This window comes from Luteimonas deserti, assembly GCF_013425765.1.
In the GTDB taxonomy this organism is placed as follows: Bacteria; Pseudomonadota; Gammaproteobacteria; order Xanthomonadales; family Xanthomonadaceae; genus Luteimonas; species Luteimonas deserti.
This window is the reverse complement of record NZ_JACCJZ010000014.1, coordinates 57,074-100,129: the sequence shown is the minus strand read 5'-3', so window position 1 is coordinate 100,129 and position 43,056 is coordinate 57,074. Positions and strand designations below refer to the sequence as shown.

Here is a 43,056-nt window from a genome sequence, read left to right as displayed (position 1 = left end):
CCCGACTCCGGTCGACCGCCGGGCCGGCCGCACGACGTGCCGTGGTCCGCTCCCGCATCGCGGCATGCACGCGCGAGCCAAAAAAAACGCGCCCCGAAGGGCGCGTCATCCGGTGGACCGCTCGCGCGGCTCAGCGCCAGATCGAAACCTGGTCCGCGGCCGGCCGCATCATCGCGTCGCCCGCTTTGCAGGCGAAGGTTTCGCTGAAGGCGGGGAGGTTGGAGACCGGCCCGTTCGCGCGCCACTGGCCCGGGGCCTGCGGCGCGGTCGCCGCGGCGCGGGTGGCCGAATCGCTGGCCACCTGCTGGCGCCACATCTGTGCCCAGCCGCGGAAGAAGGCTTCGCGCCCGTCCTTGGCCAGCTCGGGGCTGGCGCGCAGCAAGGCGTCCCACGCGAGCTCGACGCCGGCGAGATCCGCGGCGTTCTCGTCGCGGGTGCGGGCCCCGTCGACGTTCACCGCGCTCAGGCCCGGATAGGGATAGGCGTTGTACTGCGCGACCAGTCGGTCGGTCGCCTGCAGCCAGGCCGCATCGTCGGCCGGGGTCCACCAGGTGCGCACGGCTTCGCGGCTGTCGACGAACTTGCCCTTCACATCGACCGCGCGGCTCAGCTCGTGGCCGACCAGCGCACCGAAGGTGCCGTAATGGCTCGCGGGGTCGCCCGCGGTGTCGAGCACCGGCGGCTGCAGCACGGCCGCCGACACGATGAGGCGGTTTTGCGCCGGATCGTAGGCCAGTGCGGGCGACTGGGGCAGCACATCCCAGCGGCGCGCGGCGTTGGGCTGACCGATGCGACGCATCTCCTGCGCATGACGCCAGGTGGAGGCGATCAGCATGTTGCCGCCGAAGCTGCCGCGACCCATCGGCGGCATCGTGAAATCGATGTCCTCCACCGGCGCGCCGATCTCCAGCTTGAGGTTCGCGACCTTGGCCGTGGCTTCGGCTTTCGCCGCATCGCTCATCCACGTGCTGCGCTCGACGCTTCGGGCGAGTGCGTCGCGCACCTGACCGGCGATGGTTTCGGCGCGGCTGCGGGTCGCGTCCGGCAGATGGCGGCCGACGTATTCGCGGGCGAGCATCGGTCCGGCGGCGCGGTTGATCGCACCCAGCACCAGCTGCTGCCGTGTCGGCTGCGCGTTTTCGCCGCGCAGGATGCGGCCGTGGAAGTCGAACTCGGCGTCGCGGAAGCTCTTCGAGAGGTAGGGCGCCATGGCATCGCCGATGTGGAAGCGCAGATAGGCCTTCCACTGCTCGGGCTTGAGCGAATTGACCAGCAGATCGAGATGCTGGAACAGGGCCGGGTTGGCCAGCGACACCTGCTCGGCCTGCACGCCTTGCGCAGCGAGGAACTCGCCCAGCTGCAGACGGCGGTACTGCTTGCCGAGGTCGGCGGTGGCAACGAGCGCATACTGCGAACGCGGATCGCGCAGCTCGGCGTTCGGACGCGACACGGCGGCGATCCGGCGCTCGAGATCGATGACCAGCGCGGTATCCGCCTCCAGCCGCGCCTCGGGCGTGCCGGCCAGGGTCAGGATGTTGCGCACGTACTGGGTGTACTGGGCGACGATTTCCTGGGTCCTGGCGTCGCCACGGCTGTAGTACGCCGGATCCGGCAGCCCGAGTCCGCCCTGGGCGAAGTAGCCGAGATGCCGGCTGAGATCGTCGACGTCGACCTCGGCGCCGAACTTGAACAGCACCGGGATGCCGACCTGATGCAGCGCCGCGATCGCCGGGGCCACGTCGCGGTTGCGCCGGATGCCGTCGATGCGCGCGAGCAGCGGTGCGATCGGGCGTGCACCGTCGGCTTCCACCGCCGCCTCGTCCAGGCCGCTCGCCCAGAAGTCACCAAGCAGCCGCTGCAGATCGTTCTGCGGCGCCTGCATCGCCGCGTTCAGCAGATCGTGCTGCTGCTGGAGCGCGGTGGCCTGCAGCTCGCCGAAGGCCGAACGCGTGCCCTGGCCGGCGACCAGCACATTGGCTTCCAGCCACGATGTGTTGACGAAGGTGTAGAGGTCGCTGCAGGCGGTGACCGGCGGCGGGGCCTTCGGCGCCGCGGCGCGGCGGCGCTGCTGGGCGTCGGCATCGGCGCTCAGGCCGACCAGCAACGTGATCGAGGCGGCGAGCAGGGCGGGGCGTGCGAACGTGTGCAGGATCGGCATTGCGGAATCCGTGGGCGTGAGGCGCGCAAGTCTAGCAAGCGCAGCACCCCGGGACCGTGCGCCAGGCGGCCACGCGCGCCGTCCGCACCCCGGCAACGGAGCCGCTCCGCGGACGCGGGCGAGTCCCCGGGCCGGTCGTTGCCGGCATCCGCCGGCATGGCGCCCGTCGGCAAAAAAAAGCCCGGCATCGCTGCCGGGCTTTCCGTCGTCACGTCTTCCCGGTCACCAGATCACGACCTGACGGTCGCCGTCGCGGACCATCGGATCGCCCGCCTTGCACGAGAACGCCGCGGCGAAGGCCGGCAGGTTGGACGGCGCGCCGATCGCGCGGAAGTTGGCCGGCGCATGCGAGTCGGTCTTCAGGCGCACGTCGAGCTCCTTCGGAGTGAAGTTGCGCCGCCACACCGTGGCCCAGTTGAGGAAGAAGCGCTGGTCGCGCGTGAGCCCGTCGGTCATCGGGTCGGGCGTGTCGCCGGCCGCCTTCTTCATCGCGTCGTAGGCGGTCGCCAGGCCACCGAGGTCGGCGATGTTCTCGCCCAGGGTCAGCGTGCCGTCGACATGCTTGCCCGGCGCCGCCTCGTAGGCATCGAACTGCGAGGTCAACAGATCGGTGCGGCTGGTGAAGCCGGTCGCATCCGCCGCGGTCCACCAGTTCTCGAACTTGCCGGTCGGCCCGAAGCGGCTGCCCTGGTCGTCGTAGCCGTGAGTCATTTCGTGGCCGATCACCGCGCCGATGCCGCCGTAGTTCATCTCGTCCGATGCCGCCGGATCGAAGAACGGCGGCTGCAGGATCGCGGCCGGGAACACGATCTCGTTCTGCAGCGGGTTGTAGTACGCGTTGACCGTCTGCGGCGTCATGCCCCACTCGGTCCTGTCGACCGGCTTGCCGATCTTCGACAGCATCCACCTGTGATTGAACGCGTTCGCCGCGAGCACGTTGCCGATGTAGCTGTCGCGCGAGGTCTGCAGGCCGCTCCAGTCGCGCCATTTGTCGGGATATCCGATCTTGGGCGTGAACGAAGCCCACTTCTCCATCGCGCGCGCCTTGGTCTCGTCGCTCATCCAGGCGAGGTTCTCGATGCGCAGCTTGAGCGCCTCCGACAGGTTCGCCACCAGCGCTTCCATCCGCGCCTTGGATTCGGCCGGGAACGCCACCTGCACATAGAGCTGGCCCAGGGTCTCGCCGGCGTGCTCGTTGAGCGCGCCGAGCACCCGCTTGCCGCGCTCGCGCAGTTCCTTCTGGCCGCGGAGCGTCTTGCCGTAGAACTCGAAGTTCTCCTGCACGAAGGCCTCGCCGAGATAGGGCGAGGCGTCGTCCACGAGATGGAAGCGCACGTAGCTCCGCCAGTCCGCCACCGGCGTGTCGCCGAGCATCGCGCTGACTTCCCGGTGGAATTCGGGGATCGCCAGCGAGAACTTCTCGGGCACTGCGATGCCCTGCGACTCGAAGAAGCGCGTCCAAGGGAAATTCGGCGACAGCGCATCGGCCTGCGCGGGGGTGACCGGGTTGTAGAACAGCTTCACGTCGCGCGACATCTCGACGCTCGACTTGGACTTCGAGGCCAGACGCGTCTCGAACGCCAGGACCGCGCCGGCCTGCGTCGCCGCGTCGGCGGCCGGCACGCCTGAGAGTTCGAGCACCCGGGCGATGTGGGCGACGTACTGGTCGCGCACCTCGGCCTTGTCGGCATCGGTGTAATAGGTGGTGTCGGGCAGGCCCAGGCCGCCCTGCATCGCGTAGGCGATATTCATCGTGGGCGCGTCGAAATCGGCTTCCGGGCCGAAGCCGAACAACGGCCCTTCACCACGCGCATAGGCCTGGCGCAGGTACTCGGCCACCGCCGGCCCGTCAGCCAGCGCGTCGATCGCGGACAGGCGGTCCCTCAGCGGTTCCACGCCCTGGGCGTTGATCTTCGCCTCGTCCATGCCGGTGGCCCAGAAGTCGCCGACGATCTTCTCCACGCCGGTCGCCCCGGTGTCCGCCGCGGACTGCTCGGCGAGCTGGCGCTGGATCGCGGTCGAGCGCTCGTCGAGCATTTCGAACGCGCCCCACGACGAACGGTCGCCAGGGATGGCATTGGCCGCCAGCCACTTGCCGTTGGCGTAGCCGTTGAAATCGGTGCAGGCGTTCTTGCTGGTGTCGAGATCGCCGACTTCGAACCGGTTCACGCCCGGCAGGGTGCTCTCGTCGAGGGTGAGCGTGGCGGGTGCGCGGGCCGGCGCGGCATCGGCGGCCGGTGCGGTGTCCTGGCCGCCCGAGCAGGCGGACAGCGCCAGCACGACCGAACAGGTCAGCAGCAGGCGCTTGGGAGCGGTGGCAATCACGGGAATCTCCGGAAGGGTAGGACCACCGGGCGACGCCCGGGGTGGCCGCACTCTACGCCTGCGCCCGGACACGCTGAGGGTGTCGAAGGTCACGGCCCCGGGGCTGGCCGCAGCCGACCGCCGGCCCGGCCGCGGGCTCAGGCCGGCGGGCCGTCGCCAGCCTGCGCCGCGTCGTTGAGCCGCCGCCCCTCGCGTCGTGGACGCGTCAGCGGAGCCGGTCTGGGGGCGGGCGCCGCGGTGTTGTTGAGCAGCAGCGGAATGCCCGCGCGGGTGTCGTTGCTGGCGAGTTCGAGCTCGAAGCGTTCGGCATCCAGGCGGCGCACCTGGGCGGCGATCGCATCGGCCTCGTCGGCCGGAACGTCCAGGGCGCGCAGCGCCGCGGCGCCGAACAGCACGGCCGATTCGAAGGTCTCGCGCACCTGCACATCGACACCGGCGTTGACGAGCTTCAGGGCATGCTCGCGATCGTAGGCGCGCACGAGCAGTCGGGCCTGGGGAAACGCGTCGGCCGCCAGCTCGACGATCCGGTCCGCCGCATCGCGGTCGTCGACGCAGACGGCGATCGCGCGTGCGCGGTGTGCGCCCGAAGCGTGCAGGACGTCGAGCCGGGTGCCGTCGCCGTAATAGACCTTGAAGCCGAACTCACCCGCGCTCTGGATCATCTCGATGTCGGTATCGATGATGGTCACATCCACGTCCCGCGCCAGCAGCGACTGGCTCATGACCTGGCCGAACCGGCCGAAGCCGATGATCAGCACGCTGCCGCTCTGGTCCGCCACCGCATCGACGCCGTCGAGCGTGGCCGTCCCGCGGCGCGCGGTGAGCGGGCCGCTGGCGAGTACGAACAACGGCGTCACCGCCATCGACAGCACGACGATGGCGGTGAAATTGGCGTTGACCGTCGCGTCGACCAGGCCGCTTCCGGCCGCGGCCGCGAACAGCACGAACGCGAACTCGCCGCCCTGGGCCATCAGCACCGCGCGTTCGAGCGCTTCGCGGTGGGCACTGCGGGTGAGGCGCGCGACCACGTAGATGCAGGCGGCCTTGGTCGCCATCAGCGCCAGCACGCCGGCCACGATCAGCGGCCAGTTGCTCGCCACCACGGCCAGGTCCAGCGCCATGCCGACGCCGAGGAAGAACAGCCCGAGCAGGATGCCGCGGAACGGCTCGATGTCGGCTTCGATCTGGTGCCGGAACGAGGATTCCGAGAGCAGCACACCGGCGATGAACGCGCCCATCGCCATCGACAGCCCGCCGAGCTGCATCAGCAGCGCCGCGCCCAGCACCACCAGCAGCGCCGCCGCGGTCATCACCTCCCGCGCCTTGGCTGCGGCGAGGATGCGGAACATGGGGTTGAGCAGGTAGATGCCGGCGACGATCAGGGCCACCAGCGAGCCGATGCCGATCCCGACCGAAGCCCAGCGCGACGCCGCGTCCACGGCCGTCGCCTGCGCCGGGGCCATGAATGCGATCAGCGCCAGCAGCGGCACGATGAGCAGGTCCTCGAACAGCAGTATCGACACGATCTTCTGCCCGTGCGGCAGTGCGATGTCGCCACGCTCCGACAGCAGCTGCATGACCACGGCGGTCGAGGTCATCACGAAGCCGGACGCGCCGACGAACGCCACCGCGCCGGTGAAGCCGAACGCGCGCAGAACCAGGGTCAGCGCTGCGATCGCCAGCACGATCTGCAACGCGCCGAGACCGAAGATCTGGCGCCGCAGGCTCCACAGGTGCGACGGGCGCATTTCCAGCCCGATCAGGAACAGGAACAGCACCACGCCGAGTTCGGCGACATGCAGGATCGACTGCGGATCCGAGAACAGGCCGAGACCGAACGGCCCGATCGCGAGCCCCGCGGCCAGATAGCCGAGCACCGAGCCCAGGCGGAGCTTGCGGAACAGGGGCACTGCGACCACCGCCGCGCCGAGCAGCGCGACGACCTGGATCAGCTGATGGGTGGTCTCGTGCGCGGCGTCGCTCATGGCGTCAGCGCCGGGGTGCGATGGCGGAGAGCAGCAGAAAACCGCCGGCGATCGCGATGTTCTTCATGAAGTGCAGCAGCTGGACGTCGCGCGCGCCCGCGCGGACCGCCCAGAACGGGTGCGACATCACCGCATCGGCCACGAGCAGGGCGACGGCCGCCAGCGCCGTCCAGCGCAGGTGCCAGCCGGCGAGGATCAGCACGCCGAGCAGCAACTCGCAGACGCTCAGCAGCAGCGCCACGTTCGACAGCGCAACGCCGTTGAGCGCGGCCCAGATGCGCCAGGCGCCGAGCACGACGAACAGGCTGGCCAGTGCCCAGCGGGCGGCGGTGATGGCGGCGCCGTGCGCGCCGGACCCGGAAGCCATGCGAAATCCCCCTTCTGCTGAATGGCGCGAGCGTGCCACAGGCTGGGCGGCCCGCCCAGCGCCGGCGAGGCGACGCTGCATTGCACGCAGCTGAGCGGCAGTGAAGCGGATGCATCACGGCCCTGCACGCACCGGCGCATTGGCGTAGACTGCGCGGGTTCTGCTCGCGGTCGCCCACCGAACGTCCTTCCGGACCGAGGTCACGATCCTGGTATGCCGCCGACGCGCCGCGTCGCACCGGTTCTTACCCCCGCACGTCTATCGTCGCGCAGACACGGTCCGGGTCGTTTCCCGTCACCGTCACATCGGTACTCGCAGCGCGGTTCGCAGGATAGCTCCGGGTCCATCGCCATCGCACGGCCTGTCGGCTGTCGTCCGCGGAATGCGGACCGCCGGGGCAGGCGCTGGCTTACAGGAGCATCAAATGACCACGTTCGAAACCCTCGGGCTGTCGCCCGCGTTGCTGCGCGCGCTCGCCGAAACCGACTACACGACTCCCACGCCGATCCAGGAGCAGGCGATTCCGTTGATCCTCGGCGGCAACGACGTTCTGGGTGGCGCCCAGACCGGCACCGGCAAGACCGCCGCGTTCGGCCTGCCGCTGCTGCAGCGCCTGGCCAAGGAAACCCCGCCCAAGGGCCCGCGCAAGCCGCGCGCGCTGATCCTGGTGCCGACCCGCGAACTCGCGGTGCAGGTCGCCGAGAACCTCAAGACCTACGGTCGCCATCTGCGCATGAACGTCACCACGATCTTCGGTGGCGCCGGCATGCAGCCGCAGATCGACAACCTGCGCCGCGGCGTCGACGTGCTGATCGCCTGCCCGGGCCGTCTGCTCGACCACATGGACAGCGGCCACGCCAAGCTCGACGCGGTCGAGATCCTGGTGCTCGACGAAGCCGACCGCATGCTCGACATGGGCTTCCTGCCGCAGATGAAGCGCATCATGAACCGCGTGCCGAAGCAGCGTCAGACGCTGCTGTTCTCGGCCACGTTCGAGCCGCGCATCAAGGCGATGGCGCTGGAGTTCATGCGCGATCCCAAGCAGGTGCAGGTGGCGGCCAACAGCACGATCGCCGAGACCATCGCGCATCGTGCGCATCCGGTCGACAACAACCGCAAGCGCGACCTGCTGGTCGAACTGCTGTCCAAGCGCCACACCGACCAGGTGCTGGTGTTTGGCAAGACCAAGCACGGGTGCAACCGCCTTGCCGAGCAGCTGGCCGAGTCGGGCCTGCCGTCCGTCGCGATCCACGGCAACAAGAGCCAGGCGCAGCGTCAGAAGGCGCTGGACATGTTCAAGTCCGGCCGCGCCCGCATCCTGGTCGCCACCGACGTGGCCGCGCGCGGTCTCGACATCCCGAACCTGCCGCTGGTGATCAACCACGACCTGCCGATGGTGGCCGAGGACTACGTGCACCGCATCGGCCGCACCGGCCGCAACGGCGCGTCGGGCGAGGCGCTGTCGCTGGTGTCGCCGGAAGAGGGCGGCCTGCTGCGCCAGATCCAGCGCATGCTCAACGCCGAGATCACGATGGACGTGGTCGAAGGCTTCGCGCCGAGCCAGCCGGTCCGGCTGGACGCGCCGATCCCGAAGAACGGCGGGGGCCAGCGTCGCCAGCCGTCGGGCGGTCGTCCGGGTGCGCGCATGGGCGACCAGGCCCCGGGCGGCCAGCGTCCGCCGCGCAAGGCTTCGGGCAACCGGGGTCATGGCAAGCCGGCCGATCGCGGCGCTCACGCGCATGCCGGTCCCAAGCAGCACCGTCCGGGAGCGGGCCGTGCGCAGGGCGCGCGCCCCGCGACGCGCGCCTGACCCCCGCGCCCAGGCTGCAGTGACACGTGACCCTCTCCCGGCTCCGGGGGAGGGTTTTTTTTGTGCTTCGCCTTCAGGCGCGGTGATCCGCATGTGACCGGCGCGGCGCGGTCCGTCATCCCGGAGACATCGCGCGATTCGCGGCGCGACGCGATGCGGGACGCCGTCGCCGCCAGGCCGGAGACGACGGCAGCCGTGCTTCCGGATCCGGACGGCGCGCGCCGTGCACCGGGCTCGGACCCGAAAGCCATGTTCGGCCTCCACAGCGCCATCGGATGCACGGCAGGTGCGGCGAGCGACGTCGGGGATCGGCGACGACCGCCGTGCGCGCCTCGTGGCGACCGCGGGTCCACACGCAGCGGGCCTGCCGGTTGTCCGGCAGGCCCTCGTGTTCGCCGCTGCCTCACGCGACCCTGGAAAGGCCGGATCTTCCGCTCAGACGGCGCGGTTGGTCCTGCGCCGCTTCGCAGGCGCCGCCCCGGCGGTCTTGCGGGCAGTCTGCGCGCGCGTGACCCCAGGTGCCTCGCCGGCTGGCGGTTTCGCCTGCGTACCGGCGGCGGGCGCGGACGCATGGCGCGCGATGAAGTCGCGCACCTGCGGATAGACCTGGTTGCGCCAGCGACGGCCGCTGAAGATGCCGTAATGACCGGCGCCTTCGACCGTGATGTGCGCGCGGTGCGCGGCAGCGACGCCGGTGCACAGGGTGTGCGCGGCCTGCGTCTGCCCGGCGCCGGAAATGTCGTCGAGTTCGCCTTCGATCGTCAGCAGCGCCGTGCCTGTGATCTGCGAAGGGTCGACCCGCTCGCCAGCCACGTCCCAGCGGCCGCGCGGGAGGAGATGCTGCTGGAACACCACGCGGATCGTGTCCAGGTAGTACTCGGCCGGCATGTCGAGCACCGCGTTGTATTCGTCGTAGAAACGGCGGTGCGATTCCGCGTCCTCGTCGTCGCCCTTGAGCAGGTTCCGGTAGAAATCCCAGTGCGATTCGAGATGACGTTCGGGGTTCATCGCCATGAAGCCCATGTGCTGCAGAAACCCCGGGTAGACCATCCGCCCGCGGCCCGGGTAGTTGGCCGGCACCGGGTGGATCACGGTCTGTTCGAACCACTCCAGCGGCTTCTCGGTCGCCAGGTTGTTGACCGAGGTCGGCGATTCCCGCGTATCGATCGGACCGCCCATCATCACCAGCGAGCGCGGCGTCGGCTCGCCACGCCCGGCCATCAGCGACACGGCGGCCAGCACCGGCACCGTAGGCTGGCAGACGCTGATCACGTGCAGGTCCTCGGCACCGATGTGCCGGATGAAGGCCTCGATGTAGGCCACGTAATCGTCGAGCGAGAAGGCGCCGGCCTCGGCCGGCACCATGCGCGCGTCGATCCAGTCGGTGATGTAGACCTTGTGGTCGCGCAGCAGGGTGCGCACGGTGTCGCGCAGCAGGGTGGAGTGGTGGCCCGACAACGGGGCCACCACCAACACGGTCGGCTGCGCCTTAATCACTTCGAGGTGGGCGGGATCGTCGGTGTAGCGCTTGAAGCGCAGCAGTTTGCAGAACGGCTTGACCAGGGCGTCGAGCTGGACCACCGGATAGGTCCGTTCGGTGTCGTCGTTGTCGACCGCGTGGATGCCGAAGGCGGGTTTCTCGTAGTCCTTGCCGATGCGGTAAAGCAGCTCGTTGGCCGCCGCGACCCGGTCCGCGCCGGGCACCTGGGACAGCCACGTCGTGTCCGCACCGAAGGCCCGCGCGGTCGCATCGGCCAGCAGCGTCCACGGCTTCATCCAGGCGCGGCCGAGTTCGTGCATCTGGTAATACAGCATGGGGTAACGAGTCCGGTGGTGTTGCGTTGCAACATAGTGTAATCGCGATGAATCGCGGCTGCTGCGCCACCCGGGCAGGCGGGCCGGCAGGCCGGGCCGTGCGACGGATCCGCCAGCAGGAGATCGGCGGCAACTGGCGGATCTGGAGCCCGCAGACGGTCAGCCGGCCGCTTCGAGGGCGGTCGCCGCCTCTGCGCGGGCCGGCGACAGCCAGCAATGCGACCCCAGTGCCCGGAAGCCGACGGTCGCGAAGCGTTCGCGGTAGAAGCGGGCCGGCCGCGGCTTGAACCCGTCGGCATCGCCGTCGACACCGTCCTCGCGGGTGAACGTCTCGAGAAACGCGACGCCGCCGCACAGCTCGCCCAGTCCCGGCAGGCCACGGTCGAGCTCGCGCGTGTCGAGGTAGTGCAGCACGTCGCTGCACACCAGCAGATCCACCGGTGGGCAGGGCCGCAGCAGCGCGAAGTCCGCGAAGCGCGCCCGATGCAGATTGCGTGTGCGGCCGAAGCGCGACACCGCGTAGTCGCTGCTGTCGAAACCGATGTAGTGCACTCCCGGGCGCAGCTTCGACAGTGGTGCGCGCCACGCGCCCTCGCCGCAGCCGACGTCGAGCACGCTGCGCACGGGGCGTTCCAGATGGTATTCGGCGGTGGCGACCGCCAGTGCCACCTTGCGCGCCAGACGCGCGGGGCCGCCGATGTCGCCGCGGCGGTACCAGCGGTCGAAATAGGCGCGGTCGTAGTGTTTGGTCATGGGGCACCGGCTGGACAGGGGCAGGCAGTCTAGACGGCCGCCTGCGCCGACGCGGCCGCGGTGGCATGTTCGGAGATGCCGTCGACGCGTGCGATGCTGTGCGCCCCGAACGGAGCCAGCACGATGCAAGCCTATCTGTGGGTCAAGACCTTCCACCTCGTCTTCGTGATGGCCTGGATCGCCGCGGCGTTCTATCTGCCGCGCATCCTGATCAATCTGGTGGAAGCCGGCGGGACGCCCGCCGTACAGGCACGGCTCGTGCTGATGGGATGCCGCCTCTATCGCTTCGGTCACGTGATGCTCGGACTCGCGCTGGTGCTCGGCCTGGTGCTGTGGATGGGTTACACCGTGATCACCGATTTCCCGACGATGGCGCCGATGGGCGCCGGCGCCGGCTGGCTGCACGCCAAGCTCGCCCTCGTGGTGCTGCTGGTGGTGCACTTCGTCTTCGCCGGCCGCTGGCTCAAGGGCGTGGACGCGGGCCGCGCGCTGCCCTCGACGCGGGCCCTGCGCTGGTTCAACGAAATTCCCGTCCTGCTGCTGGTCGGCGTGGTCTGGCTGGTGCTCGCCAAGCCGTTCTGAGCGACGTCCCCGACGGCCTCAGGCCGTGACCGTGGCCGCCTGCGTGCGGTCGTCGACGACGCGGTTGCGACCGGCATGCTTGGCCCGGTACATGGCGTCGTCCGCACGGCGCAGCAGCGCCACCGGGTCGTCGTCGCCCGCGGTGAGCGTCGCGGCGCCGATGCTCGCGGTGATCTGAAGCGCGTCCGCGCCGACCGCCTTGCCGGCATCGGCGATGCGCAGCCGCATCGCCTCCAGCCGGGTCCTTGCGCCGGCCGCGTCCACCCCGGGCAGCAGCACGAGGAACTCCTCACCGCCCATGCGCACGACATCGTTGCGATGGCGGACCTCGGTGAGCAGGGCCTCGCCGACCGCCACCAGCACCCGGTCGCCGGTCTCGTGACCATGCGTGTCGTTGATGCGCTTGAACAGGTCGACGTCGATGAAGCCGACCGACAGCGGCGCGCCCGAACGCCGCGCGGCGGCATAGCAGCGCTCCAGTCGCGCCAGGCCCGCGCGCCGGTTGGGCAGTCCGGTCAGCGGGTCGGTATCGGCGAGCTGGCGCATGCCGTCGCGCTGGGCGCGCAGCTGACCGAAGTGGCTGGTCAGGGTGTAGGCCATGACGATCAGGAACCAGGTCAGGCCGAGCTGCACGAGCTCCACCCGGAACTCCATCGCCCATTGGCCGACACTGCGTGCGGGCAGGCACAGCGCGAGGATCGGCGCCGCCGCGGCGAGCGCCGCGCAGGCCCGGCGGTCGCCGCGCAGGATCGACAGCACGGCGACCGCCGTGAGGCCGATCACCGACACCAGGAACACTAGGTCGAGCAGCCACCACACCGGGCGCAGCGCCGCGTGCGGCAACAGCGGGACAAGCAGGCCGACGCCCACCAGGAGGCGCACGCCCCAGCGCACGGCCAGGCGCAGGCGCGGCCAGCGGCCGACGATGCCCGACTGGCTCCACAGTCCATAGAGCAGGGCGGCGAACCCAAATGCGGTGAAGGCCACCTGCCACCACGGCTCGGAATCGCCCACCGGAAGCCAGGGCCGGGGATAACCGGTGAGTCCGTTGAGCGTCGCCTGCCAGAGCATCAGGCACACGCACATCGCCGCGTGCACCAGAAACATGCGGTCGCGCGCGCCGATGAAGCCCATCAACGCCGAGAACGCCAGCGCCAGCGCGATCGCCAGACACGCGGTGCGCACGACCAGGCGCAGGGTGTCCTCCTGCTGCACCGGGCTCGGACCCCCGATGCGGATGGTCGGGATCCAGTGCTGTTTGACCGGAGGCGTCCAGCCCACGCGGACCGGATCGCGGGTGCCGGCAGGCGGTACGACCACCAGCCCCACGCCCGAGCGGAAACGGGAGTCGCGCGTGCGCGCATCGTGCATGCGCCCACAGACCACGCGGTCGCCCAGCCCCACCATGACTTCCCCGGCAAACACGTTGAACACGCTGATCGCCTGCGGCGTGCCCGACCAGCCCCCTGCCGGCGCCGGAATCTCGACCTGCTCCAGCGTCGACAGCACGTCGGGCTCGCAGCTGCGCATGGGCGTGGTGTCGGATGTCGGGGCGCCACCCAGCACGTAGGCCGGTGGCGCGGCATGGACGCAGATTGAAGCCAGCAGCAGCGCCGCCAGCACGAGCAGCCGCCGTCCTACCGTATCCAGTCTGGTGTGCCCCATCCGCCATCCCCCCGGGCTCACCGCCCGCTTCGCCCGATGCAAGATGCGTGCCCGGATGCGTCAGCCGGCCCGCGGCGGGCGGTGCACATCGTGGGTGGCCACGCCGACATCGCGGTCGGGCAGGTCGAACTACGCGGGGTGGCGCAGGGTGCGGTGCATGTCGCGCAGCCCGGTCTCCCAGTGTTCGCGCAGCGGAATCTGCCCGAAGGCGTAATCCTTGTTCTGCTGCTCGTGCACCTTGGTGCGATAGATCAGATGGATGATGTTGAACACCCGGTCATCGAGGTAGGGCGCCAGCACGGTTTCCAGATGCGTCGGCAGGCGGCCGCCGGGCGCATGCGTGATCAGCTCCTTGAGCGCGCTGCGCAACGTCTGCGCCAGTTCCACCATCTGCGTGCCGTGCCGGGTGCGGCTGGAGAAGCGGATATCCTTCATCCGCTCAAGCACGTCGAGCAGGGTGCGCGGCCGCGGCCCATGCGCGCTCCACAGGTCGACCTGCAGCACGAGGGTGTCCTCGTGCGGCCGGCAGTCGAGGATGTACTCGAGCGGCGTGTTGGAGACGATGCCGCCGTCCCAGTACGGCTCGCCGTCGATCTCCACGGCCGGGAACGCAGGCGGCAGGGCGCCGGAGGCGAGAATGTGTTCGACCCGGATCGGTTCGCGGAGGCTGTCGAAATAGCGGAAATTGCCGCGGGTCACGCTGGTCGCGCCCACCGTCAGCCGCACGCTGTGGTCGCGGTTGATGCGGTCGAAATCCACCATGCGCAGCAGGGTCGCCCGCAGCGGCGAGGTGTCGTAGAAACTCGTCGCGGCGTCGCTGCCGTCCGAGAACAGCATGGGCGACAGCGCCCGTGACTCGAAGAAGCCGCGCTGACCCTGCAACAGGGCGCCCATGGCGCTCATGCCGCGTGCCCAGCCGAGCAGTGCGGGATCCTCCGGCAGCGACGCGATCGCGGTACGCACGGCCAGCGCCGGCAGTGCGAACGGCCCGGCCGGCTCGGTGATCTCGTCCCAGAACGCGTGCAGCGCCGCGATGCGGTCGGCCGGCGCGTTGCCGGCCAGCAGGGCCGCGTTGATCGCACCGATCGAAATACCTGCGAACCAGTTCGGCGCGATTCCGGCGGTGTGCAGGCCTTCGTAGACACCGCACTGGTAGGCGCCGAGCGCGCCGCCGCCCTGCAGCACCAGCGCCACGGTGGGATAGCGCGCGACGCGCTCGCAGATCGCGTCGTCGCGGGCCGGCGCCGGCGTGCTCATTGCATGAACCAGCCGTGGCTCACGACGATGCTCTGACCGGTCAGTGCGTTGGTCTCGAACGCCGCCAGCGTGAGCGCGACGGCCGCGACGTCGTCGACGGTCGTGAACTCACCGTCCACGGTGTCCTTGAGCATCACGTTGCGGATCACCTCGTCCTCGCTGATGCCCAGCTCCTTCGCCTGCTCGGGGATCTGCTTGTCCACCAGCGGCGTGCGCACGAAACCCGGGCAGATCACGTTGGCTCGCACGCCGTAGGCCGCGGCTTCCTTGGCCACGGTACGGGCGAGGCCGAGCAGCCCGTGCTTGGCGGTGACGTAGGGCGCCTTGAGCTTCGACGCGGTATGCGAGTGCACCGAACCCATGTAGATGATCGCGCCGCCGGTCCCGCGTGTCTCCATGTCGCGCAGGCACTCGCGCGTGGTCAGGAACGCGCCGTCGAGATGGATCGCCAGCATCTTCTTCCAGTCCGCGTAGCTGAAGTCGGTGAGCTTGTTGACGATCTGGATGCCGGCATTCGACACCAGCACGTCGATGCGGCCGTAGTGCGCGACCGCCTTCGCGATGCCGTCGACGACCTGGGCTTCATCGGTGACGTCCATCGCCACGGCCAGTGCGTCCCCGCCGGCGTCGCGGATTTCGGTCGCGGTCGCCTCGGCCGCGTCGAGCTTGAGATCGGCGATGACCACCTTGCCGCCGGCCGCGGCGTAGACCTCGGCGATGCGCTTGCCGATGCCGCTGGCCGCGCCGGTGACAACGCAGACCTTGCCGTCGAGACGATTCATGCTGCCGCTCCAGTGCACTTGGGGAGCGCCCAGCCTAACGGGTCGATGTGTCGGGCCGCGTCGTACCTTGGTGCGACGCGCTCGATGGCACCGATGATGCAGTGCCGCGACACGCGGGCGCAGCGGGCTGTCCATCCCCGCGACGCTGACCGGCGCAGCGGACCGGTTCCGAGGCGTGCCGACGTCGGTCGGCGGGCTCCCGCGCGCAGCGGGCGCCGGGGCCCTCACGCGGCGCCGGTGCTGCCGGCGGGTGGGCGTCGTGCGACGAGTCCGCGACTCACTCCGCGCGCGGCACCCCTGCGTTCACCGGTGCCGTCGTCGGCAGGGTCACCGGCACGCCGTCGGCGTTGCAGTGCCCGCGCGCGCACAGATGCGTTCGCAGCGCCGGGGTGGCCTGCACGATCAGGTGGTAGACGACGTTCTGTTCCACGGTGCCGCGCACGGCCTCGCTGCCCGGGCCCCGCGCCCAGATGCCGACGTCGTCGCCGCCATGGGTCTCGCTCTTCATCGGCACCAGCGCCTCCTGCATGAAATCCGGATGCGCGGTGTCCACGCCGCCGAGGTCGGGCCGGCCGTGGGCAGGCGACATGCGGGCCGGCTGGTACAGATGGGTCTTGGGACCGGCCGGCTGACGGTCGCTGGCACCGGCATGTCCGGGCCCGTTGGCGTAGACCAGGGTGGTGTAGGGCAGCCCGGTCGCATCCAGCGCGTAGGCGTCGGGGTCGTCGTCCTCGCTCATGCGCCCGCGCACCTTGCCGAGGATGGGATTGCCGCGGGTCGGGTAGCCGACGAAATTCAGCGTGTGCGAATGGTCGGCGGTGACCAGGATCAGGGTGTCGTCCGCGGACGTCAGCTCGGCGGCCACCTGCACCGCACGCGACAGCGCGACGGTTTCGTCGAGCGCACGGAAGGCGTTGCCCTCGTGGTGGGCATGGTCGATACGGCCGCCCTCGACCAGCAGCACGTAGCCGTCGCGCTCGCGCGCCAGGCGCTCGATCGCGAAGCGGGTCATCTCGGCGAGTTCGGGCTCGCCCGCGTCGCTGCGGTCGCGGTCGTGCTCGTACTGCATGTGGTCGTCGCCGAACAGGCCGAGCACGGCATCGGCGTCGCGCGCGGCGCGCAGCTGCGCCGTAGTCTGCACGAAGGCACCGCCGGGGTTCGCCGTGAGCCACTCGTTCGGCAGATGGCGGCCATCGCGCCGACGGCCGCTCGTCCCGTGGTGCGCGGGATCGCCGGCGCCGGCCGGCAGGAACTCGCGGCGGCCACCCCCCAGCAGCACGCGTGGGCCGCCGCCGGCGGGGAAGTCCAGCAGTTGCTGGGCGATGTCGCGACAGCCCGCGGCCCGCGCCGTCGGCGGAAGACTGGCGTCGCTTTCCCAGTTGCGGTCGGGGACGTGCGCATAGGTCGCGGCGGGCGTGGCGTGGGTCAGGCGCGTGGTGGTCACCACGCCCGTGGCCAGGCCGGCCTCGTCGGCGAGGCGCAGCCACGACTGCAGATGCCGCCCGAGGCTGTCGGCGCAGTCGAAGCGGTTGCCTGACGACACTCCGATCGCGCCCATGTGCGACTTCACCCCCGTGGCCATCGCGGTCATCGTGCCGGCGGAGTCGGGCGTCTGCGAGTCCGTGTTGTAGGTCTTGCTGAGCGCCGTATGCGGGAAGTGCTCCCAGCTCAGCGCGTGTTCCTCGCCGCTGCCGCCCCGGCGCTGGCCGTCCAGGATGCGCGCGGCCGCCACCGTGGTCAGGCTCATCCCGTCACCGACGAAGAGGATCACATTGCGCGCCCGGCCCGCGGTGGCGCCGTTGGCGGCCGCGCGTGCGGCGCCGCTGGCGTACCACCACTCCGCTGTCTCGTCGGCGCGGCCATGCGCGCGGGGAACCTCCACGGGTGCGGGCGGGACGGCGTTGCAGGTGGGGTGGCGGTGAGGCGATGCACCGGTCGCGGCGCAGGCGGCGCAGAGCAGGGTCAGGGCGCAGCTGACGCCCATCGAAAGCAGACGCATGGAGACGGGGTTCCGGTCGAAAGCCCGACAAGTATGACGGGCCCGGGTGACGGCTTGCCGGCGTCGCGGGCCGTGGACGCCGGCTGCGCTGCGCGAGGCTGCGGCACGCTGTTGCATATCTGGGATGCTGGCGTGCCGATGCGGGCATCGCCAGCACCGATGCGCTCACGTATGGTCGCGTGTTCGTCGTCTCGGCAGCCGTGCATGAAAGCTCTGGCCTGGTGGTTCAGGATCCCGTTCTGGCAGCGCGTGCTCGGCGCGTTCGTGCTCGGTGCGCTGGTGGGCTGGCTGCTGGGACCGGCGGCCGGTCCATGGCTGCAGCCGCTGGGCACGCTGTACGTCAACCTGATCCGCATGATCGCGGTGCCGCTGGTGTTCTTCGCGGTGATGAACGCCGTCGCCGCGCTGCACGGGCAGCAGTCGATCGCGGCGCTCGGCGGCCGCACCTTCGGCTGGTTCGCCGCCACTGCGGTGCTGGCCGTCGGGGTCGGGTTCGCCGTCGCCTACACCTTCAATCCGGGCCTGAGCGTCGAAGCCGGCTCGCTGACCGTCGCGGCCGACTACACGCCGCGCGAGGTGCCGACGCCGGTCGAGGTGCTGCTGGGCGTGATCCCGACCAACCCGTTCGCGGCGCTGTCGGAAGGGCGCATCCTGCAGGTGATCTTCTTCGCCGGGCTGGTCGGCTTCGCGCTGGTGAGGCTCGGCGAACGCGTGGCGGCATTGCGCACGCTGGTCGGACAGGCCAGCGACGCGATGATCCAGGTCACGCGCTTCGTGCTCGAGCTCACGCCGATCGGCACCTTCGGCCTGATCGCCGCGCTGGTGGGCACCTACGGCTTCGAGCGGCTGCTGCCCCTGGGCAGTTTCGTCGTCGCGCTGTACGTCGCCTGCGCGCTGCACATCGTGCTCGTCTACGGCGGCCTGCTGCTGGCGCACGGGCTCAATCCGCTGAAGTTCCTGCGCGGCGCGGCCCCGGGCATGCAGGTCGCCTTCGTCAGCTCGTCGAGCCTGGCCTCGATGCCGGTGGCGCTGCGCAGCGTCACCCACAACCTCGGCGTCAACCGCGACTACGCCGCCTTCGCCGTGCCGCTGGGCGCGACGATCAAGATGGACGGCTGCGGCGCGATCTATCCGACGCTCGCGGCGGTCTTCATCGCGCAGTATTTCGGCATCGAACTGAGCTTCGCCCAGTACGCGGCGATCCTGCTCGCCTCTGTGCTCGGCAGTTTCGGCACCGCCGGCGTGCCCGGTACCGCGGTGGTCATGGCGACCGTGGTGCTGTCGGCAGCCGGTCTGCCGCTCGAAGGCCTGGGCCTGCTGCTGGCGATCGACCGCGTGCTCGACATGATGCGCACGATGACCAACGTCACGGGCCAGATGCTGGTCCCGGTGCTTGTTGCGCGCGAGACCGGGCTGCTCGACCGCGGGATCTACGAGGCGGCCAACCGCGAGATCGGCCTGGCCGACGTCGAGGCCGGGACGCGGAACTGAGCGCGTCTGCGTGACCGCGTGGTCGCCAACCCGACCCGGGGCGATATAGTCGGGATCGAGCCCCGGGGGCGGGGCGGACCAGGGAACCACGATGAAACGACTCGCAGGACTGGGTGGCACGTGCGTGCTGCTCGCGATGCTGGCGGCGCCCGCCGTCGCGCAACAGGCGGACGCCTGGCGGCTTCCGATCGAGACCCGCACCCTCGACAACGGACTGACCGTCGTCGTCTCCGAAGACCGCAGCTCGCCCACCGTCGGCGTCAGCGTGGTCTACCACGTGGGCATGCGGCTCGAACCCGAGAACCGCACCGGCTTCGCCCACCTGTTCGAACACCTGATGTTCCAGGGCACGCCGACCGCGCCGAAAGGCACGTTCGACCGGGTGATCCAGGGCGGCGGCGGCCAGCTCAACGGCTCCACGCGGCCGGACTACACCAACTACATCGAGACGGCGCCGGTCTCCGCGCTCAAGCCCATCCTGTGGCTGGAGGCGGATCGCATGAAGACGCTGGATTTCTCGCCGGAAAACCTGAAGAACCAGCAGGATGTGGTCAAGGAGGAGATCCGCGTCAATGTGCAGAACCAGCCCTACGGCCTGTTCTTCGTGTTCGACATGAGCCGTCTCGCGTTCCAGAAGTGGGCGAATGCGCACGACGGCTACGGCAGCTTCAAGGACCTCGAGGGGGCGACCCTCGAGGACGTCGAGGCCTTCCACCGCGACTACTACGGGCCCAACAACGCAGTCATCGGCATCGCAGGCGACATCTCGGCGGCCGAGGCCTTCGCCCTCGTGGAGGAATACTTCGGCGACATCCCGGCCCGGCCGACACCGCCGCGCCCGGACGTGTCCGAACCGCTGAACACCGAGCCGCGGCGAGAAGCGCAGGACGACGCCCTGGCGCAGGTGCCCGCGCTCGCAGTGGGCTGGAAGATGCCCGAGCGCGGCAGCGCCGACCACGCGCCGATGGCCGTGCTGTCGCAGCTGCTGGCCGGCGGTGATGCATCGCGCCTTTACCAGGGCCTGGTCAAGGGCCGCGAGCAGCTGCTCAACCTCGACGGCGGCATGGGCTGGCCGCTCGGCCACGCCTGGGACTACGACGGCCCCACGCTGATGACGCTGTTCGCGCTGTACAAGCCGAACGTGGCGCCCGACGCGGTGCTGGCCGCAATCGACGAGGAGATCGCGCGCATCGTCGCCGAAGGCGTCCCGGCCGAAACACTGGCTGCGGCCAAGACCAAGCTGCTCGCCGACTATGTCAACGCGCTGGAGCCCTTCATCTCGCGCGCCGACGAACTCGCCAAGGCGCAGTTGCTGTGGCGCGATGCCGACACCCTCAACAGGGTGCCCGGCTGGGTGCAGGCGGTGACCGTGGCCGACGTGCAGCGCGTGGCACGCACCTACCTGACCGCAGGCAACCGCACCGTCATCGATCGCGTGCCGGCCGCGATGGCCCAGGCGCGCGGCATCGCCCCGCCGGCCGCCGCCGCGCCCGCCGCCCCGACGCAGGACTGAGGAGATCGCCATGTCCATCCGAACCCCCTTTGCCGGCGCCGGCTTCGCGCTGCGTCCGCTGGCCCTTGCCCTCGGTGCATGCCTGGTCGCCGCCGCCGCACACGCCCAGGCGCCTGCGGGCGCTCCCGCGACCGCGCCGCCGGTCGAACTGCCCGCCGGCCTGCCGGACTACGACGCCGACCGGCCGCTGCCCGAGCTGGGCCTGGTCGAGCACCGGCTCGACAACGGCCTGACCGTCTGGGTGCTGCCACGCCAGGGCGGCCTGCCCAAGGTGAACTACGTGCTCGCCGTGCGCGGTGGCCTGGCCAGCGATCCGGAGGGCATGCCGGGCATGTCCAACCTGCTGGCCACCCTGATGCAGGAGGGCACCGCAGGGCGCAGCTCGGTGCAGATCGCCGAGGAGCTGCAGCGCCTCGGCGCCTCGATGGGCGCCAGCGCCAGCAGTGACGGCCTGTTCGTCACGGCGTCCGGTCTGGCGTCTTCGGCCGAGCCGCTGGCGGCCCTGTTCGCCGACGTCGTACGGAACCCGGCCTTTCCCGAGAACGAAGTCCAGCTGGCCCGGACCAACGCCCTGCAGAGTCTGAAGGCGATGCAGGCGCAGCCGGGCTACCAGGCCAACCGGGCCATGGGCCGGGTGCTGTTCGGCGCCCATCCCTACGGCAACACGCTGCCCACCGAGGCCGCGATCGAAGCCACGGCCGCCGAGGGTCTGCGCACCGCCCACGCCGCGCGGTTCCGGCCCGACCAGGCCCTGCTGGTCATCGCCGGCCCTCTGGACGGCGCGCAGGCGCTGGCCCTGGCGCGGACCGCCTTCGGCGACTGGCGAGGCACGGGGACACCGGTGGCCGCCGTCCCCCCGCCGCAGTACCCGCCCCGGCCGAGCTTCGTGCTCGTGCCCCGGGCCGGCAGCGTGCAGTCGGCGGTGCGCATCGGCCGGCCAGCATTCGACGCCGGTGACGCGCGTGCGATTCCGGCAGCGCTGGCCAACACGATCCTCGGCGGCGGGTTCGACAGCCGGCTGATGCGCAATCTGCGCGAGGAGAAGGGCTACACCTACGGCGCCGGGAGCAGCTTCGGCCTGCGCGCCAGGGGCGGGGCCTTCCAGGCCCAGGCCGATGTCCGCAACGAGGTCACCGGTGCGGCGATCGGCGAGTTCCTCAAGGAGTTCGAACAGATGCGCCGGGTCACCGTGGACGCCGATGAGCTGCAACGCGCCAAGCGCTATACCGCCGGTACGTACCTCTTCCAGAACCAGCTCCAGGGCGCGGTGGCGTCCGCCCTGGCCTCCAACTGGGTGCTGGGGCGCCCTGCGGACTACCTCAGCCGCTATGTCGAGAAGACCAACCGCGTGACTGCCGCCGAAGTGCAGGCGGTCGCGCGGGAGTTCCTGGATCCGAAGCGGCAGAGCATCGTCGTGGTGGGCGATGCAGCGGTCGTCGACCAGCTCGCGCCCTACGGGACGTTCTCCACCAGCGACTGAGCCTGTCCGGGAGACGGAAAAGGCCCCGCATCGCGGGGCCTTTTTTTGATGACTGCATGGGTCGGACGGGCGGGTCGGGCAGAGCCGTTGCGGCACGCGCCCTGGACTGTCGACACGCCGCACGGCGCCCGGATGCGCACTCGACCGCGCGCGATGCTTCGTACCCCATGCGCGTTCCACCGACGCCGCGCGGCGGAGCGAACGAGCCCTCGACGCCGCGCGGCGCCGCAAGGCCGCCCTCGGGCATCGCCCGCGGCGCGGATCCCAGCCGCCTGCGCCGGGATGCAGCGGCCAAGCAGCCGATCGCAGGGCGGCGCGCATGACCTGCAGGCCGCAGCTGTCGCGCCGACGGACAGTGACCAGCCGGACGCGCATGGAGGTTGCGGGGTGCAGCGGCCGCCGGTCGTCCGTGTGCGGTGGAGGCCGGTGGCCTCAGTCCTGCGCCACCGCGTCCGCGCCCCGCCGGTTGAGCCACAGGGCGAACAGCGCCGCGGTGAAGAACATCAGCAGGCTGTACACCGCAGCCGGGACCGACATCAACGGGTTCTGCAGGACGTTCAGCGCGATGTAGATCGCCAGCGTGCCGTTGTGGATCCCGATCTCCATCGCGATCGCGATGGCCTGGCGGCGTGGCAGACGCAAGGCGCGCGGGGCCGTGTAACCGACGCCCATGCTCAGCAGGTTGAACAGCAGGCAGGCCAGGCCCACCGCAGCGAGGAAGCCGAGCAGGGTGCTCCAGGCCTGCGCCACCGCGGCCACGATCAGCAGCACCAGCACGGCGACCGACAGCAGCCGGATCGGCTTTTCCATGCGCGCAGCGAAGGCCGGGGCCCATGCCCGCGTCGCCATGCCGAGGCTCACCGGCAGCACGATGATCACCGCGACCTCGACGATCTTGCGCACCGGCGGCGGCACGTACTGGCCGGCGCCGAGGAAGAATTCGAGCGCCAGATTGAGGATCAGCGGCAGGGTCACCAGGCAGAGCAGGCTGTTGACCGCGGTCAGCGTGATGTTGAGCGCCACATCGCCGCGGGCGAGATGGCTGTAGATGTTGGCGGTCGCGCCGCCGGGCGAGGCGGCGAGCAGCATCAGGCCGACCGCGAGTTCCGGCGGAAGGCGGAACAGCAGCGCGAGTCCGAGCGCAGCCCACGGCAGCACCCCGATCTGCAGCACCAGGCCGGTGACCACGGCGCGCGGGTAGCGCGCGATCCGGCGGAAGTCGGCGATCCCGAGGCCGAGGCCGAGACCGAACATGATCACGCCGAGCGCGAGCGGCAGCAGCAGTGTGGTGAGCAGGGACGCCTGCATGATCGGTCCTGTCGGGCGGGGTCAGGGGCGGGTCGCGAGCCTGCCGCCCAGCCAGGCCAGGGGCAGGGGGGCGGCGAGGCCGGCCAGGATCATCCACAACGGATGCGGCAGCAGCCAGACGTTGATCGCGACGCCCAATACGATCAATGCGCCGACCGCGAGGGCCGCCGGCCGGCGGTGCACGCGCGACAGCCGCGCCGCGACCCAGCCCCCCGCGAACGCCGCGACCAGCCAGCCCGCCAGCACCCAGGCCAGCTTGCCCAGCGGGGCGGCCGCGACCCGGGCGGCCAGGTCGGCTTCGTCGCCGAGCTCACCCGCGGGCAGCGGCACCAGCCAGGCCGCGACGAATTCGAGCCCCAGCATGACCGTCGTCGCGACCAGCATGCCGACCACCACCGCGAAGATGGACCGGACCATGGTGTCTCCCCCCCCTGCTTGTCCGCCCGCAGCATCGCCCGCGCCCGACATGGCCGCAAGCCGCAGATGTGCGGAACACCGGGGCGGCGATCTGCGACGAGGCCTGCTCGCCGCGCGACTAAAGGCCGCTGCAGCCGGATGCGTCGCGCACTGCGCTGCTCGGGCATCCGGGTGACGCGTGTGGAATGGGCCCTGCGCTTACCGCCGGGCTGGGATGGGTCGACGACGTGGACGTGACCGGCTCCGGGCGGGCGCCGGCTGCGGACTGTCGTCCGCATTCGCTGGAATCCGGGTCCACGGCGGACGCGGCGTCGACCGGTCACCCTGCCGGGTCGGCACCCGCCGGACGGCCCGGCCGATCGAAGGGAATGAAGTCGGGCGCGACCGCGCCACCGGAGATGATGAAGCTCATCGCCTGGTCGACCGTCCAGTCCGTCGGCGTCACCGCTTCCAGGGGCACGATCTCGAGATAGCCCGACGTCGGATTCGGCGTGGTCGGCACATAGACCGCGGCCAGCTCGCGACCGGTGCCCTGCTCGCGGATCACACGCGTGACGAAACCGACCGACTTCATCCCGCGGTGCGGGAACTCGATCAGCACCACGCGCTGGGTGCCGTCCGGCTTGGTCTGCAGGATGTCGAGCAGCTTGCGCGCGCTGGAATAGATGACGTTCGCCAGCGGAATGCGCCGGACGAGGGCGTCCAGCCAGCCGAGGATGCGCTGGCCCACCACGCGCCGCGCGAGCCAGCCGACGCCGAGGATCAGTGCCACGGTGGCTCCGAGGGCGATGGTGGCCTGCACCGACACCGCGTTGATCCAGCCCAGCGAATTGGGAAACCACGCCGCGATCTGCTGCGACAGCGGCGCCACCCACGGCGTGCTGATCTCCGACAGCAGAACGAAGACGAACTTGACCACGATCCAGGTCAGCCAGATCGGCAGCAGGGTCAGCAGGCCGGTGAGGAACAGGCGCTGCAGGCGCCCGCCCAGCGAAGGGGTACTCATTGCGATCCGGGTTGCGCGGGGGACCGTCCATTCTGCGCCCGCAGCGCGCGGCGTAGAAGCGCGGCGCGGCGGTCAGGGCAGATGCACCACCCGGAAGCCGACATCGTCGTAACCGCGCGCCGGGTCCAGGGCCCGGCTGTCGAGCGCGTCGCGCCGGCTGCGGCCTGCGGCGACGCGTTCCTTGCACGCGGCGGCGCAGTCGCTGCGCCATTCGGCAGGTCCCTCGCTGCGCACCGGGGCAGCCGCGCCCTGTGCGGTCGAGGCCATCACGATGCTGCGGCCCTCGCGTTCGCTGCGCCAGCGCGCGTAGTCCACCGCATCGTGCCAGGACACACACACCACCGGATCGCCGGGTGCCTGGTCGAACCCCGGGCTGTCCCAGTCGCGCGGCGCCACCGCACGCAGCATCGAGCCCCGCGCGCGGCACGATGCGGACTTGTGGCCGGTGGCCGCGACGAATTCCGCGTACTGCGCGCGGCTCACCGGGGCATTGGCGACGGCGAAGACGGTGCCGCCCTCGCGGACCACGCGCGCGCCACCGGGGATGCGCGCTGCCAGCGCGGCGAGATCGGGAATCGCCTGGGCCTGCCGGCGCAGGCGCGCCGCGGTGGGGGCATCGAGGCCTGCCGCGTCGACGGCTGTCAATGCCGCCAGCGCGTCCTTCCGATCGACCTTGCCGGCCGCGTCGGTGATCCGGGTTTCCACCGCTTCGGCAAGGCGCGTGCGCAGACGGCGCATCGCGTCGCCGTCGGCTCGTCCGGTGTCCGCAGCCAGCCGGGACACGGCCTGCAACTGGGCCAGCGCGGTGCGGTCGTCGCCCCGGACCACGGCGGGAGATGCACCGGTCGCCACCGCGTCGATCGCGCGGTCCAGCAATGCCGGCAGGCGCAGATGTTCCGGATCGGCGCGCCAGGCCTCGCCCAGCGCTTCGAGCGCGTTGTCGCCCGGAGGCGCTGCCAGCCGGCCGGCGCGCAGCAGGCGCTCGGCGTCGGCCAGATGCCGGTCCGCGGCCGACACCGGTGCCGCCTGTGGCCCGCCGATTCCATCCAGAGGATCCGCGTCCGATCCGGCAGCCGGCTGACCCACCCCGGCCGCAGGCGCGGACGTCCGCGCGGGCCCGTCGACAGCGGGCACCGCGTCCTGCGCGGCAGACGGCGCGGCGGCATCGCCGCCCGAGAGGTTCATCGCCACTCCGACCCCGGCGGCGAGCACCAGGATCAGGGGCACCCACACCAAGGGCGGCAGGCGCCGCGTGCCGTGGCCGATGCGCTGGATCGTCTGGGTGATCACCGGCGCGCGCCGGCCGTCGCGCAACGGCACCTGTTCGAGCGCCTGCAGCATTTCGCCGGCATCGCTGAAACGGCGGGTCATCGACTTGGCCAGGGCCCGATCGATGAACCGCTGCCAGTGCCGCAGTGCAGGGGGCAAGCGCGGGATCGGGTTCTGGGTATGGGCCAACGCCATCGACAGCGCGTCCTCGCCCTTGTACGGCAGCTCGCCGGTGAGCATCTCCCAGGCCAGCACGCCGACGCTGTAGAGGTCGGCGCGGAAATCCACCTGCTGGCCGCGCGCCTGTTCCGGCGCCATGTAGGCGGTGCTGCCCACGGCGAGGCCGACCATCGTCACCCGCGTGCCGTAGCCGCGGCGCAGCGCGATGCCGAAATCCGCCAGCAGCGGTCGGTCGGCCTCGTCGAACAGCACGTTCTCGGCCTTGACGTCGCGGTGGATCACGCCGCGCGCGTGCGCGTAGGCCAGCGCCGACAGCAGCGCGCGCAGCACTTCGCGCACGCGGGCGTGATCCCCGGTGAGGTCGCGCTTGCCCAGATGGCCATGCGGCAGATAGGGCATCGCATACCAGGGCAAACCCGCGTCGGTGCGGCCGACCTCGTGGATGCCGACGATGTTGGGATGCTCGAGCCGGGCGATCGTACGCGCTTCGTTCTCGAAACGACGGCGGCTCACCTCGTCGGCCAGTGCCTCGGGCAGCATGACCTTGATCGCCACGTCGCGCCCCAGCGACAGCTGCGTGCCGAGATAGACCGTGGCCATGCCGCCGTGGCCGACAATGCGCGTCAGACGGTAACCGGCGATCTCCGGAAAGACCGTTGAATCAGGCCCGGTTGGTGTGTGCGGCATGCGTCCCCCTTGCGTCGCACAGCATACCGAGGGCGCGCTGGAAAACGGTGTGATGCGTTGCCGGTTGCCATCTGTCCGGGGCGCGAGGCGCCCCGCGGCGGATCCGTCCGCGCGGCGCGGCCCTCAGGCCGCGCGCGCGTGACCGGCCGCGATGAGCGCCATCGCCACCGATTCGGCGGCCTTGATGCCGTCCACGCCGGCCGACAGGATGCCGCCGGCATACCCCGCGCCCTCACCGGCGGGGAAGAGCCCGCGTGTGTTCAAGCTCTGGCCGTCGTCGTGGCGGGTGATGCGCAGTGGCGAGGATGTGCGGGTTTCGACGCCGGTCAGCAGCGCATCGTGCATCGCGAAACCACGCAGTTTGCGGTCGAACGCCGGCAGGGCTTCGCGGATCGCGGCGATCGCGTACTCCGGCAATGCATTGGACAGATCGCCCAGGCGCACGCCCGGCGTATACGAGGGCACCACGCTGCCGAAGGCGCCCGATGCCCGTCCTGCCAGCAGGTCGCCCACCAGTTGCCCCGGCGCCTCGTATCCACCGCCGCCGAGGACGAAAGCGTTCGACTCCCAGTGCCGCTGCAGCGCGATACCGGCCAGCGGCCCGCCTTCGGGTGCGTAGGGCAGGAAGTCTTCGGGCGTGATGCCGACGACGATCGCCGCGTTCGCGTTGCGCTCGTTGCGCGAGTACTGGCTCATGCCGTTGGTCACGACGCGCCCCGGCTCGCTGGCGGCGGCCACCACGGTGCCGCCCGGGCACATGCAGAAGCTGTAGACCGAGCGGCCGTTGCGCGCGTGGTGGACCAGCTTGTAGTCGGCGGCGCCGAGCAGCGGATGGCCGGCCTGCGGGCCGAAGCGCGCGGCATCGACCAGCGATTGCGGATGCTCGATGCGGAAGCCGATCGAAAAGGGCTTTGCTTCGAGGAACACGCCGCGCGTGTGCAGCATCGCGAAGGTGTCGCGCGCGCTGTGGCCGAGCGCCATCACCACATGGTCGCTGCGGATCTCCTCCCCGTTCGCGAGGGTCACGCCGCGGACATGGCGCACGCCGTCGGCATCGGTCTCCACCTGCAGGTCTTCGACGCGGCTGGAGAAGCGGATCTCGCCGCCCAGCGACTCGATCGTCGCGCGCATGTGCTCGACCATCGACACCAGCCGGAACGTCCCGATGTGCGGCTTGCTGACATAAAGGATTTCGTCGGGTGCGCCTGCAGCGACGAACTCGGTCAGCACCTTGCGGCCGTGATGACGCTTGTCGGAGATCTGGCTGTAGAGCTTGCCGTCGGAGAACGTGCCGGCGCCGCCTTCGCCGAACTGCACATTCGACTCGGGGTTGAGCACCTTCTTCCGCCACAGCCCGAAGGTGTCCACGGTGCGCTCGCGCACGGCCTTGCCGCGTTCGAGCACGATCGGGCGGAAGCCCATCTGGGCCAGCACGAGCGCCGCGAACAGGCCGCAGGGCCCGGTGCCGATCACCAGTGGGCGAAGGGGCAGGGCGTCGCGCGCGCGCGCGACGAAGCGGTACGCGGTGTCCGGCGACGGGCCGACCTTGCCGCTGCCACCGGCCACGGCGCCGTCGCCCTGTTCGCCCGCGGACGCGGCTTCGGGGTCGAGGTCCAGCCGCTGCAGGATGTCCGCCTCGCGCGGGGTCTCCACGTCGACCGAATAGATCAGCACGATTGCCCCGCGCCGGCGCGCGTCGTAGCTGCGCTTGGCGACGGTGAAGCCGGTGAGCTCGTCGGCATGGATGCCCAGGCGCGCGACGATCGACGCAGGCAGTGCGGAATCGTCGTGGTCGAGGGGCAGTTTGAGGTCGGTGAGTCGGAGCATCGGGATTCGGGGCGGTGAAGGCGCGGGTCTGTGGCCCTGCGCACCGCTCGCATGCGATCGGACGCGTCGATGCGTTCGGCGCGGGGTCTGGCGCGGCGGACAGGATACCTGTCGCGCGGCTGCATGGACCGACGCCGGAGCGGCGCGCTGCCCAGGAGCTGCTGGACGCGCCGAGCGCGTGCGAAGGGCTCGATGCGTTCGACGCGATCCGGGTGCCGCGGTACGACGTCGCCGATGCGGACATGCAAGCATTGGCTGATGCGACAGGTGGTGTGGACCCTGCCTTCTGGTCTGACACGCCGCCTCACGGTGCTGCGGAGTCCCGCACGCGACGTCACGGTCACCGCGGACGGGCGTTCGCCGGAGATCGCCCAGCACGACGCCAGCCGAGGCGCGACCCGGTCGTTGCCGCTGCCGGCCTATCTGCTCGAATCGGGCCCAGACCCGGACTGACCGCTGCGCCGCTTGCGGCGCACGTAGATCTGCTTGCGCACACGCGCGACAGGTTCCCCCGCCGCGTCGAGCACGTCGGTGGTGAACCAGTGCAGATGTTTGGCACCGTGTTCGGTCGCCTCCCGGATCGTCTGGAGGGTGGCGTCATCGAGATGGAACTCGGCATGGACGGTGCCGCGCCCGGGGCGGATGAATTCGATCTCCGCCGCCTTGTCCCAGACCACGTGTTCGTCGCCGATCGCGCGCAGCGTCATGATCATCCAGAACGGATCGGTCATCGCGAACAGGTTGCCGCCGAAGTGGGTGCCGACGTAGTTGCGGTTGTACCAGCGCTGGCGCAGTTCCACCCGGGCGTGACGGAAGCCGTCGCCCATCGCGGTCACACGGATGCCCGCGAACAGGAACGGCGGCCACAGGTTCATCAGCAGGCGGAGGCGACGCGGCGTCATGGTGGACCGGGTGGGCAGCGGGCTGCGGATGTTACCGTACGCCGCGGTACGGGCGGCTTCCGTACCGCAGCCGGTGCGGACGCGCCCCGCGACGGGACTCAGAACAGCAGTGACGCCATCCGGCGGCGGTAACGACCGACGAGCTCGGCGTCGTCGACGATGCGGAACGCATCGATCAGCGTCTTGCGCGGCAGGCCGTCCTCGAAGTCGCGATCGCGGCGCAGCAGCTCGATGAACTGGTCGAGACCGGCTTCGGTATCGCCGGCGACGAGGCGGTGCACGCCGAGCAGGTGCCGGGCGCGCAGATCGTCCGGGTCGGTGTCGAGACGCGCCTGCAGAGCCTCGGCGGACGGCGCATCGGCCAGCAGCGCGGCGAAGTCGAGGCGCGCGCGGGCCTTGACCGCGCGCTCGTCGGTGGCGAGGTTCGCGGGCAGGCCGTCGAGCAGGCCCTCGGCCTCCTTCGCGGCACCGGTCTGAAGCAGGGCGAGGGCGAGATCGAGCTTCAGCTCCGCCTTGTCGGGTTCGGCGCCGACCGCCTCGCGCAGACGCGCGACTTCGGCGGCCGGATCGAGCGGGGCCGGCTTGTCGTCGACGCTCGCGCCGTCGCCCGGCACGATGCCGTGACGATCGAGGAACGCGCGGACTTCGCCCTCGGGCAGCGCGCCCGGGAAGCCGTCGACCGGCTGCCCGCCGACCAGCAGGAACACCGTCGGCACCGAGCGGATCTGGAACGCGGCGGCGATCTGCTGCTCCTTGTCGACATCGACCTTGGCGAGCACGAACGCGCCGTTGTACTCGGCCGCGAGCTTCTCGAGCACCGGGCCCAGCGATTTGCACGGGCCGCACCACTCGGCCCAGAAGTCGATCAGGACCGGGGTGTCCAGCGATTTCTGCAGGACCTCGGTTTCGAACGTGGCCGTGGTCGCGTCGAACACGTGGGCGGACGCGGGGGGAGCGGGGGAGGAGGCGTTGCCGTTGAGAAGCATGCGGGATTCCGGATGGCGGTCGGGAGCGCCGGAGCGCGATCACCGAAGGATGGCGGCGGTTGCGCAGGATACAAGCATGTCAAAAATAGTTGACATCCTGCAGCGGCAATGTAAGTTATTTTTTACTTCTGGTCTGCTGGAGTTGACATCATGGCTTGGCGCCGATGGAGCTGGATGGGACTGTTGATTCTGGCCGGCGTTGCGCTCTGGATGCTGGTGGCGGGGCGCACCACGCGAGTTGGCATCGATATCGGCATGCTGGGCTCGGTGTGGCTGCTCGGCACCGCATGGCTTGCGCTCTACACGGCTTCGACAATGCCGCGCGGCGAGCTCGAGCAGGGGATCGCGCCGGGTGAGTGGCAGGCCTGGATCGGCACGGTCTTCATGTGCGTGGCCACGCTGTACTTCGTCAGCAAGCTGCATGTGTTCGGGAGCGAGTCGATTCCGCATGCCCCGCAGTCGCGGGTGGTCGTGCGCAATCTGGTCGTGCTGCTCATCGCCTGGACCGTGCTGTCGCGGGTGCTGGTCGCTCGCTGGAACGGACACGTGCAGTCCGACGAGCGCGACCGCGACATCGAGGCCCGCGCTGCTGGATGGGGCCGCGCCGCGCTTGTGTCCGCCATGGTCGCGCTGGCGGTGACGCTGGGTCTGTCGCCTGTGGAGCGGCTGGACTGGGCCACGCACTTCATGATCGCCAATCTGTTGATCCTGTTGTTGATGTGCGGCTGGCTGGTGGAGTACGCAGCGACGGCGGTCCTGTACTGGCACGATCGTCGGGACGCGGCGTGACACGCGACAACGGGACCGGCCTGTGAGCGGCGGTACCCCCATCGCCAACGAGATCCGGCGCCTGCGTTTCGAGCACGGCGAGATGACCCAGCAGGCGCTGGCCGATGCCTGCCGGGTCACGCGGCAGACGATCATCGCGCTGGAGGCGGGGCGCTACGCGCCGTCGCTGGAGCTGGCGTTCCGCATCGCGCGCACGTTCGGCGTCGGCGTCGAGGACGTGTTCCGGTGGGCGGCATGACGCGCGCGCGCCGGTTGAGGCGGGTACTCGGCGCCCACGGCTGCACGCTGCTGGCCCTGGTGGTGTTCGCGGCGATGACCGGCGTGCCGGCGCGCGCGCCGCTGGCCTTGCCGGGCGCAGGCGGACTGCCGCTGGCGTGGCTGTTCAATCTGCTGGCATGGATCGGGCCGGGGCTCGTCGTCGCCGGGGTCGCGCTGCGGCTGCGGGCCGGCCTGGGCGCGGGTCCCGGGCGCATCGCGGGAATCGCCCTGAATCTGCTGCTGCTCGCCGCACTGGCGTTCGCGGCCCAGGGCCTGCTGCCACTGGATGTGCAGGAACTCGATGCGGGCGCCAGTCGCTGGCACGCGCTGGCGTGGATGGTATGGAACCTGGCCTTCGCAGCCGGCGCGCTGCTGGCCGGCCTGGCGCTGCCGTCGGTGCGCGTACCGAGCCTGGGCCTGTGCGCGGTCGTCACGCTGGGGCTGCTGTCGCCCGGCGTATTCGGCGGCGGCATCGGCGAACGCGTCGTGCTGGCCTGCTGGTGGCTGTGGACCCTGGCGCTGGCATGGCGGTTGCCGCGCCAGCGCTGACGCAGCTCAGTCGCGGGGCGCCACGCCCGGTCCGCGATACACGCGACCTTCCTTCATTACGAAATCCACGCCCATCACCGCGTTGATGTCGGCGACCGGGTCGCCCGGCATCGCGATGATGTCGGCACGCTTGCCCGGCTCGATGACACCCTGATCATCGACTCCGAGCACGGTCGCCGCATGCAGGGTGGCCGACTGCAGCGCATACGCTGCCGGGATGCCGGCCTCCACCATGTAGAGGAACTCGCGGGCATTGTCGCCGTGCGGGCCGACGCCCTGGTCGGTGCCGAACGCGATCGGCACGCCGGCGCGATAGGCGCGTGCGGCGGTGTCCTGGATCATCGCGCCGATCGTCGCCGCCTTGGGGCGCACGACCTCGGGGAAATAGCCGGGCTCCTTCGCCTTGTCGGCGACGAAGCGGCCTGCGTAGATCGTCGGCACGTACCAGGTGCCGCGCTGGCGCATCAGCCGCATGACCTCGTCGTCCATGTGCGTGCCGTGTTCGATGCTGGTCACCCCGGCGAGCACCGCACGCTTCATGCCTTCGGTACCGTGCGCGTGCGCGGCGACGGTGTAGCCGTAGTCGCGCGCGGTGTCGACGATGGCCTGCACTTCGTCGACGGTGAACTGCGGCGCATCGCCCGAGCGCGCGTAACTCAGCACGCCACCGGTGGCGGTGATCTTGATCACGTCGCTGCCTTCCTTGTAGCGCTGGCGCACGGCCTGGCGCGCATCGTCGGCGGAATTGATCACACCCTCGGTCGGGCCGGGTGGGCCCATGAGATGCGAGAGCATCGAGTTGTAGCCGTTGCTCGGATCGGCGTGGCCGCCGGTGGTGGCGATCGACTTGCCGGCAGCGAAGATCCGCGGCCCGGGCACCAGACCCTGGTTGATCGCGTCGCGCAGATGCGGCGTGACCTCGCCGCCGAGGTCACGCACGGTGGTGAACCCGGCGCGGAGGGTCTTGTCGGCGTAGCCCACGGCGCGGAACGCGTAATCGACCGGGTCCAGGCGGAAGCCTTCGGAATAGCTGGCCGGGCTGGACTCCGAGCCCAGGTGCACGTGCAGATCGGTCCAACCGGGCATGCAGGTCCGGCCGTCGAGCGCGACGGGTGCGTAGCCTTCGGCAGGCGGCGCATGGCCGGCGTCCACGCGTTCGATCCGGCCGTCGGCCACCAGCACCGTGTGCGCACCGAGCACCCGTCCGGAGCGCGCGTCGAACAGGCGTTCGCACTGCAGCGCGATACGGCCCTGCGCATGCGCGGGCGTGGCCGCGCAGGCGGCGGCGAACAGGGCGAGGGCGGTCAGGGAGACACGGCGCATACGGACACTCCGGCGGACGGTCGCCGCATTGAAGCACGCCGCCACGCCCTGCGGCGGATGCACGTGTGCGGGCGCGCGGGCTGCCCGGCGCCCGGCGTCAGCCCTGGTGCGATGCGTGCAGCACGCGGTCGCGACCCGCGGCCTTGGCCCGGTAGAGCATGGTGTCGGCGACCTGCATCAGCAGCTCCGGCGTCGTGCCGTCGCCGGGGAACGTGGCGATACCGATCGATACGGTGACCGGGCCGAGGGTCTGCCCGGCATGCTGCACGGTGGCCATGCCGATCGCGCGGCGGATCTGCTCGGCCCGGGTGCAGGCGCCGGCAGCGTCGAGTTCCGGCATCACCACCGTGAACTCCTCGCCGCCGTAGCGGCAGGCGAAGTCCTCGGCGCGCACGGTGGACTGGATCAGCCGGCCGACCTGGGCCAGCAGCGCGTCACCGGCCGCGTGACCATGGGTGTCGTTGAAGCGCTTGAAATGGTCGACATCCAGCATCAGCACCGACAACGGCAGCTGGCGGCGTTCGCAGCGGTGCAGTTCCCGGCTCAGGCTCACTTCCAGATAGCGCCGGTTGAACAGGCCGGTCAGCGGGTCGCGCAGCGACTGCGTGCGCAGCGTCTCGCGCAGTTGCAGGTTGGCGACGGCCAGCCCGAGCTGTTCGGCGACCTGGCCGAGCAGCTCGATCTCGATCTCGTGGTCGCCGTCGGCCGGCAGTGCCACGTGCAGCAGGCCGAGGGCGGTGCCCTGCGCGGCGAGCGGCATGCACAGGCTGTCCATGTCGCCGCGCGCGCTGGCCACGTCGAGATGGTCGCAGCGCGGGCCCTGGCCGCCCGGGACCAGGTGCGGCTGGCCGCGCCTCAGCGCCCAGCACTGGTTCGGCAGCACGCTGTCCGCACTCGCGGCCGGGGCATCGCCGAAGGTCGCGGCGATCTCGTAGAAATCCTGCGAGGCGCGGAACAGGTAGCACTCGCCGCCGACGCCCGGCACCAGCGCATGGATGGTCTCCCCGGTCAGGCGCAGGATCTCGTCACGCGTCTCGCAGCTCTGCAACATGCCCGAATACCGGCTCAGGGCGTGACGCTGCCGGGACAGGCGGTCGATCCGGCGCATCGTGTTGGCCATTTCCTGCGAGGCCTGGCGCGTCTTGCGCTCCAGTGCGCGCACGCGGCTGTTCTCGCGCACGACATTCCACATCAGCAGGCCCATCAGCAATGCCGACAGCACCGTGCCCGACACCACGATCGCGGTCAGGCGCAGGCCCTGACGCTGCGCGTGCGCCTTGCGGTCCTGGAGCATGCGGGTCTCGCCGCGCCGCAGCTGCGTCGCCGCGGTTTCGATCGCGCGCCACTGGCGCAGCGTGGCCGCAGCGTCCGTCGCCTGGCGGGCGGCCTCCGCGCCCTCCACCTCCTGCAGGTCGTAGAGCCTGCGCAGGTCGGCGGCGTGGGCATTGGCCGCGTCGCGCAGCGCATGGGCCGGCGCCGCCTGGGCGGGATCGTCTTCGACCAGGGCGACCAGGCGGGCGGCCGCGGCGTCGACACCTGGCAGGGCGGCCAGAAACTGGCTGCGGAACTCGGGATGCCCGGTGAGCCGGTAGGCGCGGGCATTGGCTTCGGTCGCCCGCACCGCGCGATCGGTGACCTCGATGGCGTGGATCACCTGGTAGGTGTGCTCGGTCCACGCATTGCTTTTGCGCAGTCCGGCCACGCCCAGCACGCTGGCGACACCGACGCCGACCAGGGCCACGACGGCGACGGCGAACAGCGGAATGCGGTAATGCGACAGGCGCGAGCGGGAACCGGGCACGGGACGCGGGCAGGGGACGGGCCGCGCAGTCTAGCCGCTGGGCGGCGCCGCGTCCGGCGGGAGGCCCGGACGCGGCGTGCGGGCGTGCGATGGCTGCGGTAGGCTTGCCGGCTGTCCTCCGCTCCCCGTCATGGCCGTGTCCAGCGAATCCGTCGTCGTCGATCCCAACGCCTACCAGCCCACCCCGGTGGAATCCGACGCCCAGCGGTTCTGGACCTCGACCCGCGCGTTCGAGGTCGCCGAGCGGGCCGACAAGCCGAAGTACTACTGCCTGTCGATGCTGCCGTACCCGTCGGGCGCATTGCACATGGGCCATGTGCGCAACTACACGCTCAGTGACGTCATCAGCCGCTACCAGCGCATGACGGGCAAGAACGTGCTGCAGCCGATGGGCTGGGACGCATTCGGCCTGCCGGCCGAGAACGCCGCGATCAAGAACGCGACCGCGCCGGCCAAGTGGACCTACGCCAACATCGACCACATGCGCGGCCAGCTGCAATCACTGGGCTATGCGATCGACTGGAGCCGCGAGTTCGCGACTTGCGCTCCGGACTACTACGTCCACGAGCAGCGCATGTTCGTGCGGCTGATGAAGAAGGGTCTGGCCTACCGCCGCAACTCGGTCGTCAACTGGGATCCGGTCGACCAGACCGTGCTCGCCAACGAGCAGGTCATCGACGGCCGCGGCTGGCGCTCGGGCGCCGTGGTGGAGAAGCGCGAGATTCCGCAGTGGTTCCTCAAGATCACCGCCTATGCGCAGGAACTGCTCGACGGCCTGGACACGCTGAGCGGCTGGCCGGAGTCGGTCAAAACCATGCAGCGCAACTGGATCGGCCGCAGCGAGGGCCTGGAGTTCGCGTTCGACATCAAGGGCAGTGATGACAAGCTCGCGGTCTACACCACGCGCCCCGACACACTGATGGGCGTGACCTTCGTGTCGGTCGCCGCCGAGCATCCCTTGGCGATGCGTGCTGCGGAAACCGATGCGGATCTGGCGGAGTTCATCGCCGACCTGCGCCGGGGCGGCGTCTCCGAGGCCGAGCTGGAAACCCAGGTCAAGCGCGGCATGGACACCGGTGTGCGCGCGATCCACCCCGTCACCGGTGAAGAGATTCCCGTCTGGGTCGCCAACTTCGTGCTGATGGGCTACGGCACCGGCGCGGTCATGGCCGTGCCCGGTCACGACCAGCGCGACTGGGAGTTCGCCAAAGCCTACGGCCTGCCGATCAGGATGGTGGTCGTGCCCGGCGAGGTCCGTGACGCGCTGCAGGAGATCGGCCGTGACCGCCGCAGCGGCGCCGACCCGATGCGATCGGCCCTGGGCAGCGGCGCAGCGCTCGATGTCTATGACACGGGCGTGGCCGTGCAGGTCGTGCAGGACTTCGAACGCCGCATCGCCGAAGAAGGCGCGTATACCGACCGCGGCTGGCTGGTGAACTCCGGCGAATTCGACGGGCTCGATTTCCAGCAGGCGCTCGATGCCCTGGCCGCCCGATTCGAATCGGAAGGCCGCGGCAATCGCAAGGTCAATTACCGCCTGCGCGACTGGGGCGTCAGCCGCCAGCGCTACTGGGGCTGCCCGATTCCGGTGATCTACTGCGGCGCCTGCGGCGCGGTGCCGGTGCCCGAGGACCAGTTGCCGGTGCTGCTGCCCGAGGACGTCGAGGACGCATTCGCGAATCCGGGCGTGGTGCAGTCGCCGATCAAGTCGAACCCCGAGTGGCGCAAGACCACGTGTCCGACCTGCGGTGGTGCGGCCGAGCGCGAGACCGACACGTTCGACACCTTCATGGAGTCGAGCTGGTACACCGCGCGCTACACCTCGCCCGGCGCGGCTGACATGGTCGACGAGCGCGCCGACTACTGGACGCCGGTCGACCAGTACATCGGCGGCATCGAGCACGCGATCCTGCACCTGCTGTATTTCCGCTTCTACCACCGCCTGATGCGCGACGAAGGCCTGGTGCGCAGCGACGAGCCGGTGATCAACCTGCTGACCCAGGGCATGGTGATCGCCGATACCTTCTATCGGGAACAGGGCAACGGCGCCAAGGACTGGATCAACCCGGCCGATGTCGAGATCGTCCGCGACGACAAGGGCCGGATCACCGGCGCGACCTCGAAGCTCGACGGCCAGCCGGTGTCGATCGGCGGCACCGAGAAGATGTCCAAGTCGAAGAACAACGGCGTCGATCCGCAGTCGATGATCGCCAAGTACGGCGCCGACACCGTGCGCCTGTTCTCGATGTTCGCCGCGCCGCCCGAGCAGTCGCTGGAGTGGAACGAGGCCGGTGTCGAAGGCATGTCGCGCTTCCTGCGCCGGCTGTGGAACCAGGTGCAGAAGCACGTGCAGGGCGGGGAAGCCGGCGCGTTCGATGTCGCTGCGGCCACGCCCGCGCAGAAGACCCTGCGCCGCCAGCTGCACGAGGCGATCCAGAAGGTCGGCGACGACTACGGCCGCCGCCACAGCTTCAACACCGCGATCGCCGCGGTGATGGAGCTGCTCAATCACGTCGGCAAGTTCGACGAGGCCGATGCCAATGCGCGCGCGCTGCGCCAGGAGACGTTCGAGACCATCGTGCTGCTGCTCAATCCGATCACCCCGCACGTCAGTCACGCCTTGTGGCAGCAGCTGGGCCATGCCGAGACCCTGCTCGAGGACGTGCCGTTCCCGCAGGCCGATCCGGCCGCACTGGTCCGCGATGCGCTCACGCTGGCGGTCCAGGTCAACGGCAAGCTGCGCGGCACGATCGAGGTCGCGGTCGACCTGCCGAAGGACGCGATCGAGGCGATGGCGCTCAATGAGCCCAATGTCGCCAAGTTCCTCAGCGAGCTGACGGTGCGCAAGGTCATCGTCGTGCCCGGCAAGATCGTCAACATCGTCGCGGCCTGAACCCCGCGACGCCTCGACCCGCATCTGCACCCGCGTTGCTTGCCGCCCCCGTCCCCCTCGTCCAGACTGCCGCCCATGAGCCTCTTCCGACCGATCCGTCTGGCCGCTGCCGCCCTCGCCCTGTCCGTGCTGGTCTCCGCCTGCGGGTTCCACCTGCGCAATGCGCTGACCCTGCCGCCGGACCTCGGCCCGGTGGACGTCGTGTCCGGGGATCCCTACAGCCGTCTCGCGCGCTCGGTGGAGCGAGCGCTCGCCGCCGCGGGTGCGGACGTGGCCGGGGAGGATGCGGTCGATACCGCGGTGCTCGACATCCAGTCCGAGCGCTGGGCCGCCCTGCCTGCCAGCCTCGATGCCCAGGGCCGCGCACAGGAATACACGCTGCGGTATGCGGTGGTGTTCTCGATGCGCGATGCCGACGGCCGCGACATCGTGCCCCAGCAGGCGATCGAGCTGGCCCGCGACTATCTGGCGCTGCCGGCCGACTCGATCGGCGCCGATTCCGAGCGTGAACTGCTTTCCCGCGAGCTCGAACGCGAGATGACCGCCTCGATCATCCGCCGGATCGATGCCGTGTTCCGCAACCCGCAGGAACGCTCGCGCGAGTGAGCCGCCTGCCGCACGCCCGCCGCGCGCCGTGGAACTGACCCCCGAACGCCTCGTCGCGCAGCTCGAACGCGAGCCTCTTCGCCCGGCCTACCTCGTGGCCGGGCCGGAGCCGCTGCGTGTACTCGAAGCTGCCGACGCCGTGCGCGTGGCCGCGCGTGCCCAGGGCGTCGCCGAGCGCGAGGTGTTCGAGCAGGAAGGTCGCGACGTCGACTGGAACGCGCTGGAAGCGACCTTCCGCGCGCCCAGCCTCTTCGCCTCGCGCCGTCTGGTGGAGGTGCGGCTGCCGACCACCAAGCCGGGCAAGGAGGGCGCCCAGGTCATCGCCGGCTTCTGCGCCGATCCACCGGCCGACGTCACCCTGCTGGTGACCGGCGGCGAGTGGAGCCGCCAGCACGGTGGCAAGTGGAGCGAGGCGATCGCCTCGGTCGGGCATGTCGTGGTCGCGTGGCAGGTCAAGCCGCACGAACTCGAGGGTTGGATCGAGGCACGCCTGCGCAGCCGCAAGGTCCTCGCCGACCGCGCCGCCGTGCAGCAGCTGGCCGAGCGCGTGGACGGCAACCTGCTGGCCGCGGCGCAGGAGGTCGACAAACTCGCCTTGCTGGCCGAAGGCCAGACCCTAGACGCCGAGCGCATGCAGGCCCTGGTGGCCGACGCCGCGCGGTTCGACGTCTTCCGCCTGCTCGACGCGGCGATGAACGGCCAGGCCGCCCAGGCCGTGCGCATGCTGGCCGGCCTGCGTGCGGAAGGCGAAGCCGTGCCGGCGCTGATGGGCATGGTGGTGATGGAACTCGCGCGTGCCGCGAGCCTCGCCCAGGTGCAGGCGCGCGGCGGCAACGTGGCCGCCGAATTCAAGGCCCAGCGCATCTGGGACGCGCGCCAGGCGGGTTATCGGCGGGCGCTGCAGCGGCATCCCGCGCCGCGCTGGGAGCGCTTCGTCGCCGAGGCCGGACGCGTCGACCGCATCGCCAAGGGCCGGGGGCGCTGGGGCCAGGACCCCACGGATGCCTGGCTGGCGCTGGAGCGCCTGCTGGTCGCGGTCGCCGACGCCCGCGCCGGCGCCCTGCTGGCGGCCTGATTCCACGGCGTGGACGTGTTCCTGGTCTACGGCGGTACCTTCGACCCGATCCACCGCGGCCATCTGGCGATCGCCTGCGCAGCGCGCGATGCATTGCGCTGCACGGTCCATGTCGTGCCTGCATCGGATCCGCCGCACCGGGCTCCGCCCGGCGCCGACGCCGGCCAGCGTGCGGCGATGGTCGCGATCGCGATCGCCCACGTGCCCGGTCTGGTGCTGGACCGGCGCGAACTGCAGCGCGGCGGGCGCAGTTATACGGTCGAGACGCTCGCGGAACTCCGCGCCGCGCTGGGGCCGCGCCGCCCGCTCGCGTGGCTGGTCGGCGCCGACAGCCTGCTGGGGCTGTCCGGCTGGCATCGTTGGACCTCGTTGTTCGACCTGGCGCATCTGGTCGTCGCCGAGCGTCCCGGCAGCGGACTCGATGACGCGATACCCGGCGTGCTGGCGGACGCCCTGCGGGCGCGCTGGACCGAACGACCGGATGATCTCGCCGCCGCGCCCGGGGGGCGGGTGTTGCGCCTGCGTCAGCCGCTGTCGCTGGTTTCGGCGACGGAGGTCCGCGCGCAGCTGGCACGCGGCGCACCGGTCGACGCCCTGCTGCCTCCGGGGGTGGCCGCATTCATCGAGGCGACGGGGCTGTACCGGCCGGCGCCGGGCGCTTCGCTATAATCGCCGACGCCTTTCACGAGCCTGCACCCTTGTCCAATCCCGCACACGTCATCAAGACCCGCCTTCCCGAACCTCCGCCTGCGCCCGATGTCCTGCTGAAGATGGCGCTCGAGGCGGTGGACCATCTCAAGGCCGTGGAGGTCGTCGACATCGATGTGCGCGGCCGCAGCAGCGTCTGCGATTTCATGGTGATCGCCTCGGGGACATCGAGCCGCCACGTGAAGTCGATCGCCGACGAGGTGGTCAAGCGCGCCAAGCAGCTCGACTGCCAGCCGCTCGGTGTGGAAGGCGAACGCGAAGCGGAATGGGTGCTGGTCGACCTCGGCGACGTGGTCGTACACGTCATGCTGCCGCGGGTGCGCGAGTTCTATGCGCTCGAGCGCCTGTGGACCGTCGGCGACCAGCCGCCGGACGAGGATCGCGGCCCGCGTGGCGGGCGCTGACCGCCTGCCGTTGATCCCCGTCGTCGGCGGTGGCCGGCGATGAAGGCGACCCTCGTCGCCGTCGGCGAGCGCGCCCCGCCCTGGGTGGCGGAGGGGTTTGCCGAGTACCGCAAGCGGTTGTCGCACTGGCTGCCGCTGGACCTCGTCGAAATCGAGCCCGGCCTGCGCGGCAAGGGCCGGGATGCCGCGCGCGCGACCAGTGACGAGGGCGGGCGTGTCCTCGCCGCCCTGTCGCGCGATACATGTGTGGTCGCACTGGACGGCCGCGGGCGCATGCATTCGTCGGAGGATCTGGCCCGGCGCCTCGAGCACTGGCGCATGCAGGGCCGCGATCTGGCGTTTTTGATCGGCGGGCCGGAAGGGCATGCCCCCGAGGTGCTCGCCCGGGCCGACGAACGCTGGTCGCTCGGACCATTGACCCTTCCGCACATGCTGGTGCGCCTGGTGCTGGCCGAGCAGGTCTACCGGGCCGCTGCGATGCTCGCCAACCATCCCTATCACCGGGCGGGCTGATCGCCCTCGATAAGCGAGCCCCCATGAAATGACTTCGTCCGGCGCGACGCTGCCGCGGACCCGGCGCTGCCCGTCCGTGGGTCGGCGTCGGGACATGGACCGTCGCGAACGGTGGGCAGCGGCCGGAACGGGTGGCGGGAGCCCGGTATACCGGGGGCGCATCTCGAGTGCGCCGATCCCCGCGGACGCCGTTCGACGTCCGCGGGCACAGCCTCAGCCGCGTGCGAGGTCGAAGCTGATCGGCACCAGGCCGACGGCTTCCACCGCCTGCCCGTCACGCATCGCAGGCTGGAACGACCAGCTGCGCTGCACATGGCGCAGAGCCGCGCGGTCCAGCTCCCGATGGCCGCTGCTGCGATGCACGCGCACGTCGAGCGGCCGGCCATCGACCCCGACGTGCACCTCCAGCACCACCACGCCCTGCGCCCCGGCCAGCAGCGCCGCGCGCGGATACACCGGCGCCGGCGCATGCGCGTACTGCAACGCGGCGCCGGCGAGCGGCGTCTGATCCGGAGGGGTCCACGCCGCAGCGGTCGCAGGCTCGTCGCCGATCGGCGTCACCGCTTCAGCAGGAATCGCGGAGTCAGCCGGCACCGACGATGCGACGGCGGGGTCCACGGGCGCGCGCAGGGCCGGCGGTGAAGCCGTTCGCGGGGCGGGCGGGGCGGGCAGCTCGAGTGCGGGAAGCGGCTCGGGCGGACGCGGGGGCACCGCCGGGGCGGTGATCCAGCGCATGTCGAGGCCGCGGTCCGGCAAGGCCTCACGCGCGATGTCGCGGGAGGCCGGCACCAGCAGCACCATCAGGATCACCCCGTTGAACGCCAGGGTGCCGGTCAGTCCGATCACGCGCACCGGATCGGGTCGGGTGTCGGCGGACGCGGGCATCCGCCCGCGGAGTCCAGCATGTTGCAGTTCCATGCACCACCTCCTGCCACGCGGGCCGGGTTGGCCCGTCTCGACCGGTAACGCGGCAGCGGGGGCAACGGGGTCGACCGTTGCAGGCGCGGCGCGTCTTCAGTGCACGCTGCGCCGGGCTCCGGCGCGCCGACAAGGCCGTGCCGACGGGCGGACATGCACGGGGGGCAGGCGGCAGGTCGCATCGCGCGCGATGGCTCTCGCTTCGAAGCGTCCGGCGGTCGCGCCGCGGGCGCATGCGCGGTCGCCTCCGGGGCGGGCGCCGGAACGCAGACAGGCCCGCGCATGGCGGGCCTGTCCGGACGTCGCTGCGACGATCACTCGCCCGGGGTGGTCTCGGGTTCGCGGTCGAGGCCGCCGTCGTCGGGCTCGGGATCGGGCATGGCGCCCTGCTCGGCCACGTCCTGCTTGTCGCGCGGCTGCTTCTCGGCGTAGCCCGGCGTTTCGTCGGCGGTGGGACTGTGTGGTGGCGTGTCTTTGCGGTCGGGCATGTCAGCGTCCAAGTTCGAATACCACGTCCAGATTGACCCCGAGCGTGGTTTCTCCGGGTGAAACCGGCGGCGCCGCATCCTCCGCCATCGCACGCATCGCCATCATCGGCCTCGGGGGCGCGAAGCCGCCGCCTTCGCTGATGCTGACGATCCGGCGCACGCGCATG

General features: G+C 70.7%; 36 protein-coding genes (1 of these 36 running past the window's edge). 14 read left to right on the top strand and 22 right to left on the bottom strand.

The window, feature by feature from the left end; translation table 11 throughout:
* Positions 1-130 precede the first annotated feature (130 nt).
* From H0E82_RS07770 to H0E82_RS07755, 4 genes are all read right to left on the bottom strand, one after another.
* Positions 131-2,158, bottom strand: coding sequence for a M13 family metallopeptidase (locus H0E82_RS07770; protein ID WP_180544894.1), 2,028 nt, complete (start codon positions 2,156-2,158; stop codon positions 131-133).
* Positions 2,159-2,380: 222 nt separating this feature from the next.
* Positions 2,381-4,459, bottom strand: a complete 2,079-nt coding sequence (locus H0E82_RS07765) for a M13 family metallopeptidase (RefSeq protein ID WP_180544901.1) — start codon at positions 4,457-4,459, stop codon at positions 2,381-2,383.
* Between the two features lie 161 nt (positions 4,460-4,620).
* Positions 4,621-6,468: a monovalent cation:proton antiporter-2 (CPA2) family protein gene (locus tag H0E82_RS07760; protein ID WP_180544893.1), complete on the bottom strand. Its 1,848-nt coding sequence runs from the start codon at positions 6,466-6,468 to the stop codon at positions 4,621-4,623.
* A 4-nt stretch (positions 6,469-6,472) separates the two neighbouring features.
* A complete protein-coding gene (locus H0E82_RS07755) occupies positions 6,473-6,835 on the bottom strand; it encodes a hypothetical protein (protein ID WP_180544892.1) in 363 nt (120 codons plus the stop codon).
* Between the two features lie 424 nt (positions 6,836-7,259).
* Here H0E82_RS07755 and H0E82_RS07750 point away from each other — a divergent pair, with 424 nt between their 5' ends.
* On the top strand, positions 7,260-8,645 hold the full coding sequence (locus H0E82_RS07750) for a DEAD/DEAH box helicase (protein WP_180544891.1): 1,386 nt from the start codon (positions 7,260-7,262) through the stop codon (positions 8,643-8,645).
* A 435-nt stretch (positions 8,646-9,080) separates the two neighbouring features.
* On the opposite strand, the gene H0E82_RS07745 is transcribed toward H0E82_RS07750, so the two are convergent.
* Together H0E82_RS07745 and H0E82_RS07740 are read right to left on the bottom strand one after the other, a co-directional pair.
* Positions 9,081-10,457 (bottom strand): polyhydroxyalkanoate depolymerase, encoded by a 1,377-nt coding sequence (locus tag H0E82_RS07745; RefSeq protein WP_180544900.1) that lies wholly within the window; start codon positions 10,455-10,457, stop codon positions 9,081-9,083.
* A gap of 162 nt (positions 10,458-10,619) precedes the next feature.
* A complete protein-coding gene (locus tag H0E82_RS07740; RefSeq protein ID WP_180544890.1) occupies positions 10,620-11,213 on the bottom strand; it encodes a class I SAM-dependent DNA methyltransferase in 594 nt (197 codons plus the stop codon).
* Between the two features lie 123 nt (positions 11,214-11,336).
* On the opposite strand from H0E82_RS07740, the gene H0E82_RS07735 reads away from it, so the two are divergent.
* On the top strand, positions 11,337-11,795 hold the full coding sequence (locus tag H0E82_RS07735) for a HemJ family protein (protein ID WP_180544889.1): 459 nt from the start codon (positions 11,337-11,339) through the stop codon (positions 11,793-11,795).
* Positions 11,796-11,813: 18 nt separating this feature from the next.
* Here the strand turns inward: H0E82_RS07735 and H0E82_RS07730 are convergent, their stop codons facing one another.
* From H0E82_RS07730 to H0E82_RS07715, 4 genes are all read right to left on the bottom strand, one after another.
* Positions 11,814-13,460 (bottom strand): sensor domain-containing diguanylate cyclase, encoded by a 1,647-nt coding sequence (locus H0E82_RS07730; protein WP_180544888.1) that lies wholly within the window; start codon positions 13,458-13,460, stop codon positions 11,814-11,816.
* Between the two features lie 129 nt (positions 13,461-13,589).
* On the bottom strand, positions 13,590-14,717 hold the full coding sequence (locus H0E82_RS07725; protein WP_180544887.1) for a patatin-like phospholipase family protein: 1,128 nt from the start codon (positions 14,715-14,717) through the stop codon (positions 13,590-13,592).
* A complete protein-coding gene (locus tag H0E82_RS07720) occupies positions 14,714-15,499 on the bottom strand; it encodes a 3-hydroxybutyrate dehydrogenase (protein ID WP_180544886.1) in 786 nt (261 codons plus the stop codon). The genes H0E82_RS07725 and H0E82_RS07720 overlap by 4 nt, the downstream gene beginning before the upstream one ends.
* 277 nt (positions 15,500-15,776) lie before the next feature.
* Positions 15,777-17,498, bottom strand: a complete 1,722-nt coding sequence (locus tag H0E82_RS07715) for an alkaline phosphatase (RefSeq protein WP_180544885.1) — start codon at positions 17,496-17,498, stop codon at positions 15,777-15,779.
* A gap of 204 nt (positions 17,499-17,702) precedes the next feature.
* On the opposite strand from H0E82_RS07715, the gene H0E82_RS07710 reads away from it, so the two are divergent.
* The 3 genes from H0E82_RS07710 (at position 17,703) to H0E82_RS07700 (ending at position 21,982) form a co-directional block, all read left to right on the top strand.
* Positions 17,703-18,989: a dicarboxylate/amino acid:cation symporter gene (locus tag H0E82_RS07710; RefSeq protein WP_180544884.1), complete on the top strand. Its 1,287-nt coding sequence runs from the start codon at positions 17,703-17,705 to the stop codon at positions 18,987-18,989.
* Between the two features lie 91 nt (positions 18,990-19,080).
* Positions 19,081-20,502, top strand: coding sequence for a M16 family metallopeptidase (locus H0E82_RS07705; protein ID WP_235974230.1), 1,422 nt, complete (start codon positions 19,081-19,083; stop codon positions 20,500-20,502).
* A gap of 10 nt (positions 20,503-20,512) precedes the next feature.
* Positions 20,513-21,982 (top strand): M16 family metallopeptidase, encoded by a 1,470-nt coding sequence (locus tag H0E82_RS07700; RefSeq protein ID WP_180544883.1) that lies wholly within the window; start codon positions 20,513-20,515, stop codon positions 21,980-21,982.
* A 432-nt stretch (positions 21,983-22,414) separates the two neighbouring features.
* Here the strand turns inward: H0E82_RS07700 and H0E82_RS07695 are convergent, their stop codons facing one another.
* From H0E82_RS07695 to trxA, 7 genes are all read right to left on the bottom strand, one after another.
* Positions 22,415-23,290: a bile acid:sodium symporter family protein gene (locus H0E82_RS07695; protein WP_180544882.1), complete on the bottom strand. Its 876-nt coding sequence runs from the start codon at positions 23,288-23,290 to the stop codon at positions 22,415-22,417.
* 21 nt (positions 23,291-23,311) lie between these two features.
* Positions 23,312-23,707, bottom strand: coding sequence for a hypothetical protein (locus H0E82_RS07690; protein ID WP_180544881.1), 396 nt, complete (start codon positions 23,705-23,707; stop codon positions 23,312-23,314).
* A gap of 319 nt (positions 23,708-24,026) precedes the next feature.
* Positions 24,027-24,713 carry a DUF502 domain-containing protein gene (locus H0E82_RS07685; RefSeq protein WP_180544880.1) on the bottom strand — a complete coding sequence of 229 codons (687 nt, stop codon included), beginning with the start codon at positions 24,711-24,713 and terminating at the stop codon, positions 24,027-24,029.
* Positions 24,714-24,785: 72 nt separating this feature from the next.
* The gene (locus H0E82_RS07680) at positions 24,786-26,849 is read right to left on the bottom strand and encodes a bifunctional serine/threonine-protein kinase/formylglycine-generating enzyme family protein (RefSeq protein WP_180544879.1); all 2,064 of its coding nucleotides are present in this window, start codon (positions 26,847-26,849) and stop codon (positions 24,786-24,788) included.
* 123 nt (positions 26,850-26,972) lie between these two features.
* Positions 26,973-28,676: an NAD(P)/FAD-dependent oxidoreductase gene (locus tag H0E82_RS07675; protein WP_180544878.1), complete on the bottom strand. Its 1,704-nt coding sequence runs from the start codon at positions 28,674-28,676 to the stop codon at positions 26,973-26,975.
* Positions 28,677-29,095: 419 nt separating this feature from the next.
* Positions 29,096-29,578, bottom strand: a complete 483-nt coding sequence (locus tag H0E82_RS07670; protein WP_180544877.1) for a DUF4442 domain-containing protein — start codon at positions 29,576-29,578, stop codon at positions 29,096-29,098.
* Positions 29,579-29,676: 98 nt separating this feature from the next.
* On the bottom strand, positions 29,677-30,564 hold the full coding sequence (gene trxA, locus H0E82_RS07665) for a thioredoxin (RefSeq protein WP_180544876.1): 888 nt from the start codon (positions 30,562-30,564) through the stop codon (positions 29,677-29,679).
* A gap of 150 nt (positions 30,565-30,714) precedes the next feature.
* Here trxA and H0E82_RS07660 point away from each other — a divergent pair, with 150 nt between their 5' ends.
* From H0E82_RS07660 to H0E82_RS07650, 3 genes are read left to right on the top strand one after another with little or no spacing between them, the layout of a single operon-like run.
* On the top strand, positions 30,715-31,353 hold the full coding sequence (locus tag H0E82_RS07660; RefSeq protein WP_180544875.1) for a hypothetical protein: 639 nt from the start codon (positions 30,715-30,717) through the stop codon (positions 31,351-31,353).
* 22 nt (positions 31,354-31,375) lie between these two features.
* Positions 31,376-31,591 (top strand): helix-turn-helix transcriptional regulator, encoded by a 216-nt coding sequence (locus H0E82_RS07655; protein ID WP_180544874.1) that lies wholly within the window; start codon positions 31,376-31,378, stop codon positions 31,589-31,591.
* A complete protein-coding gene (locus H0E82_RS07650) occupies positions 31,588-32,160 on the top strand; it encodes a DUF998 domain-containing protein (RefSeq protein ID WP_180544873.1) in 573 nt (190 codons plus the stop codon). Before H0E82_RS07655 ends, H0E82_RS07650 begins: the two co-directional genes overlap by 4 nt.
* Before the next feature lie 6 nt (positions 32,161-32,166).
* Here the strand turns inward: H0E82_RS07650 and H0E82_RS07645 are convergent, their stop codons facing one another.
* On the bottom strand, positions 32,167-33,483 hold the full coding sequence (locus H0E82_RS07645) for a metal-dependent hydrolase family protein (RefSeq protein ID WP_180544872.1): 1,317 nt from the start codon (positions 33,481-33,483) through the stop codon (positions 32,167-32,169).
* A gap of 97 nt (positions 33,484-33,580) precedes the next feature.
* Positions 33,581-35,284 (bottom strand): sensor domain-containing diguanylate cyclase, encoded by a 1,704-nt coding sequence (locus tag H0E82_RS17000; protein WP_180544871.1) that lies wholly within the window; start codon positions 35,282-35,284, stop codon positions 33,581-33,583.
* A gap of 130 nt (positions 35,285-35,414) precedes the next feature.
* On the opposite strand from H0E82_RS17000, the gene leuS reads away from it, so the two are divergent.
* The 6 genes from leuS (at position 35,415) to rlmH (ending at position 41,483) form a co-directional block, all read left to right on the top strand.
* Positions 35,415-38,177: a leucine--tRNA ligase gene (gene leuS / locus H0E82_RS07635; protein WP_180544870.1), complete on the top strand. Its 2,763-nt coding sequence runs from the start codon at positions 35,415-35,417 to the stop codon at positions 38,175-38,177.
* 75 nt (positions 38,178-38,252) lie between these two features.
* Complete coding sequence (locus H0E82_RS07630) at positions 38,253-38,783, top strand: LPS-assembly lipoprotein LptE (RefSeq protein ID WP_180544869.1); 531 nt, start codon at positions 38,253-38,255, stop codon at positions 38,781-38,783.
* A 28-nt stretch (positions 38,784-38,811) separates the two neighbouring features.
* The gene (gene holA, locus H0E82_RS07625; RefSeq protein WP_180544868.1) at positions 38,812-39,858 is read left to right on the top strand and encodes a DNA polymerase III subunit delta; all 1,047 of its coding nucleotides are present in this window, start codon (positions 38,812-38,814) and stop codon (positions 39,856-39,858) included.
* 9 nt (positions 39,859-39,867) lie between these two features.
* Positions 39,868-40,527, top strand: a complete 660-nt coding sequence (nadD, locus tag H0E82_RS07620) for a nicotinate-nucleotide adenylyltransferase (protein ID WP_180544867.1) — start codon at positions 39,868-39,870, stop codon at positions 40,525-40,527.
* Positions 40,528-40,556: 29 nt separating this feature from the next.
* On the top strand, positions 40,557-40,970 hold the full coding sequence (gene rsfS, locus H0E82_RS07615) for a ribosome silencing factor (protein WP_180544866.1): 414 nt from the start codon (positions 40,557-40,559) through the stop codon (positions 40,968-40,970).
* 39 nt (positions 40,971-41,009) lie between these two features.
* Positions 41,010-41,483 (top strand): 23S rRNA (pseudouridine(1915)-N(3))-methyltransferase RlmH, encoded by a 474-nt coding sequence (rlmH, locus tag H0E82_RS07610; protein ID WP_180544865.1) that lies wholly within the window; start codon positions 41,010-41,012, stop codon positions 41,481-41,483.
* Between the two features lie 213 nt (positions 41,484-41,696).
* On the opposite strand, the gene H0E82_RS07605 is transcribed toward rlmH, so the two are convergent.
* The 3 genes from H0E82_RS07605 to H0E82_RS07595 all read right to left on the bottom strand — a co-directional run.
* Entirely contained in the window at positions 41,697-42,368 is a 672-nt protein-coding gene (locus H0E82_RS07605; RefSeq protein ID WP_180544864.1) for an energy transducer TonB, read from the bottom strand.
* Positions 42,369-42,715: 347 nt separating this feature from the next.
* On the bottom strand, positions 42,716-42,889 hold the full coding sequence (locus H0E82_RS07600; RefSeq protein WP_180544863.1) for a hypothetical protein: 174 nt from the start codon (positions 42,887-42,889) through the stop codon (positions 42,716-42,718).
* Between the two features lies 1 nt (position 42,890).
* A protein-coding gene (locus tag H0E82_RS07595; protein WP_180544862.1) for an SIMPL domain-containing protein crosses the window boundary here: on the bottom strand, positions 42,891-43,056 show its end. It continues 569 nt past the right edge of the window; only the last 166 of its 735 coding nucleotides appear in the window; its start codon lies off the right edge, out of view; it ends in the stop codon at positions 42,891-42,893.

Bases quoted from the DNA above. Each gene is read 5' to 3' on its own strand.
- H0E82_RS07770 (WP_180544894.1), bottom strand. From the start codon at position 2,158: ATGCCGATCCTGCACACGTTCGCACGCCCCGCCCTGCTCGCCGCCTCG.
- H0E82_RS07760 (WP_180544893.1), bottom strand. From the start codon at position 6,468: ATGAGCGACGCCGCGCACGAGACCACCCATCAGCTGATCCAGGTCGTC.
- H0E82_RS07755 (WP_180544892.1), bottom strand. From the start codon at position 6,835: ATGGCTTCCGGGTCCGGCGCGCACGGCGCCGCCATCACCGCCGCCCGC.
- H0E82_RS07750 (WP_180544891.1), top strand. From the start codon at position 7,260: ATGACCACGTTCGAAACCCTCGGGCTGTCGCCCGCGTTGCTGCGCGCG.
- H0E82_RS07740 (WP_180544890.1), bottom strand. From the start codon at position 11,213: ATGACCAAACACTACGACCGCGCCTATTTCGACCGCTGGTACCGCCGC.
- H0E82_RS07735 (WP_180544889.1), top strand. From the start codon at position 11,337: ATGCAAGCCTATCTGTGGGTCAAGACCTTCCACCTCGTCTTCGTGATG.
- H0E82_RS07730 (WP_180544888.1), bottom strand. From the start codon at position 13,460: ATGGGGCACACCAGACTGGATACGGTAGGACGGCGGCTGCTCGTGCTG.
- H0E82_RS07725 (WP_180544887.1), bottom strand. From the start codon at position 14,717: ATGAGCACGCCGGCGCCGGCCCGCGACGACGCGATCTGCGAGCGCGTC.
- H0E82_RS07720 (WP_180544886.1), bottom strand. From the start codon at position 15,499: ATGAATCGTCTCGACGGCAAGGTCTGCGTTGTCACCGGCGCGGCCAGC.
- H0E82_RS07715 (WP_180544885.1), bottom strand. From the start codon at position 17,498: ATGCGTCTGCTTTCGATGGGCGTCAGCTGCGCCCTGACCCTGCTCTGC.
- H0E82_RS07710 (WP_180544884.1), top strand. From the start codon at position 17,703: ATGAAAGCTCTGGCCTGGTGGTTCAGGATCCCGTTCTGGCAGCGCGTG.
- H0E82_RS07705 (WP_235974230.1), top strand. From the start codon at position 19,081: ATGAAACGACTCGCAGGACTGGGTGGCACGTGCGTGCTGCTCGCGATG.
- H0E82_RS07700 (WP_180544883.1), top strand. From the start codon at position 20,513: ATGTCCATCCGAACCCCCTTTGCCGGCGCCGGCTTCGCGCTGCGTCCG.
- H0E82_RS07695 (WP_180544882.1), bottom strand. From the start codon at position 23,290: ATGCAGGCGTCCCTGCTCACCACACTGCTGCTGCCGCTCGCGCTCGGC.
- H0E82_RS07690 (WP_180544881.1), bottom strand. From the start codon at position 23,707: ATGGTCCGGTCCATCTTCGCGGTGGTGGTCGGCATGCTGGTCGCGACG.
- H0E82_RS07685 (WP_180544880.1), bottom strand. From the start codon at position 24,713: ATGAGTACCCCTTCGCTGGGCGGGCGCCTGCAGCGCCTGTTCCTCACC.
- H0E82_RS07680 (WP_180544879.1), bottom strand. From the start codon at position 26,849: ATGCCGCACACACCAACCGGGCCTGATTCAACGGTCTTTCCGGAGATC.
- H0E82_RS07675 (WP_180544878.1), bottom strand. From the start codon at position 28,676: ATGCTCCGACTCACCGACCTCAAACTGCCCCTCGACCACGACGATTCC.
- H0E82_RS07670 (WP_180544877.1), bottom strand. From the start codon at position 29,578: ATGACGCCGCGTCGCCTCCGCCTGCTGATGAACCTGTGGCCGCCGTTC.
- trxA (WP_180544876.1), bottom strand. From the start codon at position 30,564: ATGCTTCTCAACGGCAACGCCTCCTCCCCCGCTCCCCCCGCGTCCGCC.
- H0E82_RS07660 (WP_180544875.1), top strand. From the start codon at position 30,715: ATGGCTTGGCGCCGATGGAGCTGGATGGGACTGTTGATTCTGGCCGGC.
- H0E82_RS07650 (WP_180544873.1), top strand. From the start codon at position 31,588: ATGACGCGCGCGCGCCGGTTGAGGCGGGTACTCGGCGCCCACGGCTGC.
- H0E82_RS07645 (WP_180544872.1), bottom strand. From the start codon at position 33,483: ATGCGCCGTGTCTCCCTGACCGCCCTCGCCCTGTTCGCCGCCGCCTGC.
- leuS (WP_180544870.1), top strand. From the start codon at position 35,415: ATGGCCGTGTCCAGCGAATCCGTCGTCGTCGATCCCAACGCCTACCAG.
- H0E82_RS07630 (WP_180544869.1), top strand. From the start codon at position 38,253: ATGAGCCTCTTCCGACCGATCCGTCTGGCCGCTGCCGCCCTCGCCCTG.
- rlmH (WP_180544865.1), top strand. From the start codon at position 41,010: ATGAAGGCGACCCTCGTCGCCGTCGGCGAGCGCGCCCCGCCCTGGGTG.
- H0E82_RS07605 (WP_180544864.1), bottom strand. From the start codon at position 42,368: ATGCCCGCGTCCGCCGACACCCGACCCGATCCGGTGCGCGTGATCGGA.
- H0E82_RS07600 (WP_180544863.1), bottom strand. From the start codon at position 42,889: ATGCCCGACCGCAAAGACACGCCACCACACAGTCCCACCGCCGACGAA.